We start from the raw sequence: 46,270 nt of genomic DNA, 5'->3' as shown, positions 1-46,270 counted from the left end.
TTAAATTCACCAAAATATTTCGTAATCGCTGCTGTCAACGAGGTCTTCCCATGATCAACGTGACCAATCGTACCAATATTAACATGCGGTTTTGTTCGTTCAAACTTGCTCTTCGCCATTGCTATTAATCTCTTGTTTTATTCCCTATTTTTATTAGCACCTAGGGACAATTCTGCAAAACTTAAGTCTGACCAGACTGTAAACAGCCCAATCACCACAACTCTTAGACGGAAAACCCCACCAAATCTATAAATGGAATATCCTCCATCATACCTATTTGCCCAATCACCAACAACCACTTGGAGCGGGTAGCGGGAATCGAACCCGCATATTCAGCTTGGAAGGCTGCTGCTCTACCATTGAGCTATACCCGCATGACCCACGTACTAACTCTCCTTCGATGAATGGTGGAGGGGGTTGGATTCGAACCAACGTAGCATACGCAACGGATTTACAGTCCGCCCCCTTTAACCACTCGGGCACCCCTCCATTACACCGATAAAGTCGCGCAATGAGACATCACGACAACCATCTTGAATACCCATTCAATTCAATCTGATTGCGAAGTGGTTATGACGATTACTATTGTATCTGTCAACAGAATAAATACAATTCTGTACAAATTTCCTGCTCATAATTTTAAATCATAGATTTTTTCTCTCTATTTTTCTTATTAACACGTTATAAAGAAGCTATGAAAGAAAAAACATCACAAAATTCTCATTATGCTCGTTTGCGTCGCCGATATCGCGATACAAAAGGCTCTCCTTCTCGATCTTTTACACACCCAAAGAAGAAAGCTGCTTCTTTACAGCAAGAGATCATCCATCTTTATGGCATTCATTCTGTTCAGGCTGCTTTAGAAAACCCAAAAAGAATTTTAAAATGTCTTTACGTTACACAAAATGCCTTAAAACGATTAAATATATCCGAATCAGATTATCCTTGCTCTGTTATATTATGCACCCCCAAATATCTTGATTCGCTTGTTGGAAGTGAGGCTGTTCATCAAGGTATTGTTTTGGAAACTCTCCCCCTCAAACCATGCAAACTGTCGGAACTAACCAATACTGATCTGGTCATTGTCATGGATCAAATTACCGATCCACATAATGTTGGCGCTATTATGCGCTCTGCAGTTGCATTGAAAGCTAAAGCACTTATTACAACTTGCCGTCACTCTCCCCACGAAAGCGGTGTTCTTGCGAAAGCGGCATCTGGAGCTCTGGAGATGATTCATTATATTACCGTACGAAACCTTGCTGAAGCTCTTCAAGAACTTCATCAAACAGGTTTTACAAGCTTTGGTCTCGATTCAGAAGGTGACCAACCTCTAGAAACAGCATTAACAGGGAATAAAATTGCTCTTGTTTTAGGAGCAGAAGGTAAAGGTTTACGTAAAAAAACACGCGAAACCGTTTGCGCTTTAACACGCCTTGACATGCCTGGAAATATTAAATCATTAAATGTTTCAAATGCAGCAACAATAGCTCTTTATGTGGCACATCAATATCTTAGATTCTAGTTTTTAATTTTTTGTGAAACATCAAAAAAACCAACCAACAAAAAACCCGCAAAAAACCCGCCAATATGAGCTTCCCATGCTATTGAGATGCCATTTTCTTCAAACAAAATAGAAGAAATACCTATGATCAAATCAGTCGTCAGCCATACACTCATATAAACAAGAACCCCCTTAGAACACAGAGCTTTTTTGACAGATAATAAAGGTCCTAAAAGTTTTTCGTTCTGCGCATTGACAGCTATATTACCACTAGGAAAACCGTAACGTGCAATAGCACCCATCATTCCAGATACGGCACCTGACGCCCCAATAAGTGATATGGTACTTTCTTGATGAAATGTAAAATAAGTTAAAACAGAAATAACTGCCGTTAACACCCAAAAAATTAAAAAACGTAAAACACCAAAATGCCTTGCTAAAGGAGAGCCGAAAACCAAAAGCCAAACCATATTAAGAGCAACATGTTTAAAACTACTATGCATAAATGAATAACTCACCATGGTATAACAAAATGCTACAGGATCCCTCTTAAACAATGCTGGTATAAATGAAAAAAGCTCAAGACTTTCAACATAAACATGATGAGAAAAAAAATACTGAGAAATGCAATAAAGACAAAAACAAAATGCTATCAAAACAACTATAATAAATGGAACATTCAATAAGGGTTCTTTAGGTTGTTTTGGCAATCGGGAAACATCATTATGTTGGTGACTAGAAACTTTCATTGTATAAAATCTCGTATTTTTTAGAAAATGGGTTATTCTTTTATACAAAATAAATATACCATTCCCAGTGATGCAGAATCTTTTCAACGCCTCTTCGAAGCCCCTTTTTAAATTTTCAATAGCTCTATATGAAAACACGTGTATTTTATACAAAAGATTTTAAAAAGCATGGATATCAAGAATATGATTTACAAACTTAGTGGTATCCTACTTACTTAAATGTGAAGTTACCATGCAATATACAAGAACTTACGAATAGACAAACTCACTTATGAGGTGGTGTATAATAAAAATATATAAACATTATTTTCTTACTAGAAATATATTGATTATTGCATTTTTTAACCAAGCTATACTTCGATTGATAAACTTTAAAGAATCTTAAATCTCAATTTTTCCATTAATATGGCCTGCATTGCTTCTATGCTTTGAACGAAAAACGACATCTCTATGAGAAAAATACCAATACAGTGTTCTCTAGATATAATAATTAGTGTTTCATGATGAATTACTTACTTGATAATCTGTTTCCCTCATACATGCAAAAGCGTCAGTTCACCTCTTTAACAAATATAAACAAGCCTTTCATTTCAACCTTTAACAGATATAATTCAAGAACTGTCTCTTATGAAACACTGAAAAAATATGTTGATTCTAATGATGCATCTTTGAATTTAAACAGTTCATGACGGAATTTTTTATTCCTTTTTTAGACAGTCGTATTGACACATCCGACACTTGTAACGCGCAAGAGAATAATTTGGATTATTCAATATAAAAAAAATTAAATGAGGTAATCATAGGAATTTGCTATTAAGTTGTAAAATGATAAAGGACCATTATAAATCAATGTATTATAAATAGATAACACACTAATTATTGAAGAGAACGATCTTGAGAATTCTGCTTGCAATCCTTTAACCACACATCATAAATAGGATGCTCAACAGCGTTCAAACCAGGACTATCTGCAAACATCCATCCTGTAAAAATACGCCGTATTTTTTTATCTAATGTTACTTCATTGACTTCAACAAAACCAGTTGTACGCGTGGGTTCATCTTTAGAGCTCGTATAACACGCACGTGGTGTTACCTGTAATGCGCCGTACTGATAAATTTTACCAAGAGTAACTTCAAAACGTGTGGTCCGTCCCGTGATTTTGTCAAGACCTGCAAAAACAGCAATTCCATTGCTAATACGCTCAGCCCGCACCCCATTATTTAAGGATAAAAACACTAAAATTTCCATAAAAAAAATATAAAAAAAATGCCTCGCCCCTAACAATAAAAAAAATCTCATCATATCAAAATCAATCGCACCTTAAAAAATAATTCTTTTCATAACATAGAGTCAAATAAGACAAAAATACACACGCACATTAAAACATGTTATTTTTTAGGTGACCACGCATCATAATCTTCATGCACACAAGAACGCTCTCCATTGGAGGTGATAGCTCCCTTTGGTCGATAGCCCTCACTTGTTCCTGTCATATTTGCAACATGAGGCTTTTCCCATTCATAAGGATGATAATCCTCTTGTGTTGGTGGACACTCACAGCGATGATGAATCCAGCCATGCCAACCTGGTGGAATAGTAGAGGCCTCAGAATAGTCTTTATAGATAACCCAACGGTGCGGATAACCATCCTTATGAAGTCCTCCTTCATAATATATATTTCCAAATTGATCTTCCCCTATCCGCTTACCTTTGCGCCATGTGAAAAAACGCGTACCAATGGTATTGCCATTCCACCATGTGAAGATTTGCTTAAAAAAACGAACCATCTGCTATTCCATTCATTTAGTGCGCTCATGAAATTAATCGTTGGAATAAAATTATTAACGATTGAAATTATCGAAAAAGTTACTAGTAAATTCAACTACAATTCCAATTGATAGGTTAACGTGCTATCCTTTAATTTCAAGAAGATATCATATGTATGGCTTCTTCTCCACCCCATAAAATTTAATCTATGCCAAGTTTCATCTTAACCAATTCATTAACAGCTTGGGGATTTGCCTTACCACCTGTTACTTTCATTACCTGTCCAACAAACCAACCAGCTAAAGCAGGTTTGTGCTTTGCTTGCGCAACTTTATCAGAATTATTGGCAACGATCTCATCAACAGCTCTTTCAATAGCCTTTGTATCCGTTACCTGCTTCATATTTCGTTCTTCTACAATTTGGCGTGCATCTCCCCCCTCATTCCAAATAATCTCAAAAAGATCTTTGGCAATTTTTCCAGAAATAACTCCTTCTTTTATAAGATCAATAATGCTTCCCAATTGATTTGGCGATACTGGTGACTCTTCAATCTCACGATTATCTTTATTTAAAGCCCCTAAAAGGTCGTTAATCACCCAATTGGCAACTATTTTTCCATCACGCCCACGTGCTACTTCTTCAAAATAATCAGCAATAGCCTTTTCTGTCACAAGAATGGAAGCATCATACACTGTCAATCCCATTTCCTTAACAAAACGTGCTTTTATAGCGTCAGGCAATTCTGGTAAGTCCGCTGCCAAAGCATCCACAAATGCTTGATCAAATTCTAATGGTAAAAGATCAGGATCAGGAAAATAACGATAGTCATGCGCTTCTTCCTTTGAGCGCATAGAGCGCGTTTCACCTTTAGCGGCATCAAAAAGCCGAGTCTCTTGATCTATGACGCCTCCATCTTCTAAAATTGCGATCTGACGACGCGCTTCATATTCAATTGCTTGACCAATAAAGCGAATAGAATTAACGTTTTTAATTTCACAGCGCGTTCCAAAACCTTCACTAGGACGACGAACAGATACATTGACATCTGCACGCATAGAACCTTCATCCATATTGCCATCGCAAGTGCCCAAATAACGAACAATCGTACGCAATTTTGTCATATAGGCTTTAGCTTCATCTGATGAGCGCATATCAGGCTTGGAAACAATTTCCATAAGAGCAACACCAGAACGATTAAGATCTACAAAAGACATTGTTGGATGTTGATCGTGCATCGATTTTCCAGCATCCTGTTCAAGGTGCAATCTCTCAATTCCCACTTCAATATCCTCAAATTGGCCATTCGAATCTGGACCAACAGATATAATAATCTTTCCCTCTCCTACAATGGGATAGCGAAATTGAGAAATCTGATACCCCTGCGGTAAATCTGGATAAAAATAGTTTTTGCGATCAAAAACAGATTTTAAATTAATATGCGCCTTTAATCCTAACCCCGTTCGAACCGCTTGACGAACACATTCTTGATTAAGAACAGGCAACATACCTGGCATGGCTGCATCAATAAGTGATACATGATTGTTCGGCTCTGCACCAAATTTGGTTGATGCTCCTGAAAAAAGTTTCGAATTTGATATGATTTGCGCATGAACTTCCATGCCAATGATGACTTCCCAATCACCTGTAACTCCAGAAATAAAACGCTTAGAATCAGGAGTACGCGTATCAATGATGCTCATTGCCAATCCACTACCAATATTTTAAAATTCACTCATGGCTTATCTAAAACCATTCTCTCAGTGCAATCCTAGGATATAAATCTTACAACACAAGCCCGATTTTATCGGGCTTGTGTTGTTTGCATAAATATTAAGCTTTTTTAGGAGCCTTTTTCTTAGCGGGTTTTTTCTCTGTAGACGTTTCTTTCACTGCAGACTTTTTCTTTGCCGGCTTTTCTTCAGGGACATCTAATTCGTCATATTCTTTCATCAACTCTTCAACCGTCACTTCTTTATCTGTGACTTTTATCTGTGCTAATAAATGATCAATGACCTTTTCTTCAAAAATCGGAGCACGTAGATTTTCAACAGCTTCCGGAGTCTTACGGAAAAAATCCATAATCTCTTTCTCTTGTCCTGGATATTGGCGAACCTGATCAAAAACTGCTGCTTTTAGCTCATCCTCACTAACTTTAACACCAACCTTCATTCCAATTTCAGAAAGCACCAAACCAAGACGAACACGACGCTGCGCAAGGACACGATATTCCTCACGTGCCTTTTCTTCTGTAATACCTTCATCTTCAAAACTGCGCCCAGCCTTTTTCAAATCATCATTAACCTGAGCCCATATATTGTTAAACTCAACCTCTAAAAGTTCTTCAGGAATCTCAAAATTATAATCAGCATCTAAAGCATCAAGAATTTGACGCTTAACTTTTTGACGTGTCACTGAACCATATTGGCTTTCAATCTGCCCACGAACGACCTCACGTAAGCGATCTAGAGACTCTAAACCAACTTTTTGCGCTGCTTCATCATCAATTTTTAATTCATCTGGTTTAAAGACAGCTTTGACAGTAATGTCAAACTCTGCTTCCCGTCCCGCCAAATGTGCCGCACTGTAATTATCAGGAAATTTAACAAAAATCGTTTTTACATCCCCAGCTTTCACACCAACCAATTGCTCTTCAAAACCAGGAATAAATTGTTTTGACCCAAGAATCAGTTGTGCATCACTATCTGCCCCACCTTCAAATGGAACGCCTTCAAGCTTACCTTGATAATCTATGGTAATGCGATCACCTTCTTCAGAATTCCCCTCTTTTAGAGAATAATTACGCGTAGAAGAAAGGACGCGATTGACTTGATCATCAATATCCTGTTCAGGAATAATTGCAATTTCACGGATAACCGTAATATGTTCAAAATCTTTAATGTCAATTTTTGGTAAAACTTCATACTTTAAACTAAAAGTAAAATCAGCTTTGCCATCTAGAATTTTTTCATCTTCATCTATATCAATTTTTGGCTGCATCGCTGCACGTTCATTGCGGTCCGCTAAAATAGAACGGGGTGCATCACTGAGTATCTCATTGAGAATCTCCGCCATAAAGGATTTACCATACATTTTTCGCAAATGCCCACTAGGCACTTTCCCGGGACGAAAACCATTAAGCTTGATTTTTCCCTTGGTATCATCCAATCGTTCATTCAACTTTTCTTCTAAATCTTTCGCTGGAACCACGATCTTAATTTCGCGCTTCAGTCCTTCATTAAGCGTCTCGGTAACCTGCATTAAACACCTTCATTTTTCTAAGGAGAGGGATCAACCCACTCTAATAATCATTACATTCTAACACTTCGAGTGTTACATTTACCATGAAGCGGAATTTCAGACACGTAGAAATCCGTAGCACTTAAGGGATTGCTTTGGTGCGGATGGAGGGACTCGAACCCCCACGGTCTCCCGCCAGAACCTAAATCTGGTGCGTCTACCAATTTCGCCACATCCGCTCAAACTTACAAGCTAATAACCTTATACAAGCGGCGTTTCTATACCATTAATTACAGAAAAAAAGCAAACAAATATATTAAAAAAAACAAAATCTATGCTTTTCATACATAACTGCTTACGCTAAAAGTCAATTATGTTAAAGACATTTGATATCCCAATTCATATCATCGGTGGCGGTCTTGCGGGGTGTGAAGCAAGCTGGCAAATCGCTCAGTCAGGAATTTCTGTTGTTTTGCATGAAATGCGACCCGAAAAAAAATCAGATGCCCATAAAACCGATAAATTGGCAGAACTGGTTTGTTCAAATTCGTTTCGTTGCGATGATTCATTAACAAATGCCGTAGGGCTTTTACATGCTGAAATGCGATTAGCAAAATCGTTAATTATGAAAGCTGCTGATACCAACAAAGTTCCCGCAGGTAGTGCTCTTGCTGTTGACCGTGATGGATTTTCAAAAACCGTTACGACAGCACTTGAAAACCACCCTCTTATAACAATCAAACGTGAAGAAGTTCAAGAAATTCCTAAAGCTTGGAAACATGTTGTCATTGCAACAGGCCCCCTTACATCGCCTGCACTTGCTCAAAAATTACAAGCAATAACCGGTATAAAAGCTCTTTCTTTTTTTGATGCAATTGCACCTATTATCCATACCGACAGTATTGATATCAACATTTGTTGGTATCAGTCTCGCTATGATAAAATTGGTCCTGAGGGAACAGGAAAAGACTATCTTAATTGTCCCCTCAACAAAGAACAATATGAAACATTCGTTGAAGCGTTAAAAAATGCTGAAAAAACAGAGTTTCGTGACTTTGAAAAAACGCCCTATTTTGATGGATGCCTCCCCATTGAAATTATGGCTGAGCGCGGACTTGAAACGTTAAGACATGGTCCTATGAAACCTATGGGCTTAACTAATGCCCATAACCCTACAGTTAAACCCTATGCTGTCGTTCAATTACGCCAAGATAATAAACTTGGAACGCTTTATAATATGGTCGGCTTTCAGACAAAATTGAAATATGGTGAACAAATTCGCATTTTTAGAATGATTCCCGGTCTTGAAAAAGCAGAGTTTGCGCGTCTTGGTGGTCTTCACCGCAATACCTACCTCAACTCGCCAATTATTCTTGATCAAACCCTTCGTTTAAAACAAAAAAAACAACTACGCTTTGCAGGGCAAATTACCGGATGTGAAGGTTATGTAGAATCAGCGGCAATAGGGCTTCTTGCTGGACGTTTTGCTGCTGCCGAATATCATCATATTTCCCCTTGCCTACCCCCACAAACTACAGCATTCGGAGCCCTTTTGAATCATATTACAGGGGGACACATCATAGATGAAAAAGCAGAAACACAATCTTTTCAGCCAATGAATATCAATTTCGGACTCTTTCCACCTATTGCTTCTATTAAACATTCAGGAAAACGCTTACCAAGTAAAGAAAAAAAATTAGTAAAAAAACAAGCCATAACAGCGAGAGCTCTCAATGATTGTACTCAGTGGTTAGCAAATAAAGAATCAAAGAGCTCCTGTTTATAAAAAACACACGATTCGCCTCTCTCCTACTGAATAGATCTTTATAACTCTCGTGAAAAAATCATTCTAAAGCCTTTTAAAGACTGTCTCCCCCAATCAATAAATACTACCCTACGTTTCATCATTTATTCAATTATGTAGATGCTGTAAAATAACTTTTGGCTATAAAAAAACTTTACCACTATCAATAATTTAATATGATTTAATGACTAAAAACAAAATAATTATATAAATATATTATGAATAATCAAAATAAATAAATGGAAATACACAAGTAATACTGTACTATCTTTATTAATAGTTTTTATATTACGTAATGTATATTATTTTATAAGAGTAATTTTTCTGTTTTTTAACTTCCTCCCTCAAAATTTGTGATGTTCTCTTATTTTAACTCTTGTATGATGAAGGAAAAATACTCGCTTGCATATCACAAGTGAAATAAAGATATGGAAAAAATATTTGTAGGATAGAGCTGGAGCTATCTCTCCCCTCTCAAATGCCAAGAAAAATCCCAATATTAAAAACCAAATCTGAATATCAAAAGATTTTTTTATTTCAGGATCTTATAATAAATCAATAAAATTATCCTCTTGGTGCGTCACAAGAAAGGTTGGCGTATAAGAGTAAAAGAATAAAACTATCCCTTATGCACTCGTCTCAGATATCTGGGGCTAGTCGCAACATTATAGGAACTGAGAAAATAGATAGCACGGTGGCACCAACATGCACTTTTATTAAGCGTAAATGGTGATATATAATAACTTTTATGGACTTTACAGAGTTTTCCGCCTCATGTTATTTACGGATCTTGTTTTGAAATAAATACCGTAACACTTCAGCGTAATAAAAGTTAATAATTACATTTTATAAGCCATACCCGCGCTCAATTAAAACAGTGCAATATTTCATTGAAAATGACTAAAAACAATATATTTCCAGCAATACATGAAAATAAAAATATCGCAAGGATCTCAAAGTTTTATGTGAAAAACAAGCATAACACATGTGTTAAAAAAAACCCGCTTATAAATAAATCGGGTTTTTTTAATGTAGCTTAAATTATTTTTTATTAACTGCTTCTTTAAGGCTTTTTCCTGCAGAAAATTTGGGTACAGAACGTGCTGGAATATCGATTTCAGCACCAGTTGAAGGATTACGCCCCTTTGTTGCAGCACGATGAGAAACTTCAAAAGTGCCAAAACCTGGAAGACGAACATCCCCCCCTGAAGCCAAAGCTTCTGTTACAGAAGCCATAAAAGCATCAACAACAGCACCAGCTTGCGCTTTCGAAACACCTGCCTTTTCAGCAACGGAGCTAACGAATTCACTTTTATTCATAAAATATTTCCTTTCCCTATATTACCTGAACATGACTTAATCATGTTATTGGTCAGTTTATTGAAAAGTACAGCAAACAGAAGTCTTATTTTTATCCAAAACATTGTTTTTTTAGCAATAATCACAGTTATTCACGGAATTTTTCACTTTTTCCAACAAAAAACAGAATAATAACCTCAACAACACCTTCTACCACCTAAAAAATGCCGTTATAAATGAGATAAGTGAATCAGTGCGCAATCTGTATTCCTTCACTATCACTGCTCTCTGACCGGATTGGCACAGCCCCTGCAGAGGGCTCTTTCCATTCAATAGTATCTGGAAAACGAACCAAAGCGTGTTTCAAAACTTCACTCACATGATTTACCGGAATAATTTCCATATTATTTTTGACATCATCAGGAATATCAACCAAATCTTTTGCATTTTCTTCAGGAATAAGTACTTTTTTTATCCCTCCTCGAAGAGCTGCTAAGAGTTTTTCTTTTAATCCACCAATGGGTAAAACGCGTCCACGTAAAGTAATTTCACCAGTCATTGCAATATCTTTATGCACAGCTACTCCTGTAAGGACCGAAACAATTGCTGTCACCATTGCAATCCCAGCCGATGGGCCATCTTTTGGTGTCGCACCCTCTGGAACATGAACATGGATATCGCGTTTTTCAAAAAGTGGAGGTTCAATACCAAAATCAACAGCACGAGAACGTACATAAGATGCTGCCGCTGAAATGGACTCTTTCATAATATCACGTAAATTTCCAGTTACAGTCATCTTCCCTTTGCCGGGCATCATAACTCCTTCAATGGTCAATAACTCTCCACCGACTTCTGTCCACGCAAGACCTGTTACAACACCAACTTGATTTTCTCCTTCAATCTGATTGTAATGATAACGTTTAACACCCAAGAAATCATGAATATTACTTTCTGTAACTTTTACAGATTTTTGATGTGTTTTGAGAATTTTTGTAACGGATTTGCGGGAAATTTTCATGAGTTCACGTTCAAGGTTACGAACGCCTGCCTCACGTGTATAAAACTGAATAATTGACCTTAGTGCTCCATCAGAAATACTGAGTTCTTTTTTAGACAAACAGTGATCTTTTAGTGCCTTTGGTAAAAGATGCTGTTTAACAATTTCCATTTTCTCACATTCAGTATAACCAGCGATACGAATAATTTCCATACGATCCATTAACGGACCTGGAATATTAAGCGTATTGGCAGTTGTGATAAACATGACATCAGAAAGATCATATTCAACTTCCAAATAGTGATCAATGAATGTACCATTTTGTTCAGGATCAAGAACTTCTAATAAAGCGGATGAAGGATCGCCACGAAAATCTTGGCCCATTTTATCAATTTCATCAAGCAAGAAAAGCGGATTAGATTTTTTTGCTTTTTTCATAGACTGGATAATTTTTCCAGGCATCGAGCCAATATATGTTCGGCGATGTCCACGAATTTCTGCTTCATCTCGGACACCTCCCAATGAGATACGAACATACTCACGTCCCGTTGCCTTTGCAATAGAGCGCGCTAATGATGTTTTCCCTACACCTGGAGGACCTAACAAACAAATAATGGGACCTTTTATCTTTGACGCGCGACTTTGTACGGCCAAATATTCAATAATTCGCTCCTTAACTTTTTCAAGACCAAAATGTTCATTATTCATGACCTTTTCAGCAAAATCTAAATTGTTTTTAATCTTAGATTTTTTACCCCAAGGCATTGCTAATAACCAATCAAGATAGTTACGTACAACTGTCGCTTCTGCAGACATCGGAGACATATTCCGTAATTTCCTCAATTCTGCTCCAGCTTTTTCCTGCGCTTCCTTGGATAGTTTTGTATTCTTGATACGCTCTTCTAATTCAGAGAGTTCATCTCGGCTATCATCACCTGCTCCTAACTCTTTTTGAATAGCCTTCATCTGCTCATTGAGATAATATTCTCGTTGGTTTTTTTCCATTTGCCTTTTAACATGCGAACGAATACGTTTTTCAACCTGCAAAACAGAAATTTCTCCTTCCATGAAGGACAAAACACGTTCAAGACGGGCCCGCACAGGTAAGAGCTCTAATATTTCCTGTTTTTCTGCAAGTTTAATCATCAAATGAGAAGCAATCGTATCGGCAAGCTTAGAAGGATTATCAAGCTGGCCAATCGCATTCACAACTTCAGGAGAGATTTTTTTATTAAGCTTTACATAGTTTTCAAAATAAGTAATCACTGACCTTGAAAGAGCTTCAATCTCAACATCACTCTCTCTAGGTTCTTCTGTAACAGTTGCAAAAGCCTGATGATAACCTTCACTTAAAGCAAATTGACTAATTTTTGCACGTGCAGTTCCTTCAACCAAAACCTTTACAGTACCATCAGGAAGCTTTAAAAGTTGAAGAATATTAGCAAATGTACCAATATGATAAATATCCTCTGATTTTGGATCGTCATCAGAAGCATTTTTTTGTGTCACCAATAGTATTTGCTTATCAACCGCCATCGTTTCTTCAAGAGCACGAATTGATTTTTCGCGGCCCACAAAAAGTGGAACAATCATATGGGGGAAGACAACAATATCACGAAGAGGTAAAACAGCATAAACCCCATCTCTTACTTCATCTATCTTTTCATCAATATATTGCATAACTCTCCTTTCTGGAGCCTATGAGCTATCTACAACAATCAGCCCACCTTTAGAAAACCTCAGCTCTTCACTGTACATGAAGTGGTAATTACTCATAGATAAATCAAGCATTATAATGATATTATTAGAAACACCCATCAAATACCATTCATTACCACCTTTTATATTGTGCATAGCACAATGTCATGCTGATACATTTTCTTTATCTTCTGCACGTTCTGAGTAAATATAAAGAGGACGCGCTTTCCCATCAACGACATCACTCGAAATAACCACTTTTTGAACGCCTTCAAGAGCCGGTAGCTCAAACATCGTCTCAAGAAGGATCTTCTCCATAATTGAACGTAAACCACGAGCACCAGTTTTACGTTCAATTGCTTTCTTTGCAATAACACGTAAAGCATCTTCATGAAATGCTAACTCGACATTCTCCATTTCAAAAAGACGCTGATATTGCTTTACTAACGCATTTTTAGGTTGTGATAAAATTTGCATGAGGGCGTTAACATCTAAATCCTCTAAGGTAGCGACTATAGGAAGGCGTCCAATAAATTCTGGTATTAAACCAAATTTTATAAGATCTTCAGGCTCTAAATCACGAAAAATTTCACCGACACAACGCTCATCAGGAGCCTTAACGGTTGCAGAAAAACCAATAGAAGTTTTTTCACCACGCCCTGAAATAATCCGTTCTAAACCTGCAAAAGCTCCCCCACAAATGAATAAGATGTTTGTGGTGTCAACCTGAAGAAACTCTTGTTGCGGATGCTTACGTCCACCTTGAGGAGGAACAGAAGCAATCGTTCCTTCCATAATTTTTAATAACGCTTGCTGAACTCCTTCCCCCGAAACATCTCTTGTAATAGAAGGATTATCTGCTTTACGAGAAATCTTATCAACCTCATCGATATAAACAATACCACGCTGTGCACGTTCAACATTATAATCTGCTGCTTGAAGGAGCTTAAGAATAATATTTTCAACATCTTCCCCCACATAACCTGCTTCAGTCAAAGTGGTCGCATCCGCCATCGTAAAAGGCACATCAATAATACGTGCTAATGTTTGTGCAAGATAAGTTTTACCACAACCCGTTGGACCAACAAGAAGAATATTTGATTTAGCCAACTCAATATCATTGCTTTTAGACTGATGCGCCAACCGTTTATAATGATTATGAACAGCAACAGAAAGAACACGCTTTGCATGCTGCTGACCAATAACATAGTCATCAAGAACTGTTATAATTTCCTGTGGCGTAGGAACACCATCACGCACCTTAACCCCAGAAGACTTATTTTCTTCCCGAATAATATCCATGCAAAGCTCTACACATTCATCACAGATAAATACAGTAGGCCCCGCAATGAGCTTACGCACCTCATGCTGACTCTTGCCGCAGAACGAGCAATAGAGAGTATTTTTTGATTCGTTCCCGCTATTGCTAATTTTGCTCATTTTTCTTTCCTTTCACCACAATATATGAACACTTTGCCTTTTCAAAGGAAGCTTTTCATCATGAAAACTAAAAGACATATAGAAAACCATGCATGTCTCAATACTTTTAGGTGTTTCTCTTATTTTGCGATATTTTTTATAAAACTCTTTGATTTAAAGTAGCTATTTTTTCTATAAAAACTCTTAATCTTTTTCTTCTTTTTCAGTTTCTGCACGGTATTGTATAACATCATCAACTAAGCCAAACGCTTTGGCTTCTTCTGCTGTCATAAAATGATCGCGATCGAGAGTTCTCTCTATAATCTCATAATCTTGACTCGTATGTTGAACATAAATTTCATTTAAACGCCGTTTCATCTTTATAATATCTTGCGCATGTCGCTCAATATCTGAAGCTTGACCTTGAAAACCACCAGATGGTTGATGCACCATAATACGTGCGTTTGGCAATGTAAAACGATGACCTTTTGCTCCAGCCGTTAATAATAAAGACCCCATAGATGCCGCTTGCCCCATGCAAAGCGTAGAAACAGGAGGGCGAATAAACTGCATAGTATCATAAATAGCCATACCAGATGTTACAACACCACCTGGAGAATTAATATAAAGACTAATTTCTTTTTTAGGATTTTCCGCTTCCAAAAAAAGCAATTGTGCACAAACAAGCATTGCCATACCATCTTCAACAGGTCCATTAATAAAAATAATCCGTTCCTTTAAAAGACGGGAAAAAATATCATAGGCCCGTTCACCACGATTTGTTTGTTCAATAACCATAGGAACAAGGCTTAATGCTGTTTTCATTGGATCACTCATATTTTTACTTTCCGTTCATATAACAACCGCTCTTTACACATTCAATGTTTTTGTCCATATGTTAACATTACTCTCTTGTGCAAGCTACAATCAAGAGATTGTATAAGATAGATTAAAATCTCAATAGTTAAAATAGCAATAATAACTCTACCTAAACAAATGATGAACATCCGGAATGCGAGATACCGCCCAATGGTAAAAACTTCCTTCCTGAGGTCTTTTCGTAGTCTTTGTCTTTCTGTGAATATGAAAACCTATCAAGCGTGAATCTGTAAGCGGCTTTACGCCAAAAGCTGGTTCAAAAATACGTTCAGTTTTTCGCCCAGTCCAATAATAAAAAGTTTCCTTTTCCTTTGCTTCATGAAAAAAACCATATCGTTTTGCTAATCGTGAAATACCATCATTGCCAAATATTGTAACGCCAAGATTTCCCGGTAAAATCGGCATTTTTTTCCTCTTTAACCAGAACGGTCTCCAAACACGACGCTTAAACCCAAGCCAATGAGGAATAATTTCTGCACCTGCCCAATAATCCTCAAATATTTTTATAATAGGGTTATTGGGCGGAAAATAAAGTGCAGAAACGCCTACTCTTGTATTATTTTCTCTTGCCAACCAAACCTTATCCGCATCTGGATGAAATTGTTTAACAAGGTAAACATCTGTATCTAACCAAACACCTTGTTGATATTTCATCAGCATAACACGAAAAAAATCCGAGAACTGAACAATTGTACACCCTAGTTTATCATCAGAAAAATCGGGATCAAGGCGATAAATTGCTGAGCGTGGTAAAATTGATTCGGCTTCATACAGCTCAACACCAGCAGGGAGATTATCTATTTTTTTATCATAACTAAAAAGCTTAACGCGCTGTCCAGTTTTAACCATTGAAGACAAACAAAGCCTATCTACCAATCTTAATTGTCCACTATACCAAAAAGTACAAATATCCATAGATAATACATCAAAAATATTCTAAACTTACGCGAAAGAGTTGTTCAACATCACGAACCCTATCAGCAAGAGCAAAAATCACTATTCTATCACCAGACAAAATACGCGTATCTGCCGAAAGCTGTATTATTGTCTTATTGCGATAAATTGCACCAATTCTCAAACCATCTGATAAATTGAGCTCTGATAATGACTTACCAACCAGTGAAGATGTTTGCATCACTTCAGCTTCAATAATTTCTGCTCGGCCATTAAAAACTGAATGAACAGAACGAATACGCCCACGGCGCATTTGTTGCAAAATTCTCGATATTGTAACACTATGGGGATTAAGATATGCATCCACACCAACAGCACGACTAAATTCTTGATAGGCAACATTATTAATCAATACCATATTGGCTTTGCAGCCCAATCTTTTAGCAATAATAGCGCTTAAGAGATTAACCTGATCTTGATTGGTCAATGTAATCATTAAATCGGACTGATCAATTCCCGCATCTTGAAGAATCACTGGATCTAACACGTTACCGTATAAAACTGTTGTTTTTTCAAGCTGATCAGCAATTGTGAGGGCTCTTTCTCTATGCGCTTCTATAATCTTCAATTTTAATTTATGAAAACGCTTTTCAATAGCCTGTGCAACATAAAGGCCAATGTGACCACCCCCTGCAATAATCATGCGGTGGGCATCTTGTTCTTTATGACCAAAAAGCCCAACAGCACGACGCATCTGTTCACGAGAAACAACAAGATAGGTTATATCACCAACGCGTAATTGCGTTTCTGAATGTGCAACCAATAATTCCGCGCCACGTTTAATAGCAGTAACCGTCGTATGAAGATCTGGAAAAAGCTCTGTTAATTGACGCAAAGGTGTATTAATAACGGGACAATCTTCCATGCATTCCAAAGCTAGTGCCACAATATCATCATTACAAAAATAAAGAACATCTATTGCACCAGGTAAAGCAATACGGCGCAAAACCATTTCCCCAACTTCAACTTCTGGCGAAATAACCACATCAATGGGAATATTCTCTCTGGAAAAAAGCGTCTTATAACGTGGTTCTAAATAAGATTGTGAGCGAATACGAGCAATTTTTGTGGGCACATTAAATAATGAATGTGCTACTTGGCAAGCTACCATATTAACTTCATCAAACAAAGTGACAGCAATCAACATATCAGCTTTGTCTGCATCTGCAGCCAAAAGAACTTCAGGCCGTGAACCGTGACCAACAAAACCTCTCACATCCAATGTATCGCGAATCTTTTCAATTAATCTCGTTTCAATATCAATAACAGTAACATCGTGATTTTCAGCAGCAAGACGCTCTGCTATCCCATAACCAACCTGTCCTGCTCCACAAATAATAATACGCATCGCTTTAAGAAACTCCAAGCGCTTTAAGTTTACGGTGCAAAGCTGAACGCTCCATGCCTATAAATTCAGCAGTACGTGATATATTTCCACCCAAACGCCCAATCTGCGCCACTAAATATCTCTTTTCAAATAATTCTCGAGCTTCACGTAACGGCAAATCCATTATACTTTCATCTGAATCCATTTGAAGACGTGGCAAAGAATCACTTACTTCACTGGGAAGAAAGTCCGCTGTTATAGGACCATCACCATCCCGCACAAGAATAAGAAGACGCTCAATATTATTACGTAATTGCCGCACATTACCCGGCCAAGCGTGCGTTTGCAAAATAGCAATCACATCATCACTGATTGCACGCGGTTTAATCCCAACCTGCTGTGATATTGTTTTTACAAAATGATGTACAAGTTCTGGAATATCTTCACGACGCGCTGAAAGGGGCGGAACAACAATAGGAACAACGGAAAGACGGTGAAAAAGATCCTCCCTAAAGCGCCCATCAGAAATGAGGTTTTCAAGATTTTGCGCTGTCGAAGAAATGATACGGACATCCACCTTAACACGTTTTGTGCCGCCAATTCTCTCAAATGTTTGCCCCGTTAAAACCCGAAGAATCTTCCCTTGAGTCTCACGCGGCATGTCAGCAATTTCATCAAGATATAAGATACCGCCATGAGCTTCCTCTAAGGCACCAATTTTACGCTCTCTTCCCTCCATTTCGCTGCCAAACAGCTCTATTTCCATTCTTTCCGGAGTAATCGTTGCAGCATTTATTGTAACAAATGGCCCATTCGAACGCGTTGAGAGCGCATGAATAGCTCGTGCAACAGTCTCTTTTCCTGCCCCTGAAGGACCTGTTATCATGATGCGACTATTGGTTGGTGCTACTTTTTCTATGATTTGACGCAAATTTTTTATAACTGTCGATTTTCCGAGCAACTCTAATGTCTCGTTCGAACGCTTTCGCAATTCTAAAAGCTCACGTTTTAAATTTGAATTTTCAAGTGTTCTCTCTGCAACCAATACAAGTCTATCAGCTTTAAAAGGTTTTTCAATGAAATCATATGCCCCTCGCTTTATAGCGGAAACAGCCGTCTCAATATTACCATGACCAGAGATCATAACAACCGGAAGAGCCGGATATTGTGTTTTAATTTCATCAAGCAGTGCTAAACCATCGAGACGACTACCCTGTAGCCAAATATCCAAAAAAATGAGCTTTGGAATACGCTCACTAATTTGAGCCAATGCTTCATCAGAGTTACAAGCAACACGCGTTTCATAACCTTCATCATCTAAAATACCAGCAACAAGCTCACGAATATCTGCTTCATCATCAACAATCAAGATATCTGATACCATACTATTCCCCTATCTTATGATTTATGGCTTGTATAATATTACCCTGCTTACCCCCATCCGCTGGAAATATCAAACGGATCATCGCACCACGACCTTCATAAAAACTCTCCGGTGCATCATGAAGCTCCATGAAACCACCGTGATCTTCAATAACTTTGCGCACAATAGCTAACCCCAGCCCTGTTCCTTTTTCCCGCGTTGTTATATAGGGTTCTAATAACTTTTGTCTTTGCTCTTTAGGAAGTCCTTTCCCGTTATCAACAACATCCACAACCACCCATTCTCCCTGACGATAAGAACGGATAAGAATATGACCGTGAATATTTTCCTCTCGCATAACTGAATCTATGGATTCGCTCGCGTTTTTGATAACATTGCAAAAAGCCTGTACAATGAGACGGTTATCAAATGCACCCATAAGTGGTAGAGTTCCTAAATCTTGCTCAAAATGAATATCATGTCGCGTCACCTCTATCAAGAAACATGCTTCGCGCAACAATTCTCGTATATCTAAAATATGCATTTTGGGTTTGGGCATACGTGCAAAAGAGGAAAACTCATCAACCATACGCCCAATATCTCCAACCTGCCGAATAATTGTGTCAATACACCGCTCAAAGACCTCTCTATCTTGTGTAATAGCTTTGTTATAACGTTTACGAATGCGTTCAGCGGATAACTGAATAGGTGTAAGAGGATTTTTAATTTCGTGTGCAATACGCCGCGCAATATCCGCCCACGCCGCTGTACGTTGCGCTGCAACAAGGTCTGTAATATCATCAATTGTTAGAACCCAAGATTGCCCTTGTCCATCATCCTCCTCCATCGTAACTTGGACATTACAGACACGCTCTTTTCCTGCAACGTTTAAAGTGACCTGCTCACGATGGTTTTTACGATCCAATGAACGCACAAACTGAAAAACCTGCCAAATTTCAGCGCTTAAAGATAAAAGACTTTTTCCAACAACGCGCTCTGAGCGAATATCAAACATCGCTTCAATAGACCGATTGATAATGGTGATATCACCATTATCATCTATACCTGCTACTCCCGCTGTTACACCCGATAACACAGCTTCAGAAAAACGCCGTCTTTCATCAATTTGATCACGCACTGCAATCAATTCATTACGCCGACTTTTCAATTCACTGACCATGTAATTAAAAGTTTTGGATAATTGCCCAATATCTCCATCTTTTGCTCGTACTGGCACGAAAATTTCCATATTTCCAGAAGCAACATCATCGGCAGCACTAATGAGAAGACGAATAGGACGTACTAAGCGATCAGCAACAGCAATAGCAGCCCAAATGGCTGATAAGAATAAACTAAAAAAAAGACACAAATAAAGCATACCAAATGCAATCTGTGTCAGCAGGCGATTCTCATTTAAATCACGATAACGATCTGTATTAACTTCCGTCAAACGCAAAGCAGATAAAACACCTTTATCAACGTCACGCACCAAATATAAAAATGTGTTTGGAATATTGGTAAATTTTAAAATAATACCAAAATAATCATGGACGCCTGGTTGAAAAGAAAAAGGTCTCGCACTGGTTGCACGTTCAATAAGATGAGAAGGAGGAATTGGCAGTTTATCTTCATCACCAAGAGCACTCGATACAAAAATAGCTCCACTAGAACTTAACAAAAATGCACCACGCAAATTGCGTCCTAGAGCATGACGCGTCAATTGCATCCTATATTCAGCTGGATTACGTTCTAAGAGTTTTTTGTTATCAAGTGCAAATGCCATCGCGTAGGATAAATTTTTTAAATTTTGGAGCATTTCATCTGCATAAGCATTTGCTAAATCAATAGAAGAGCCCACAATTTGCCGCGTTGTTGTATCAAACCATCGATCAAGTCCCAAATTTAGTGCTGGACCCGATACAAGAGCTACAGCAACAGCTGGCATTGTCGCAACAAGTGCAAACAATGAAATAAGGCGCACATGAAGACGCGATCCTGCACGCCTTGAACGCCAAGCACGAATGATCGGTATCATCTCATAAAAAACGATGACAATAAGCCCTAAAACCCAAAAACTATTAATTCCTATAAGAATAAGGGTTACTGTTCTACTGGGAACAACAGGAGTTAATCCAATAAGAATAATAAATGAAACAGAGGCCGTAAGTAAAGCCAATACAATAATTGTAATCCCTAAAAAAATATATACCTTACTTAAACGATACAACTCATCGTTATAAGTATTTTTATCTATGTCTTGAAGATTCGTCACAGATGTTATATTCGTCATGAGCTTACATACCCTTATCCCATTATTCTCATATAACCTTTTGTAGCAAAAATTGACAATACTAATACTACATTTAAAATAGGCAAATATAGTCAACGAGAAAAAACTTCTACATTTTGCAAAATATCTTTAAAATAGACTGTGTTCGACGATACTTTACGAAGGAAATGAGATGCGATTAACAAAACAAACAAATTATGCTCTTCGAATGCTCATGTATTGTGCAGATAATCAGGGAACTCTCAGTCGTGTTCCAGAAATCGCTAAAGCATATGCCGTTTCAGAGCTTTTTTTATTTAAAATCCTTCAGCTGCTTGTTCAAGCAGGTTTTATACAAACAGTGCGTGGACGCAATGGTGGAGTTAGATTGGCTAAACCCGCAGCAGAGATTTCAGTCGCTGATGTTGTGAAAGTAACAGAAGACAACTTTTCCCTCGCAGAATGTTTCGATACTGCAGAACCAACTTGCCCCTTGTTTGATTTTTGTGGTTTAAATACCGCACTTCAAAAAGCATTAAATGCTTTTTTTGAGGTGTTATCCGTGATATCCCTTGCTGATCTACAACAACCATCCTTTCAAAATCATTTTAAAATTAATGACAAAAAAGCAAACTAAGATTATAATACAAGGAGATTAAGTATTTCTATTGCAGCAATAATATTAGCCGCTGGACGGGGTGAAAGAGCAGGATCTCCCCATAAAATTCCAAAACAATATCGGCTTCTAGGACAAAAGCCAATTATTTATCATACCGTGCATTGTTTTTTGCAGCATCCAGCTATCACAACAATTATTCTTGTTATTCATCCAGAAGATCGTCAAATCTGTGAACAAGTTATTGACGATTTTAAAGAGCGCCTTATTATCGTTGAAGGAGGCAATACACGTCAAATCTCTACCTTATATGGACTTCAGGCACTCAAAAAATTTGCCCCCCAATATGTGCATATTCATGATGGTGCACGCCCTTTTATCGAAAACAAGCTTCTTAATAACATTCACAACACTATCACGCCTCAAGAAGGTGTTCTTCCTGTTCTGCCCATCTCTGATACCCTTAAACGTATAAATAATCAGCATGTTTTAGAAACAATTCCCCGTACCCATCTTTATAGTGCACAAACTCCACAGTGTTTTCCCTTTGAACATATCTTAGCGGCCCATAAACAAGCAAAACAAGCTTGCAAACAAGAATTCACTGACGATTCTGCAATTGCCGAATGGTTTGGAATTCCTATGCGTACCATTCCTGGGGATCCTAACAACATAAAAATTACATGGCATGAAGATTTTAATACTGCACATTTATATCTCCAAAAGAAAATGCAAATATTTCCTGATATTCGTACCGGCAATGGTTATGATGTTCACTCTTTTGAGGATGGTGATTTTCTTATATTATGTGGTATAAAAATCCCTTTTCATAAAAAATTAAATGGACACTCCGATGCGGATGTTGCTCTTCATGCATTAACAGATGCCCTTCTTGCAACTCAAGGTGCTGGAGATATCGGTACACATTTTCCTCCCTCTGATCCTCAATGGAAAAATGTATCATCAGAAATTTTTCTCCGTCATGCTCTTGATATTATAAAACAAGCAGGTGGTCGTATCGCCAATGTTGATATCACAATTATCGCTGAAAATCCTAAAATTAGTCCATATCGTCATGCCATGACAGAAAATCTTATAACAATACTTGCAATAACACCTGATCGAATCTCTATCAAAGCAACAACAAATGAAAGGCTTGGATTTATTGGTCGTGGTGAGGGAATTGCTGCTCTTGCAACAGTGAGCGTCCTTTATTCAGGAGAAATTCCCCAATGACATATCTTTGTGAAAAACACGCACATGAAGTCCTTAATACCTTTCGCCAAAAAGGTTTGCTGTTAACAACTGTAGAGTCTTGTACAGGGGGACTCATTGCTGCATGCCTCACAAATATTGCAGGATCGTCAGATGTTCTCGATTGTGGATTTGTTGTTTATTCAAATGAATCTAAAACACGCCTTGTTGGCGTTTGTGCTGAACTTATAAGAACCTATGGTGCCGTTTCAAAAGAAGTTGCTCTTGCAATGGCTGAGGGTGGATTAAAACATTCACAAGCTGACATTGCAGTTTCTGTAACAGGAATTGCTGGTCCAGGAGGTGCAAGTCTTGATAAACCTGTAGGACTTGTGCATTGCGCAGTTGCTTACAAAAACCACTCTCCCCTGCACAAAGAAATGCACTTTGCTCATCTTAATCGCAATGCTATCCGCCACGCAACTGTTGAAAATGCTTTTAAAATGATTCTGGAATTGCTTCACTGAATTCCCCATACTAATTTCAAAATTCTTTATTCCCCATCGTGTCTATAATCGTCAACATCTTGAAAAAATTTTATTGTATCACAACCTGAAAATGAAAGATCTGAATAGCGTAAAGTTATCTCACTTCAGTCCTGTGTAGGTTGAATTAATCAAATTTATTCACTTGCACGCCACAAGAGAAAAAACTGTATAAATAAAATGATTAAAGAAAGAGACACTTGTACTTCTCTCAAGTGCTAAGAGCTGGCACAACATCTTGAGAGATGGCAAATAAATGATACAGGAGGAATTCTTCATAAGTGTACAGATGTAGATTTTATATACTTTTACGAGAATCTATACTATTTATTATGAGCACTATTATGAAATGGGTATGACGCAAGCAGGTTCTATTTGGGCGTTTTGTTTAATGAGTGTGCATCCATTAAAAAAGAGAGAAACAAAAGCATGAAGCTGTGCATCATCTTCATCATTTAAAATGATATTCCTTCAATATACTTTTGAAAGCTGAATTAAAAACAAATAGTAAAGATGGAAACCGGTTTTCACCTTCACGCTGTTTAAGCAATAGGTATTGTTAAAAAATAACAGAATAGACTATGTTACCGTAGAGCCATAAATCTGATGCGCACGCTTCTCAAAAGCCTCGGTAAATTTACGAAACGCAATATCAAACATTGAGCCCATCACTAATCCAAGCGTTTTACTTTTAAACTCATAATCAATAAAAAACTCTACATTACATGCATTGGTATTTTCAATATCATGAAAGGCCCAACGATTTTCAAGATATTTGAATGGACCATCAATATATTTAACTTCTATAAGACTTTTTTCCGGCTGAAGAAATACTTGAGTCGTAAAAGTTTCACGAATAATCTTATAGCCAACGGTCATATCCGCAAGAAGCAATATTTTTTTTCCATATTCTTTTCGAGAACGTATTATTAAAGACTCACACATTGGTAAAAATTCAGGATAACGCTCAATATCTGAAACCAGATCAAACATTTCACTGGCACTATGGGTGATCTGCCGATGTATTGTAAAAATCGGCATAATTATCTCTGTAAGGAAAATTTTTCATCACGCGCTTTTTGCAAAATGGCAAAATCATCTCCAGCATGATGAGATGAACGCGTTAGAGGATTGGAGGCCATATGTAAAAATCCTTTTACTTTACCAATCTTGGCAAAAGACTCAAATTCTTCAGGAGGCACAAAACGAACAACTGGATGATGTTTTCGTGTAGGCTGCAAATATTGTCCAATTGTCATAAAGTCAACATCAGCAGCGCGCAAATCATCCATCAATTGCAAAACTTCATTTCGCTCCTCCCCAAGGCCAACCATAATTCCCGATTTTGTAAAAATTGTTGGATCAAGTTCTTTAACACGTTGTAACAAACGAATTGAATGAAAATAACGTGCCCCTGGACGGACCTTCAAATATTTAGAAGGAACTGTTTCTAAGTTATGATTAAAAACATCAGGCTTAGCAGCAACAACAACTTCTAAAGCGCCATCCTTATGACGAAAATCAGGTGTAAGAACTTCAATTGTTGTTTTAGGAGTTTTTTGACGAATCGCATAAATAACTTTTGCAAAATGCTCAGCACCACCATCAGCAAGATCATCACGATCAACAGATGTAATGACAACATGTTTTAATTCCATCCTTGCAACAGCATCAGCGACACGTTCTGGCTCATTATCATCAACGGCAAGTGGAATACCTGTTGCAACGTTACAAAAAGCACAAGCACGCGTACATATTTCACCTAAAATCATAAAGCTAGCATGCCTCTGGCTCCAACATTCGCCAATATTAGGACAACCAGCTTCTTCACATACAGTCACTAGCTTATGCGTACGTACAATACCATGTGTTTCCTTATAAATTGGTGATGTTGGCGCTTTTACACGAATCCAATCTGGCTTTTTTTGAACGCTTGTATCAGGACGATGTGCCTTTTCAGGATGACGCAATCGTCTATTTGCAACTCTATCAACAACCGTAACCATTTAAGCCTTTGCCTTATAAATACGAAGTAACAATCAAAAATATAAAATTTTTCATACAATCCAGTCATCAAGCGTTTAAAACTTGACCATAAGCATCTAATACACTTTCTTTCATCATTTCCGATAAGGTCGGATGTGGAAAGACAGTATGCATTAATTCTTCTTCTGTTGTTTCAAGATTCATAGCAATAACAAAACCCTGTATCAATTCTGTTACCTCAGCCCCTACCATATGGGCCCCGAGAAGCTGTCCTGTTTTTTTATCAAAAATCGTTTTTACTAACCCCTGATCTTCACCCAAAGCAATCGCCTTACCATTCGCAGCAAAAGAATAACGACCAATACGTATATCATAACCTGCTTCTTTTGCTGCCGCTTCTGAAAGCCCTACAGAGGCAACCTGTGGTGTACAATATGTACACCCTGGAATTTTTCTTTTATCAAGTGGATGAGCTCTTTTCAAACCTGCAAGATGCTCAATACATATCACACCTTCTTCTTCTGCTTTATGGGCCAACATAGGAGGGCCTGCTACATCACCAATAGCATAAATACCTTCCACCCCCGTCCAACTCCATTCATCAGTTACAATGCAGCCGCGATCGGTTTTTATTCCCAAAGCTTCTAAACCAAGATTCTCAATATTACCTTGCACCCCAACAGCGGAAATCAACCGGTCAACAGTCATTGACTCTATTTTACCTTGAACATCAATATGTACACTTACAGAATCGGAAGATTTTTCAACCTTTGTTACTTTTGCTTGACGAAGAATACGTAAACCTTTTTTCTCTAACTGTTTACGAGCAAACGTTGAAATTTCAATATCTTCAGCAGGCATGATATGGGGCATCATTTCAACAACAGTTACTGTCGCCCCCATATCATGATAAAAAGAAGCAAATTCAATGCCAATAGCCCCAGACCCTATAACCAAAAGCGATTTTGGCATTGCTGGCGGTATCATAGCTTCAAAATAAGTCCAAATGAGTTTTCCATCTGGCTCAATACCAGGAAGGACACGAGGACGTGCGCCCGTTGCAATAATGATATGCTTTGCTTGATAAGTTCCCTCCCCTAACGTCCCTTTAGGGACTGGATTTTGCGGTTGCATAATCGGTTTGGAGGATGAAGAAACCATAATTTCCGCAGGAAGGCTTCCCTTTGCTTCTTTAGTAAGCTTTGCTTCACCCCAGATAATATCAATTTTGTTTTTTTTCATTAAAAAACCAACACCAGCATTTAAACGTGCTGAAACACCCCGTGAACGTGCCACAACATCTTTGATGTTTGCCTCAATTGAACCATTAATTTTTAATCCATAATTTGTCGCATGTTCAGCAAAATGTTTCATTTCCGCTGAACGTAGAAGGGCCTTTGTTGGAATACATCCCCAATTTAAACAGATCCCTCCCAAATGTTCACGTTCAACAATCGCAGTCTTAAAGCCACATTGTGCTGCACGAATTGCGGTTACATATCCGCCTGGACCTGATCCAATCACAATTACATCATAAAGATTTGCCACAGTAATTCCTCCATGGATATATAAAAAACGGATATGCATTTTTTGAACTTAAGACTGTAAAACAACATGAGAGAATTATCTTATGTCTTTGCTTTAAGCTTCACGTAAATGCTTTACCCAAACCAGAAATAGCAATAACATTGCTCTTTAAACTCTTTAAATTTGTTTCTATTCTCCTAACACGCTTTCTCACAATTTACGTGAAGAACTGTTAAACAGTTCAAACCAACATTGCTAATGGATTTTCAATCATCTTCTTAAAAGTCCGCGCGAGCTCTGCTGCTAAAGCACCATCGACAGCACGATGATCCGCAGAAAGCGTAACTGACATAACTGTCGCAACAACTAATGCACCATTTTTAACAACGGCGCGTTGCTCCCCTGCACCAATCGCAAAAATCGTCGCATGCGGTGGATTAAGAATAGCCGAAAAACTTTTTATACCATACATCCCCATATTTGATACAGCTGTTGTTCCACCCTGATATTCTTCCATTTTTAACTTGCCCTCGCGCGCACGCTTTGCAAAATCCTTCATCTCTTTGGAAATAAGTGATAACGGCTTTTTCTCTGCATGGCGAATAATTGGTGTAATTAATCCATTGGGAATAGAAACAGCAACCCCAACATCACAATGTTTATGATGAAGCATCCCGCCTTCAAGCCAAGAAACATTCGCATCAGGAACCGCTTTCAAAGAAAGTGCGACAGCTTTGATCACCATATCATTAACAGAAAGCTTATAAGTAGGCTGAGTTTCTTCCTGCCCCTTAACCATTGGAGCAGCAGCATTTAGTTGTGTACGCAGTGCTAATAGCGCATCAAGTTCACAATCTACCGTTACATAGAAATGTGGGACTCTCTGTTTTGATTCCACCAAACGTGTCGCGATTGTTTTACGCATATTATTATGGGGAGCGAAGCTATATTCATCCTCTTTGAAGAGTTTCAATATCTGTTTGTCCGAAGCACCTGTAGCTATTAGCTCCCCTATCGATGATGAATAAGACACTTTAGACATATCGCTGCTCACAGCTTTTTCTACATCGCGCTTAATAATACGCCCATGCGGACCACTTCCAGAAATAAGGGATAAATCAAGACCTGCCTGAGATGCTAATCGCCGCGCTAAGGGAGAGGCAAAAAGACGAGCTTCCTTTTTATCTTGCTGTATTAATTGCCCAGTTGATGATTCGTGAGACATTTTTATTCCCTTTGAGTCCGTCTGTTTCAGAGAATCTGTCTGTTTGATGCCCTCTGGTTTTTGTCTTGTAGAAGAAGAGATTTCTTCTGCAACTTTTGCAGCTTCAGCTAAATCTTCACCTTCTTCTGCTAAAACAACAATTAAAGCATTTACTTTAACGCCTTGTGTTCCAGCAGGAACAACAATTTTAGCAACCCTACCTTCATCAACGGCTTCGACTTCCATTGTCGCTTTATCCGTCTCAATTTCAGCAATAACATCACCAGAGGAAACCTTATCTCCCTCCTTAATATTCCATTTTGTTAAATTTCCCTCTTCCATCGTAGGGGAAAGCGCTGGCATTGTAATTTTAATGGGCATTATGCTTTCCTCCGTTATGCTCTGTATGTCACAGCCTTAACGGCCTCAATAATTTCAGCAGTATTAGGCAAAGCCAACTTCTCAAGATTAGCGGCATAAGGCATCGGAACATCTTTACCAGAAATCGTAGCAATTGGTGCATCAAGATAGTCAAAAGCCTGCTGCATAACACGCGTTGCTATTTCAGTTCCCACAGATGACTGAGGAAATCCCTCTTCAATTGTTACCAAACGACCTGTTTTTTTAACTGACGAAAGAATTGTTGGAAGATCCATCGGGCGAATGGTTCGTAAATCAATCAATTCAACATCAATACCAAGTTTTTCAATTTCTGGTAACGCTTGAACAGCATAATGCATCCCAATTCCACATGCAACAATCGTCACATCTTGTCCAGACTTATGAATACGTGCCTTACCAATAGGCAAAAGAAAATCATCCAGTTGAGGAACATCAAATTGATGCCCATACAAAATCTCATTTTCAAGGAAAATAACAGGATTATCATCACGAATAGCAGATTTCAGCAAACCTTTTGCATCTGCAGCACTATAAGGCATGACAACTTTCAAACCTGGTACATGACTATACCATGCAGCATAACATTGAGAATGTTGAGCACCAACACGGGCAGCCGCGCCATTGGGACCTCGGAAAACCATAGGAGCGGTCATTTGTCCACCAGACATATAACGTGTTTTGGCTGCTGAGTTAATAATTTGGTCCATCGCCTGCATCGCAAAATTAAAGGTCATAAACTCGACAATAGGACGTAACCCACCAAAAGCAGCCCCGACAGCCAGCCCAGCAAAGCCGTGTTCTGTAATTGGGGTATCAATAACTCGGCGTTCTCCGAATTCTTCCAACAAACCTTGACTAACCTTATAGGCACCTTGATATTGCGCGACTTCTTCCCCCATAAGAAAAACTGTTTCATCACGCCGCATTTCTTCAGCCAAAGCCTGATTAAGCGCTTCACGAACTGTCATTGTAACCATTTGTGTTCCCGCTGGAATATCAAAATTAAGAGATGTATCAAAAGTAGGAGCAGCCTGCGGAACTGACAAAGGCAGAGAAAGAGCAGATTCCTTAGTTTTTTGTGCTGTATCAGTAGGTTGCGAAATATCCTCAGCACGCTCACCTTCTTCTAACAAAATTGCAATAACAGTGTTAACCCTTACGCCTTCTGAACCTTCAGGCACAAAAATTTTACCAAGAGTACCTTCATCAACGGCCTCTACTTCCATTGTAGCCTTATCCGTTTCAATTTCAGCAATAATATCGCCAGAGCTAACCTTATCACCTTCTTTCTTGAGCCATTTAGACAGTTTACCTTCTTCCATAGTTGGTGAAAGCGTCGGCATCAAAATATCAATAGACATACTTGCTTCCCTCGCATCAAACTAAAATATCAGTATAGAGCTCAGAAGCATCTGGCTCTTGATCACTTTGTGCAAAATCTACCGCATCAGCAACAATTGCACGGACCTCTTTCTCAATAGATTTTAAATCGTCTTCGCTCGCCCAATTTTTTTTAAGAATCCGACTTTTTACTTGATCAATCGGATCGTGCTCCTCTTTTATTTTTTGGACTTCTTCCTTTGAACGATATTTTGCTGGATCAGACATGGAATGACCACGATAGCGATAGGTCTGCATATCAAGAATGATCGGTCCTTTACCTGAGCGTGCCCAAGAAATTGCTTCATCAGCAGCTCCTTTTACTGATCGAACATCCATACCGTCAACAACAATACCTGGAATTTCAAAAGAAAGACCACGTCGTGAAAAATCAGTTTCTGCAGATGCACGTGAAACTGACGTTCCCATAGCATACTGATTGTTTTCAATAATATAAACAACGGGAAGCTTCCAAAGTGAAGCCATATTAAAACTCTCGTAAACCTGCCCCTGATTTGCAGCACCATCACCAAAATAAACCAATGTCACATTATCTTTACCAAGGTACTGATTCGAAAATGCCAAACCTGAACCAATGGGAACCTGCGCACCAACAATACCATGTCCCCCATAAAAGTTCTTTTCTTTAGAGAACATATGCATCGAGCCACCTTTCCCTTTGGAAAAGCCACCTTGACGTCCCGTTAATTCTGCCATAACACCACGCGGACTCATCCCAACCGCTAACATATGACCATGATCACGGTAAGACGTAATAACCTGATCACCTTCTTTTGCCGCTTTCAATGTTCCTATAACAACGGCTTCCTGACCAATATAAAGGTGACAAAATCCCCCAATAAGCCCCATACCATAAAGTTGTCCTGCTTTTTCTTCAAAACGGCGAATTAAAAGCATTTCACGATAAGCATCAAGTTCTTCTTCTTTTGTAAAATCTGCTATTGGTGCTTTCTTTGTGGTGCTTGATAATGCAGTGCGCGCCACCGACGCAGAATTTTTTTTAAGTCGTTCTGCCATATTAAACTCCCTTTTATGATTATTTAGGAATAACCTTTACGAACAAAAGTTACAAGCCTTATCAATCCGGCTTAAACAATATCATTGCTGATTGTTGTTTAAATTAAGCGATTTTTCATTTACCTTTAGTATCAATTTCAAGGTATTAAGATTGTCAGTTCATTTGGCTTAGAAAAGTTCAAATTCTTTCGGACATACTCATCCAACATATCTTTTTCTATATGCCCGTTGCGTAAAAGAGAAATACGCTTTTCCATGAATATCCGCTCAGCTTCTATTTTATGAAGCTCCTTTTCTAATTCGCTAATATGCTGATTAACTTCACTGCGTGAATACAATCCATACTCACCATGATAAATGTGATAACTGAAATAGCTTAAGACTCCCACCGTCATAAGAGGTAGTACAAAGCGTACTTTGATTGATCGACGTTTCTGCTTTGTCCACATAAAATAGCACAGTCTTTACAGCAAAATTTCTTGATATTTTGCCCAACTATGCATGATTTTGATTAATACCTCATTACCAAATCTACACCAAAATAATTTGTTATTTCAATTTATCCCCCCCCCTTAATACGATCAAAGTAAGTTGAATGCCTCACTTTTTATATTATAAATATTGGATATCCTCTAATTTGTAGCTTTTTTCCTAAAATTTCCTGTTAAAATAAGAATAAAATCAATCAATACCCAAGGTATAATTATAAAAATAATCCCTATAAGCCCTATTCCCATAAATAGTAGACCTATTGTACTTAGTATAGTTATAAGAAGCATTACAATGCCTGTTATAATTTTACCAACCATAAAACGATGAATCCCCAATGCACCAAAACACAAGCAAACGATCGCTAACAACATTTTTGATTGTTGTGGCTGCCCTGCTGACAAGATAGGGAAAACAGACTTAATAGTATCCCCTTCACAGACAAAATCAACCATATCACCAACCTTTGGTGGCTTTTTTCCTGACCAATTCCTACTCAAGAACTGATAACGCTTACCATCACCACCTGAAACGAAATAATTTCCTTGATCCTGACTAATAATTTTACCTTTCATCTTCACCACCTATAAAATTGTTATGCATAAAGAAGCTTTTCTTCTAATATGATAATATGTTGGATAAACCTCACTGCATGAATACGATCTGTACTCACAGTGATATACGACATTTAAAAAAGCCTAAAATCCCCCAACAACTTAAAATTCCCGCATTTATAAGTGGCAATACAAAGCACGCTGTTCGATTTGTACTTTTGTTTTTTATATGAAATAGTACATTCTTTTTCAATATTTTTATTTAAATACTCATAATTTTATTTAATATTTAACATTAAAGACATAGAATAAAATAACTTACATTATTAAATTAATATATTGATAAATATAAATAAAATTATTTATTTATATTAAAATTTTGTCGAGTCGCTATAACTTGGTAATTTTATTGCCATCTGCATCTCTAAAATATCCAGATAAAATAACTATAAAATCAATAAATGACCACAGTATATTGATAAGAATTCCTATACCTGTTACATTTATGAGAAGCATTACGATACCCGTTCCAATTTTACCAGCCATAAAGCGGTGAATACCCAACCATCCCAAAAAAAAACAAATAACTGCCAGACCTAATCTTGATTGCTCTGATTCTTTTTGACTCAAGAGAGGGAGAACAGATTTAACAACATTATCTTCATATACAAAATCAACAATATCCCCTATACTCGGTGGTTTTTTTCCTAACCAATTCCAATCCTCAAATTGATAACGCTTATCATCACCTCCCGAAACGAGATAAACTCCTTGATCTTGACCAATAATTTTACCCTTCATCCTTGCCCACCTATAAAGCTGCTCCTTATGTGTTATTCATAAAGAGATTATTTCTTTTTATAATATGTTGATTAACCTCACGACGTAAATAAAATTTGTAGCAGCTGTGATAAACATGAAATTAAAATAGTTTTGTCCCCCCAATGATCTAACGCTTTCTGCTGCTATAAGCAGCAATACAAAACAACCTTAGTTGATTTACGTCGTTGTTTTACCCACATAAAATAGCACAGTCTTTTTCAATACTTTTATTCAGCTGTGCATATTTCTCTTAATATCTCACATTAAAGAAATAGAATACAATAATCCTGCATTATGCAACTTAATATATTGATCGAAATAAAAAGTAAACTTTACTATTTTTTTATTATAAGATTTTCACAAATCTGTAATCTGATTCCCATCTTTATCAGTAAATTTTCCAGCAACAATGAGTATAAAATCAACAATTGCCCAAATACCGGTAATTATCAATCCAAACAATGATAAAGATAAAACGAGCATTAAAGTACCCGTCCGAACTCTCCCAACCATAAAGCGATGAACACCAAAGATACCTGCAACCCAACAAAGCAGTGCGAACATTATCTTTGTGTTCTCTGTACCTGATCTCAACAATGGAAAAACAGAACTGACAACACCCCCTTCATAGACAAAATCAACCGCATCACCAATCCTTGGTGGTTTCTTTCCCAACCAATCCCAAGTCGCAAACTGATAACGCTTACCGTCATCACCCGAAACGAGATACATTCCTTGATCTTGAGTAATAATCACACCTCTCATCTTAATCCCTATAAATTTAAATACCTATAAAATTACTATGCATATGCCTTTGATAAGAAATCTCAATTTCATAATCTAAATGATCTTATATTTTCATATTTTTTGCTCACAACTATACACGATATAAATCACCAGCATAATGCGCTTGGGCTCCTAGCATTTCTTCAATACGAATAAGTTGATTGTATTTTGCTAATCTATCCGAACGTGCAAGAGAACCTGTTTTAATTTGTCCACAATTCGTTGCAACAGCAAGATCTGCAATGAAAGAATCCTCTGTCTCGCCTGAACGATGAGATATAATGGCACGATAACCTGCTTTATGTGCTACTTCTACAGCATCGAGTGTTTCACTCAATGTACCAATTTGATTAACTTTTATGAGAATAGAATTGCCTACCCCCATTTTGATACCATCACGCAAACGTGCTGAATTCGTTACAAACAAATCATCGCCAACAAGCTGACATTTTTCTCCAATTGTGTCAGTAAGTAGCTTCCAACCTTCCCAATCATCCTCTGCCATTCCATCTTCAATTGTAATAATAGGATAATTTTTCACAAGATGCGCTAAATAATCTACCTGCTCTTGGATGTCTCGGCATTTCCCCTCACCTTTATAAAAATACGAACCATTTTTATAAAATTCGGTTGAAGCACAGTCTAAACCAATGGCAATTTGTTCACCTGGTTTATAACCACATATCATGATAGATTCCATAATAAAATCAATTGCTTGATCAGCACTTTTAAATTGAGGAGCAAAACCACCTTCATCACCAACATTGGTATTATAACCCGCATCTTTTAAACGCTTTTTCAATGCATGGAAAATCTCAGCGCCATAACGGATAGCTTCTCTTACAGTAGGAGCTCCTATAGGGATAATCATAAACTCTTGAAAATCAATCAAATTATCAGCATGAACGCCACCATTAATAATATTCATCATGGGGGTTGGAAGAATATGCGCTTGTGTACCACCAATATAACGATACAAAGGTAAATTTAATGAATCCGCAGCTGCTTTTGCAACAGCTAATGAAACACCAAGAAGTGCATTGGCACCAAGACGGGCTTTGTTTGGCGTTCCATCCAAAGCAATCATTGCTTGATCAATAGCAATTTGATTTGTTGCATCCCGCCCACCAAGTTCTTCAAGAATTTCGCCATTAACTGCAGCAACCGCTTTTTCAACACCTTTCCCTTGATAGCGCAAACCACCATCACGAAGCTCTATAGCCTCGTGTGCTCCTGTTGAAGCTCCCGAAGGAACCAGAGCGCGACCAAAAGCTCCATTCTCCAAATGAACATCAACTTCTACCGTTGGATTACCACGGCTATCAAGAACTTCACGCCCAATGATATCGACAATTATAGTCATATGTGTTTCCTTATCCAATAAAAGTCTCGATTCATTTATAATGCCCTATTAATGAAATATTTTTTCTCTTCTCAGCTCAACTTTTTTGACAGATAATCAAATTCCATTAAAGTCTCAAGCAATCTTTGTAAATCATCAACTTTAACCATATTAGGTCCATCAGAAGGTGCATTATCTGGATCTTGATGTGTTTCTAAAAAAATACCAGCTACCCCAACAGAGACAGCTGCACGCGCTAAAATTTCAACAAATTGACGCTGCCCACCAGATGAAGCCCCCTGCCCCCCAGGTTCTTGAACAGAATGCGTTGCATCAAAAATAACAGGAGCACCAAATGAACGTAAAATAGGCAACGAACGCATATCAGAAATAAGTCGGTTGTAACCAAATGACGTGCCTCGCTCACAAAGCATAACATTCGGATTACCACTGTAAACAACCTTTTTTAAAACATTCTCCATATCCCACGGCGCTAAAAACTGACCTTTTTTAATGTTAATAACACATTCTGTTTTGGCGGCTGCTACCAAAAGATCTGTTTGACGACATAAAAAAGCCGGTATTTGTAAAATATCAACTGTAGAAGAAACAATTGTACATTGCTCTTCTGTATGCACATCAGTTAATATGGGACAATTAAACTCTTTTTTTAAATCAGAAAAAATGGACATTGCTTTTTCAAGACCAATACCACGTGCCGCCCCCAAAGAGGTTCTGTTGGCTTTATCGTAACTTGATTTATAAACAAACCCGATACCAAGCTGATCGGTAATTGTTTTAATACGACCAGCCATTTCAAAAGCATGATCACGACTTTCCATCTGACACGGCCCTGCAATTAATGAAAGAGGCATTTCATTTGAAAAAATCATATTTCCAACTTTCACACGGGCATTTGGTTTAGTCATTTTATCCCTCAAAAGCAAAGTAACCCAATTTATGCATTAAACTAATCGACTTTGTTCTACAGCAGCTTCAATAAAAGAAGAAAAAAGCGGATGTGGATCAAAAGGACGGGATTTTAATTCTGGATGATATTGAACACCAATAAACCATGGATGATCTACATATTCTATCGTTTCTGGTAAAATACCATCAGGAGACATCCCAGAAAAAATCAAACCACACTGTTCTAACTTATCCTTATAATCAATATTGACCTCATAACGATGACGATGTCGCTCGACAATCTTGGTCACCCCATAAATTTGAGCAATATGACTCTCTTCTTTTAATTCAGCAGCAAAAGCACCAAGGCGCATCGAACCGCCGAGATCACCATTTCTTGTACGTTTTTCAAGGACGTCTCCTTTAAGCCATTCTGTCATTAAACCTACAATTGGATTGTCTGTTTCGCAAAACTCACTCGATGAAGCATTCTCAATCTGTGCAATATTGCGCGCAGCTTCTATACAAGCTAATTGCATCCCAAAACAAATCCCTAAAAATGGAACTTTACGCTCTCGCGCAAATTGAATTGCTCGAATCTTCCCTTCTGCCCCTCGTGCCCCAAAAGCACCTGGAACCAAAATTCCATGGGCTTTTTGTAAAGCTGAAACAGAATCTTCTTTTTCAAAAAGCTCCGAATCAATCCACTCAATATTAACCTTCACTCTATTCGCTAAACCACCATGCGCAATCGCTTCAATAAGAGATTTATAAGCATCCTTTAAGCCCGTATATTTTCCCACAACAGCAATCGTAACTTCTCCTTCAGGATGGTGAATACGATGCGTAATATCTTCCCAACGATCCATCTTGGGGGAAGGTGCCGAATCGATTCCAAAAGCGCAAAGAACTTCAGAGTCCAAACCCTCCTTATGGTATGCCATAGGAACATCATAAATTGTTGGCATATCTAATGCCTGAATGACTGCATTGGAGCGAACATTGCAAAAAAGTGATAATTTGCACCGTTCTGTTTCTGGAATAGATCGATCTGCACGTACAAGCAAAATATCAGGAGAAATACCAACTGCTTGCAATTCTTTGACAGAATGTTGTGTTGGTTTCGTTTTTAATTCACCTGCTGAAGGAATATAAGGCATTAATGTGAGATGGACATAAACGACATTTTGTCTCGGTAGCTCATTGCGAAGCTGACGAATCGCTTCTAGAAAAGGCATTGCTTCAATATCACCAACCGTTCCACCTATCTCACACAAAACAAAATCAAATTCTTCATTTCCCATCGTAATGAATCTCTTAATTTCATCCGTAACATGAGGAATAACTTGGACTGTTGCCCCCAAATAATCACCACGCCGCTCTCGTTCAATGATATTGCGATAAATACGCCCTGTTGTAATATTATCTTGGCTATTTGCAGAACGCCCAGTAAAACGCTCATAATGACCAAGATCAAGATCCGTTTCTGCACCATCATCGGTTACAAATACTTCACCATGTTGATAAGGTGACATCGTACCTGGATCAACATTTAAATAAGGATCAAGTTTGCGAAGACGTACGCGATAGCCACGAGCCTGTAATAACGCTGCTAACGCCGCCGCTGCGATGCCTTTTCCAAGGGAAGAAACCACACCACCAGTAATAAAAACATAACGTGCCATGGGCTTATGGTGATAAGCAATTTATAATGATTTTTCCAGCAAAAAATGCAAAAAGAAACAATTTTCCTTCTAAAATAAAAAAGGCGAAAAAATCACCTTTTTTAAAAAGTCTATGTTTTCTTAAAAAACTATTTTGTACTGTTATCGGGAACTGTATTTTCAAGAACCTGAGGAACTGGACTTTCTACTTCAGGATTTGTGGACTGTTTCTGTTCCTGCGAAGAATTCGAAGTGCCTCCTAGCTGTTCAAGAATAGAAGGGGAAGACTCACCATCTGATGATGGGACTGATCCTGAGTCTTTATTGGTAGAATTCTGCTCTGAATTAACCGGTATACGCTTTAAGATATCAGAACTAGAATTTGATATATTACTCACCACGGTAAGTCCAATAGACACAACAAAAAAACAACAGGCTAAAATAGCAGTCAAACGTGTTAAAGGGTTTCGAGATCCACGAGTTTTCATCAACCCTGAGCTATTACTCACACCTAACCCACCACCTTCTGAAGGTTGAATTAATATAATACCAACCAAAGTAATCACAATCAAAAAATGAATAACTATAAGTACTGTTTGCATAAACCCTGCTCTTTAAATAACTCTTTAATAGCTATTTACACATAAATAACGCACAATCCAAGGGGAAACTCAAATTTCTCTGCTATAGTTTACGACAAACATCGCAAATAGTTAAAAAATCAATCGCTTTTAAGCTTGCTCCACCTATCAAAGCACCATTAACATGAGCAATGCTTAAAAGCTCAAATGCATTGGATGGCTTTACGGATCCACCATAAAGCAAACGTATCTTATTGCCTTCATCACCAAAACGAGAGCGCACCCTATCACGAATGAAATGATGTACTTTTGCAATATCTTCTGGAGTCGCTGTATTGCCGGTGCCTATCGCCCAAACTGGTTCATAAGCGATAATGGTATTCTCTGCTGTTGCATCATCTGGGAGAGATTCTTCAAGCTGCTGCGTGAGAATATCCAGTACTTTATTATTATTACGCTCCTCCAATGTTTCACCAATACATACAAGAGCCACAAGACCTGCTCGCCACGCAGCTTGCACTTTGGCACAGACAATCGCATCATTTTCCTGGTACACTGTACGACGTTCTGAATGCCCAATAATAACATGACTTGCTCCCGCTTCTTTAAGCATAAAAGCTGAAATATCTCCAGTATAAGGACCATGATCATCAAAGTGACAATTTTGTCCTCCTAAAAGGAGATTTTCACCATTCAGCGTATTAGAAGCACGCGATAAAAGCGTTGCTGGAACACAAATAAGCGCCTCAAAAAGATGACCTAGATCAGAGCTAACGCCTGTAGCAATAGCACGCAACTCTCCAAGCGATTCACTCGTTCCATTCATTTTCCAATTTCCAGCAAGAAAAGGCCGAATATTTGGAGACATATTTTCACCTCAAGAGCTTTTACAATACATTGTTTATCTGTAGTTACCAAATTATAAAATGAAAGCAAGTCTTTAAAGCTTGCATCTTTCATCCCTTTATTGCAAATTCCATTACAGCTTTGATAATAACTCACATTAAAAATGGACTTGAACAATGCTTGACATCATAAGAAATGCTACAAATTCTTGGATTTTTAGAATTTTCCTTGCTATTTTACTCTTATGCTTCATTCTTTTATGGGGGGTACCGCAGTTACACAAAAAAAGTGAAAGAGATCTTATTACTTCTGGAAAGTCCACAGTAACTGTCGATGATTATCGTCTTGCACTCGCCGATCAAAGCGCACGTTTAGCATATGCTGCTCATCTTGGACGAATGTTTACAGCAAATGAAATGCAGCAATACCAAATTCCTGCTTTTGTATTTAATCAATTACAACAAAATGTACTGCTTGATGAACAAGCACGTAAAATGAAAATAAGTCTTTCAAAAGATACAATAGCTCATGCGATTGGTTCTGATAAGATGTTCCAGGTAAATGGCACTTTTGATAAAAAATTGTTTTATAACTATCTTCAGCATTTACACATTAGTGAAAGTGCTTTTCTTAATTATTACACCAAACAAGAAAAGCGTAATCAGCTTATTGCTGCTTTACTTTCTGATATGAAGGCACCAAATCTCTTTTATAAAGCACTTGCTCTTTATCAAGGAGAAATGCGTATTGCTGATTATCTCGTTATTGATCTAAAAGAAAAGGAAACAATTGCTGATCCTGATTACGAAACATTACAAAAATGGTTTGAAACACATCAAAGTCAATTTCGTGCTCCAGAATACCGTACTGTCTCTTTGCTATCTATGGAACTTAATGATTTTGTAAAACCTAAAGATATCTCAACAGATGAGGCGAAAGCCTATTATACACAAAATGCTTCACGTTTTGTAACGCCTGAAAAGCGTACATTCGAAGAACTGCGATTCCCCTCACGCGAAGAAGCCGATAATGCAGCAAAAAAAATAGCTGATGGATTGAGTTTTGATGAACTGGTAAAAGCTGAAAAAAAGACTCTTAATGACATAAAAAAAGGTCCTCTCGCAGAAAATGAACTTCCTAATCATCTGACATCTGAAATTTTTGAACTTCAACAAGGCCAAGTCAGTCCTGTGATAAATGACTTACAGGGACCTGTTCTCATTCGCGTTACGCATATTGAACCTTCAAGCTCTCTTCCTTTTGAAAGTGTAGAAGAAAATATTCGCCAAATACTTGCCAAAAATCGTGCTACTGATGATATCCGTAACAATTATGTAGCCATTGAAAATGCTCGTTTTGAGGGAGCTTCTCTCAAAGAGTTAGCTGACCAATACAAGTTATCTTTGCGCACAATTACTATTGATAAAACGGGAAAAACGCTTGAAGGTGCAATACTCACGGATTTACCTCAAAAAGATATTTTACTGAATGCCATCTATCAATCAAACGAAGGAGTCGATCTTGATCCTCTCTCTTTTCAAAATGGTGGATATCTCTGGTACAAGGTCGATAAAATTATTCCTTCCCGCGATAAGACACTTGAAGAGGCTAAGCTAGATGTTCTTTCTCAATGGAAAAATGAGGAAATCCAACGTCTTCTTGATGAAAAAGCCCAAAATGCTCTCAAACAGCTCACGGAAGGAAAAAGTCTTGTTGCTCTTGCTCATACCCTTGGTGTTACAAAACAAACAACACCCGCCCTTCGGCGTCAAGACTCATCTGAAATCCTTGGCGTTGAAGGGATTAAAGCATTATTTGCTGCTCCCAAAGGTCATTATGGCATCATAAAAGGTCCGGTTGCAACAAACCGTATCATTTATCAAATAAAGACTGTAACCATGCCTAAAGATATCACGTCTCATACTCTTTCAACTGAGGTCCGCGCCAATATAGATATGATGATAAGAGAAGATCTCAAGCTAGAAATGCTACAAGTTGCCAATAAAGAACATCCTTTGGAAATTAATAGCACAAATTATAATCAGATCTTTAACGCTCTCCAATAAAAAGATTGTGCATAATTTTAAGAACTTATTGATAAAGTTTTCATCAGCTCTTCGTCTATAGTTGAAGAGGTAAGACGGATTTCTTGTCTGCATATCTTAGGATCAGCGTTTGTATAATGATTCATTTTCTCGCAAAACAGTGCATGTATGGATTTGCGAGAAAATAGTCAATGGAATGTAGAATCGTTTTTGCAATGCATTAAAAAACATTATCCATCCAAAGGTCGTAAAGGTTGCCGCCCATTAAAGCTATAAACATCATCCCTATCGTCATTCATTCATAGCTCATTATATTGCTACTCTTAATATTCATTCATAGGGAGCGTATTGCTTCTTCCTTAAATGACTTCATTTACACATCCAACTTATAATAGATAAAAAAACTATTTTTAAAATTCATTATAAAAATGGAGAAATCTTTTTCTATTCAAGACTCTCATTCAATATAAGAAAAAACGTATTATCATTATAAATCAATATATTCATCAATCATAACAGTCATCAATTATGATGTTATAATTTCTCAAAAATAAGAGTTTTTTATAGACTTATAGACTGCTAAGATAACTTCTCTCATAAAATAGAAATTTCATTTCATTTGCAAATGAGATACAATCAATACATTCAGAGTACTTAAAAGTTCTTCTTCAAACAAACCAATGTATTAAGATTTATCTCATGTTTTTCTTTCTCTGCATCTCACCCATCCAATACACTGAATAAAACATATTACTGATGAAGAAATACAGCGTATTTTCAAGATCATAAAATTTCTTATTCTTTTGCGTTCATAACAACCAAAACATCAACATTTTTTATAACAAAAAAATGGTTTGGAATCACAATAGCTCCTTTTATCTTCATATGAAAAAATCAGTCTACATGTTACGCATTCCAACGTAGTAATATTTTTTTACAATATCTTTGGAAAATTGCCGCTTATTGCTGCCCTTGTTATCAACCAATAGCGATACATCAATGGCAAAGTTGCACTCTCTTGAAAAATTGCTGCCCCCAGCTGTATAGCTTTTTGAAGAGAAGCTGGTACAATGACCAATGGAAGAAAAGCTGGCTTAAGAACTCTAGGTAAAGTACAAGAATACTCGTAAAATTGGGTATAATGATCGCGCGATAATGCTACCATAGCTTCAACAATACAACCCTTTTGTTGATCGCTGAGACGATGAGATTCCAAATCTTCCCTATTCACTCCTACAGCCTTTAATATATCAGTGGGTAAATAATATTGATATCGTGATTGCATGAATGATAAAAGACGCAATACACCGCTTAATCCTTGAGAAATCCCTCCATGTTCATAGATATCTGTAAACTCTTGTGCAGTTTCAGGATCTAATATCTGACAAGAAAGCTGTAAAATTATGCCTGCTGTCTCACCACAATAATGCTCTAGATCATGAAGTGTTTCTATTGGATTGTGATAAAGATCTAAAATTTGCGCATCACAATAACGTAAAAAAGCTGTCTTAGGTAAATTAAAAAGAGTGATTGCTTTTAATAAATCATTCAAAATCGGATTGTTTCCACTCGTTTGCATTTCACCATGAGCAATAGCATCATACCACCAACGTAACCGTATTTCTCCTATGAGTGGGTCATGTACACTTTCGCGGATACGAGAAACTTCAGCATTAAATACATAAAGAGCAGCCAATGCTTGGCGCTTTTTTTTAGGTGCAAATAAAACCGATATATAGCGATCACGATCTATGGTACGTAAAATATCAAGACAATAAGGAAGAGAGCCTATCATTCTATGAACCTATTAACGTCCCTTTTTTAGCAATTAAATTAATACCCTCTTTTTATTCATATTAAAAAATGAAGGATAAGCAAATACAGTTCAGAAAATAAGATTTTTAAATGTGTCTCTTAACTGTATTATGAATTAAAATTTCTTTTCTAATCCCTTTTCGTTTTAGAAAGAAAAAAATTAAATAAATAATTTTTCTGATAAAACTTATCTTATCGGACTTCAAGTTTTCATTTGCAATAAAAAAGCTAAAAACCAATCGTAACATGCATAGTAAAACTTGAACAACAAGCAACGCAAAACACTTTTTCAGTGGATAGATGACAATGTTATTTTATAAAAAATGCACTGATCACAAAAACTTCATCAATCATTGACCTCCTCCCCATCCTAAAAGACAAAGGTTCTTACCAACACCAATTTGTAAAAAATCCAATTGCTCTCGGTGCGTTTCTGTTACTATAAACGCATTGATTTATAATGATAATTTTGTGTTTTGTATATTAAATTAGAATCCCAAATATCGTAGATATGCTTTCATTTCAAACCAATTCCATGTTACATCAATAAAAACTATTCCCTTGCACGTCATAAGCGGAACTGGCTTGTAGGTAAAAACTGTATAAGAAAGAATTAAAATGCCTCTTATGAACTATCTTAAGTCCCAAGAGCTGATCACTCATGTGATTCATTAGGAACTATGAGCAAACTTTGTCCTGAATACTTGCTGCTGTATTTAAAAAACACTTAATGTGTTAAGTTATGTATATTCTATACCCTTATATCACCGCCTTAAACGACAGTATTTTACAGCGCAGAAAATAATCACACAAGTCTTTCATGCTAGACCAGAGCCTTTGTTTTATTAAACAATACTCTATTCTACCGCAAATAATAACGCCGCAACAGCGCGATCTTCAGCCAATAAAACATTAAATGTACGCACCGCCGCTCCCGTACTCATTGTATCTGATGAAATACGTTTTTCCCATAAAAGCACCCGTAACTCTTCAGGTAATCGTAATAATTCAATTCCAGTACCTATTAATAAAACTTCGATTTCAGAAGCTTCTTCTAAAATACGAGATATATCCCTTTGAGTGGGAACAGGCCCTGCCATCTCAATGCCATAAATACCTGATGGTACACAAATAATAGAACCTCTATGAGACATATCAGCAAAACGAAACCCACCATTTCCATAAGCATCAATAGGTGCGCGACTTGGAAAATGTGCTTCACGAATTTGAATTGCATCGAACATGAATATGCACCTTTTATTTTTGAATAATCCAATTGTCTTTGCTTCTTCTCACCATAAAAATTAAAGTAAGGCTGATATAAACATTGATATGTTAAACATAGCCTAGTATTGAAGTGAAAATTTTTATATAATGCCCTAATCTTCTCATACAACAAATATATGAAAATTTTGGAATAAACCGCAGTAAAATGCTATACCTGCTTAAATAAATCTATCTTTTAAAAAGTTTCCTCAGCTTATTTACTCACAAATTGCTTTTTATAAAAACAATGATCTTGTTTAAAAAACAGAAAAAATTGCGTAATATTCCATAAATAAAACAACTATTTTAATCATCTAAAGAAAACAAAAACTCCATTTTCTGTAGCCACTATAAAAGCCCCTTTTTCAATGAAATTGTCTTGATCTTGCCAAGCTTTTTATAAAAATGCTTAAAAAATGTAATAAACTGCCATTACACTTTAAGATGCATTTTCCTTTGATATAGCTTTTTTCTCTTTAGAGATACTCATATCTTCTTTCGTTGTCGTTTTAGATTTAGACTTTTGTGGTCTTTTTGCTTTAGCATTAAGTTTTGATTTTTTTTCTGCAACCGGCTCACCTTTAACGCGCACATCAGCTAATGTTGAGCGAATAACACGAATATTCATACTATCACCAATTTCAACCTCTAATTCACCGCTCTCGTCGTGAACCTTCGTAACCTTGCCGATAATACCACCACCCGTTATAACTGTATCACCACGACGTACTGCATTAAGCATTTCTTGGCGTTTTTTCATTTGGGCACGCTGTGGACGAATGATAAAAAAATACATAATTGCAAAAATTAAAATGAATGGGACAGCGCTAGCAAATGAAATTCCACCGGAAACATCGCCTGCAACTTGAGCATAAGCGTTCGTCATAAACATTTTTATCTCCTATAGTTAAACCTCAGGTATTTCCCACTCTATTAAAATGAAATTCCGATACAGAAAAAATTCCTAAAGAATTTATCATAAAAAGCAATAACTACATAATCTAATCACAGCTTTACAAAAATACAATAAATCCTTAAGAGGCAGAATACCAAAATACAATGAGAAAAATCTTAAAAAATAGATTCACTTTCCCCTATTGTATATCCTACAATACAAATCTTTTCACTAACTCAATAAATTATACAAGATAATTTTTCTAATGAACAAACTTAATTTATATAGATAATTTATCGTTTTTGATATCAAATGACAGATCTAAATACAATAAAACGATCTCATTTCAAACCTTCTGAATTAATCAAAACGATTTTCTTGCACGTCACACATATGAAACGAGCCTGTCGATAAAAACTTTTTAAGAAAGGCGTGAAATATCTTTTTTCATGCTTCTCTCAAATGCAAGAGCAATTGGAATACTCAAAGCTGACAAACAGTATGATACTATTGTCTTACACTTTCATAAATACAAAGATGGTAATATCTAACGACCCCAACGAACTACTCTCCTGAAACCAATGATTTTTTGCTGCTATGTTATTGATTTAAGAAAATCAATTGTTTTTCATGAATTTTCTATAAACTGTAAGACTATTCAAATGTCAAAGTTATCAATAAATTAGTTTTCTAAATATTTAAGGGGATCAACAGGTAATGAATTCTTACGCATCTCAAAATAGACACGTGGCGTTTTAACATTTCCTGAAACACCAGATTTAGCAATCTCATCACCGCGCCTTATCCTTTGTCCTTTGTTAACAACAAGCTTACTATTACATCCATAAATAGTGATAATATCATTTTCATGTCGAATCATCACAACATTACCAAGCTCTTTTAATCCATCTCCCGCGTAAATAACCACACCATTTTCTGCCGCCTTTACCGAAGACCCTTCAGGCACTGCAATATCTATTCCTCGATTCATTACTGTTCCCTTTTTTTGACCGAACTGGCTTAATAAACGCCCTCGTACTGGCCAACGCATCTTAGAAATTCCTGTGGCTTGCGGAGTCGTCATATTATCTGTA

General features: G+C 37.3%; 39 protein-coding genes and 3 tRNA genes (1 of these 42 only partly in view). 6 read left to right on the top strand and 36 right to left on the bottom strand.

The window, feature by feature from the left end:
* The 3 genes from ACFINW_RS02940 to ACFINW_RS02930 all read right to left on the bottom strand — a co-directional run.
* Nucleotides 1-119: GTP-binding protein (locus ACFINW_RS02940; protein ID WP_375640331.1), on the bottom strand; the 119-nt coding region annotated here is incomplete at its 3' end.
* 181 nt (nucleotides 120-300) lie between these two features.
* Nucleotides 301-374 (bottom strand) — tRNA-Gly (locus tag ACFINW_RS02935).
* A 31-nt stretch (nucleotides 375-405) separates the two neighbouring features.
* A tRNA-Tyr gene (locus tag ACFINW_RS02930) sits at nucleotides 406-489 on the bottom strand.
* 205 nt (nucleotides 490-694) lie between these two features.
* On the opposite strand from ACFINW_RS02930, the gene ACFINW_RS02925 reads away from it, so the two are divergent.
* On the top strand, nucleotides 695-1,525 hold the full coding sequence (locus ACFINW_RS02925; RefSeq protein ID WP_375620776.1) for a TrmH family RNA methyltransferase: 831 nt from the start codon (nucleotides 695-697) through the stop codon (nucleotides 1,523-1,525).
* On the opposite strand, the gene ACFINW_RS02920 is transcribed toward ACFINW_RS02925, so the two are convergent.
* From ACFINW_RS02920 to ACFINW_RS02895, 6 genes are all read right to left on the bottom strand, one after another.
* On the bottom strand, nucleotides 1,522-2,253 hold the full coding sequence (locus ACFINW_RS02920) for a rhomboid family intramembrane serine protease (RefSeq protein ID WP_375630205.1): 732 nt from the start codon (nucleotides 2,251-2,253) through the stop codon (nucleotides 1,522-1,524). The genes ACFINW_RS02925 and ACFINW_RS02920 overlap by 4 nt on opposite strands.
* An 876-nt stretch (nucleotides 2,254-3,129) precedes the next feature.
* Entirely contained in the window at nucleotides 3,130-3,555 is a 426-nt protein-coding gene (locus tag ACFINW_RS02915) for a DUF2155 domain-containing protein (protein ID WP_375620815.1), read from the bottom strand.
* A gap of 89 nt (nucleotides 3,556-3,644) precedes the next feature.
* Nucleotides 3,645-4,043 carry an NADH:ubiquinone oxidoreductase subunit NDUFA12 gene (locus ACFINW_RS02910; protein ID WP_375620774.1) on the bottom strand — a complete coding sequence of 133 codons (399 nt, stop codon included), beginning with the start codon at nucleotides 4,041-4,043 and terminating at the stop codon, nucleotides 3,645-3,647.
* A gap of 181 nt (nucleotides 4,044-4,224) precedes the next feature.
* Nucleotides 4,225-5,724, bottom strand: coding sequence for an Asp-tRNA(Asn)/Glu-tRNA(Gln) amidotransferase subunit GatB (gatB, locus tag ACFINW_RS02905; protein ID WP_375673770.1), 1,500 nt, complete (start codon nucleotides 5,722-5,724; stop codon nucleotides 4,225-4,227).
* 130 nt (nucleotides 5,725-5,854) lie between these two features.
* Nucleotides 5,855-7,282: a trigger factor gene (gene tig / locus ACFINW_RS02900; RefSeq protein ID WP_375620772.1), complete on the bottom strand. Its 1,428-nt coding sequence runs from the start codon at nucleotides 7,280-7,282 to the stop codon at nucleotides 5,855-5,857.
* 135 nt (nucleotides 7,283-7,417) lie between these two features.
* Nucleotides 7,418-7,500: transfer RNA gene (locus tag ACFINW_RS02895), tRNA-Leu, on the bottom strand.
* A 134-nt stretch (nucleotides 7,501-7,634) separates the two neighbouring features.
* Between ACFINW_RS02895 and trmFO the strand changes: the two genes are divergently transcribed.
* Nucleotides 7,635-9,047, top strand: a complete 1,413-nt coding sequence (gene trmFO, locus ACFINW_RS02890) for a methylenetetrahydrofolate--tRNA-(uracil(54)-C(5))-methyltransferase (FADH(2)-oxidizing) TrmFO (RefSeq protein ID WP_375645457.1) — start codon at nucleotides 7,635-7,637, stop codon at nucleotides 9,045-9,047.
* Nucleotides 9,048-10,106: 1,059 nt separating this feature from the next.
* On the opposite strand, the gene ACFINW_RS02885 is transcribed toward trmFO, so the two are convergent.
* The 8 genes from ACFINW_RS02885 to ACFINW_RS02850 all read right to left on the bottom strand — a co-directional run bounded on the left by ACFINW_RS02885 (nucleotide 10,107) and on the right by ACFINW_RS02850 (nucleotide 21,291).
* Complete coding sequence (locus ACFINW_RS02885) at nucleotides 10,107-10,385, bottom strand: HU family DNA-binding protein (protein ID WP_375611283.1); 279 nt, start codon at nucleotides 10,383-10,385, stop codon at nucleotides 10,107-10,109.
* Nucleotides 10,386-10,614: 229 nt separating this feature from the next.
* A complete protein-coding gene (gene lon, locus ACFINW_RS02880) occupies nucleotides 10,615-13,041 on the bottom strand; it encodes an endopeptidase La (RefSeq protein WP_375640064.1) in 2,427 nt (808 codons plus the stop codon).
* Nucleotides 13,042-13,224: 183 nt separating this feature from the next.
* Nucleotides 13,225-14,499: an ATP-dependent Clp protease ATP-binding subunit ClpX gene (gene clpX, locus ACFINW_RS02875; RefSeq protein WP_273723371.1), complete on the bottom strand. Its 1,275-nt coding sequence runs from the start codon at nucleotides 14,497-14,499 to the stop codon at nucleotides 13,225-13,227.
* A gap of 183 nt (nucleotides 14,500-14,682) precedes the next feature.
* A complete protein-coding gene (gene clpP, locus ACFINW_RS02870; protein ID WP_375630200.1) occupies nucleotides 14,683-15,315 on the bottom strand; it encodes an ATP-dependent Clp endopeptidase proteolytic subunit ClpP in 633 nt (210 codons plus the stop codon).
* Between the two features lie 147 nt (nucleotides 15,316-15,462).
* A complete protein-coding gene (locus tag ACFINW_RS02865; RefSeq protein ID WP_375630199.1) occupies nucleotides 15,463-16,272 on the bottom strand; it encodes a hypothetical protein in 810 nt (269 codons plus the stop codon).
* A 10-nt stretch (nucleotides 16,273-16,282) separates the two neighbouring features.
* On the bottom strand, nucleotides 16,283-17,659 hold the full coding sequence (gene trkA, locus ACFINW_RS02860; RefSeq protein WP_375611279.1) for a Trk system potassium transporter TrkA: 1,377 nt from the start codon (nucleotides 17,657-17,659) through the stop codon (nucleotides 16,283-16,285).
* Nucleotides 17,660-17,663: 4 nt separating this feature from the next.
* Nucleotides 17,664-19,022, bottom strand: a complete 1,359-nt coding sequence (locus ACFINW_RS02855) for a sigma-54-dependent transcriptional regulator (protein WP_375611278.1) — start codon at nucleotides 19,020-19,022, stop codon at nucleotides 17,664-17,666.
* A gap of 1 nt (nucleotide 19,023) precedes the next feature.
* Nucleotides 19,024-21,291 (bottom strand): ATP-binding protein, encoded by a 2,268-nt coding sequence (locus ACFINW_RS02850; RefSeq protein ID WP_375630198.1) that lies wholly within the window; start codon nucleotides 21,289-21,291, stop codon nucleotides 19,024-19,026.
* A 172-nt stretch (nucleotides 21,292-21,463) separates the two neighbouring features.
* Here ACFINW_RS02850 and rirA point away from each other — a divergent pair, with 172 nt between their 5' ends.
* The 3 genes from rirA to ACFINW_RS02835 are packed head-to-tail and all read left to right on the top strand — an operon-like array spanning nucleotide 21,464 to nucleotide 23,607.
* Nucleotides 21,464-21,907 carry an iron-responsive transcriptional regulator RirA gene (gene rirA / locus ACFINW_RS02845; RefSeq protein ID WP_375611276.1) on the top strand — a complete coding sequence of 148 codons (444 nt, stop codon included), beginning with the start codon at nucleotides 21,464-21,466 and terminating at the stop codon, nucleotides 21,905-21,907.
* A 24-nt stretch (nucleotides 21,908-21,931) separates the two neighbouring features.
* Nucleotides 21,932-23,122: a bifunctional 2-C-methyl-D-erythritol 4-phosphate cytidylyltransferase/2-C-methyl-D-erythritol 2,4-cyclodiphosphate synthase gene (locus ACFINW_RS02840; RefSeq protein WP_375673773.1), complete on the top strand. Its 1,191-nt coding sequence runs from the start codon at nucleotides 21,932-21,934 to the stop codon at nucleotides 23,120-23,122.
* Nucleotides 23,119-23,607 carry a CinA family protein gene (locus tag ACFINW_RS02835; RefSeq protein WP_375611275.1) on the top strand — a complete coding sequence of 163 codons (489 nt, stop codon included), beginning with the start codon at nucleotides 23,119-23,121 and terminating at the stop codon, nucleotides 23,605-23,607. Before ACFINW_RS02840 ends, ACFINW_RS02835 begins: the two co-directional genes overlap by 4 nt.
* 597 nt (nucleotides 23,608-24,204) lie before the next feature.
* On the opposite strand, the gene ACFINW_RS02830 is transcribed toward ACFINW_RS02835, so the two are convergent.
* From ACFINW_RS02830 to tpiA, 15 genes are all read right to left on the bottom strand, one after another.
* On the bottom strand, nucleotides 24,205-24,666 hold the full coding sequence (locus ACFINW_RS02830; protein WP_273791149.1) for a type II toxin-antitoxin system RatA family toxin: 462 nt from the start codon (nucleotides 24,664-24,666) through the stop codon (nucleotides 24,205-24,207).
* A gap of 2 nt (nucleotides 24,667-24,668) precedes the next feature.
* Nucleotides 24,669-25,631, bottom strand: a complete 963-nt coding sequence (lipA, locus tag ACFINW_RS02825; RefSeq protein ID WP_375611273.1) for a lipoyl synthase — start codon at nucleotides 25,629-25,631, stop codon at nucleotides 24,669-24,671.
* 67 nt (nucleotides 25,632-25,698) lie between these two features.
* Complete coding sequence (gene lpdA / locus ACFINW_RS02820; RefSeq protein WP_375620768.1) at nucleotides 25,699-27,159, bottom strand: dihydrolipoyl dehydrogenase; 1,461 nt, start codon at nucleotides 27,157-27,159, stop codon at nucleotides 25,699-25,701.
* 220 nt (nucleotides 27,160-27,379) lie between these two features.
* The gene (locus ACFINW_RS02815; RefSeq protein WP_375612899.1) at nucleotides 27,380-28,723 is read right to left on the bottom strand and encodes a pyruvate dehydrogenase complex dihydrolipoamide acetyltransferase; all 1,344 of its coding nucleotides are present in this window, start codon (nucleotides 28,721-28,723) and stop codon (nucleotides 27,380-27,382) included.
* Nucleotides 28,724-28,737: 14 nt separating this feature from the next.
* A complete protein-coding gene (locus tag ACFINW_RS02810) occupies nucleotides 28,738-30,105 on the bottom strand; it encodes a pyruvate dehydrogenase complex E1 component subunit beta (RefSeq protein WP_375640069.1) in 1,368 nt (455 codons plus the stop codon).
* Between the two features lie 16 nt (nucleotides 30,106-30,121).
* The gene (gene pdhA / locus ACFINW_RS02805) at nucleotides 30,122-31,162 is read right to left on the bottom strand and encodes a pyruvate dehydrogenase (acetyl-transferring) E1 component subunit alpha (protein WP_375620766.1); all 1,041 of its coding nucleotides are present in this window, start codon (nucleotides 31,160-31,162) and stop codon (nucleotides 30,122-30,124) included.
* Nucleotides 31,163-31,299: 137 nt separating this feature from the next.
* Entirely contained in the window at nucleotides 31,300-31,611 is a 312-nt protein-coding gene (locus ACFINW_RS02800; RefSeq protein ID WP_012754998.1) for a septum formation initiator family protein, read from the bottom strand.
* A 183-nt stretch (nucleotides 31,612-31,794) separates the two neighbouring features.
* Entirely contained in the window at nucleotides 31,795-32,226 is a 432-nt protein-coding gene (locus ACFINW_RS02795; RefSeq protein WP_375620765.1) for a hypothetical protein, read from the bottom strand.
* Between the two features lie 369 nt (nucleotides 32,227-32,595).
* Entirely contained in the window at nucleotides 32,596-33,006 is a 411-nt protein-coding gene (locus ACFINW_RS02790) for a TM2 domain-containing protein (RefSeq protein ID WP_375620764.1), read from the bottom strand.
* A gap of 378 nt (nucleotides 33,007-33,384) precedes the next feature.
* Nucleotides 33,385-33,792 carry an NINE protein gene (locus ACFINW_RS02785; protein WP_375620763.1) on the bottom strand — a complete coding sequence of 136 codons (408 nt, stop codon included), beginning with the start codon at nucleotides 33,790-33,792 and terminating at the stop codon, nucleotides 33,385-33,387.
* A 112-nt stretch (nucleotides 33,793-33,904) separates the two neighbouring features.
* The gene (eno, locus tag ACFINW_RS02780) at nucleotides 33,905-35,176 is read right to left on the bottom strand and encodes a phosphopyruvate hydratase (RefSeq protein WP_375620762.1); all 1,272 of its coding nucleotides are present in this window, start codon (nucleotides 35,174-35,176) and stop codon (nucleotides 33,905-33,907) included.
* 71 nt (nucleotides 35,177-35,247) lie between these two features.
* A complete protein-coding gene (gene kdsA / locus ACFINW_RS02775; RefSeq protein WP_273791141.1) occupies nucleotides 35,248-36,084 on the bottom strand; it encodes a 3-deoxy-8-phosphooctulonate synthase in 837 nt (278 codons plus the stop codon).
* 36 nt (nucleotides 36,085-36,120) lie between these two features.
* Complete coding sequence (locus ACFINW_RS02770; RefSeq protein WP_375611264.1) at nucleotides 36,121-37,749, bottom strand: CTP synthase; 1,629 nt, start codon at nucleotides 37,747-37,749, stop codon at nucleotides 36,121-36,123.
* Nucleotides 37,750-37,877: 128 nt separating this feature from the next.
* Entirely contained in the window at nucleotides 37,878-38,330 is a 453-nt protein-coding gene (gene secG / locus ACFINW_RS02765; protein WP_375638112.1) for a preprotein translocase subunit SecG, read from the bottom strand.
* 82 nt (nucleotides 38,331-38,412) lie between these two features.
* Nucleotides 38,413-39,177, bottom strand: a complete 765-nt coding sequence (gene tpiA / locus ACFINW_RS02760; protein WP_375620758.1) for a triose-phosphate isomerase — start codon at nucleotides 39,175-39,177, stop codon at nucleotides 38,413-38,415.
* A gap of 154 nt (nucleotides 39,178-39,331) precedes the next feature.
* On the opposite strand from tpiA, the gene ACFINW_RS02755 reads away from it, so the two are divergent.
* Nucleotides 39,332-41,221 (top strand): peptidyl-prolyl cis-trans isomerase, encoded by a 1,890-nt coding sequence (locus ACFINW_RS02755; RefSeq protein WP_375673767.1) that lies wholly within the window; start codon nucleotides 39,332-39,334, stop codon nucleotides 41,219-41,221.
* Between the two features lie 913 nt (nucleotides 41,222-42,134).
* Here the strand turns inward: ACFINW_RS02755 and ACFINW_RS02750 are convergent.
* The 4 genes from ACFINW_RS02750 to ACFINW_RS02735 form a co-directional block, all read right to left on the bottom strand.
* Nucleotides 42,135-42,995: a phytoene/squalene synthase family protein gene (locus ACFINW_RS02750; RefSeq protein WP_375611260.1), complete on the bottom strand. Its 861-nt coding sequence runs from the start codon at nucleotides 42,993-42,995 to the stop codon at nucleotides 42,135-42,137.
* Nucleotides 42,996-43,872: 877 nt separating this feature from the next.
* Nucleotides 43,873-44,259 (bottom strand): Mth938-like domain-containing protein, encoded by a 387-nt coding sequence (locus ACFINW_RS02745; protein ID WP_375611259.1) that lies wholly within the window; start codon nucleotides 44,257-44,259, stop codon nucleotides 43,873-43,875.
* A 461-nt stretch (nucleotides 44,260-44,720) separates the two neighbouring features.
* Nucleotides 44,721-45,173 (bottom strand): preprotein translocase subunit YajC, encoded by a 453-nt coding sequence (gene yajC, locus ACFINW_RS02740; protein ID WP_375673765.1) that lies wholly within the window; start codon nucleotides 45,171-45,173, stop codon nucleotides 44,721-44,723.
* 685 nt (nucleotides 45,174-45,858) lie between these two features.
* Nucleotides 45,859-46,270, bottom strand: partial view of a peptidoglycan DD-metalloendopeptidase family protein gene (locus ACFINW_RS02735; RefSeq protein WP_375630192.1) — the 3' portion only. Its footprint extends 770 nt past the window's final position; 412 of the gene's 1,182 nt are visible here — the last part of the coding sequence; its start codon lies beyond the right edge, outside the window — the gene reads right to left on this strand; the stop codon is at nucleotides 45,859-45,861.

It is taken from the genome of Bartonella sp. AA18HLJMS (assembly GCF_042197245.1).
GTDB lineage: Bacteria > Pseudomonadota > Alphaproteobacteria > Rhizobiales > Rhizobiaceae > Bartonella.
This window is presented reverse-complemented; position numbering and strand designations above follow the sequence as displayed.

Bases quoted from the DNA above. Each gene is read 5' to 3' on its own strand.
- ACFINW_RS02915 (WP_375620815.1), bottom strand. From the start codon at position 3,555: ATGAGATTTTTTTTATTGTTAGGGGCGAGGCATTTTTTTTATATTTTT.
- yajC (WP_375673765.1), bottom strand. From the start codon at position 45,173: ATGTTTATGACGAACGCTTATGCTCAAGTTGCAGGCGATGTTTCCGGT.
- trkA (WP_375611279.1), bottom strand. From the start codon at position 17,659: ATGCGTATTATTATTTGTGGAGCAGGACAGGTTGGTTATGGGATAGCA.
- trmFO (WP_375645457.1), top strand. From the start codon at position 7,635: ATGTTAAAGACATTTGATATCCCAATTCATATCATCGGTGGCGGTCTT.
- ACFINW_RS02815 (WP_375612899.1), bottom strand. From the start codon at position 28,723: ATGCCCATTAAAATTACAATGCCAGCGCTTTCCCCTACGATGGAAGAG.
- pdhA (WP_375620766.1), bottom strand. From the start codon at position 31,162: ATGGCAGAACGACTTAAAAAAAATTCTGCGTCGGTGGCGCGCACTGCA.
- tpiA (WP_375620758.1), bottom strand. From the start codon at position 39,177: ATGTCTCCAAATATTCGGCCTTTTCTTGCTGGAAATTGGAAAATGAAT.
- clpP (WP_375630200.1), bottom strand. From the start codon at position 15,315: ATGAGTGATCCAATGAAAACAGCATTAAGCCTTGTTCCTATGGTTATT.
- ACFINW_RS02810 (WP_375640069.1), bottom strand. From the start codon at position 30,105: ATGTCTATTGATATTTTGATGCCGACGCTTTCACCAACTATGGAAGAA.
- ACFINW_RS02790 (WP_375620764.1), bottom strand. From the start codon at position 33,006: ATGAAGGGTAAAATTATTGGTCAAGATCAAGGAGTTTATCTCGTTTCG.
- ACFINW_RS02835 (WP_375611275.1), top strand. From the start codon at position 23,119: ATGACATATCTTTGTGAAAAACACGCACATGAAGTCCTTAATACCTTT.
- ACFINW_RS02830 (WP_273791149.1), bottom strand. From the start codon at position 24,666: ATGCCGATTTTTACAATACATCGGCAGATCACCCATAGTGCCAGTGAA.
- ACFINW_RS02770 (WP_375611264.1), bottom strand. From the start codon at position 37,749: ATGGCACGTTATGTTTTTATTACTGGTGGTGTGGTTTCTTCCCTTGGA.
- ACFINW_RS02785 (WP_375620763.1), bottom strand. From the start codon at position 33,792: ATGAGAGGTGTGATTATTACTCAAGATCAAGGAATGTATCTCGTTTCG.
- secG (WP_375638112.1), bottom strand. From the start codon at position 38,330: ATGCAAACAGTACTTATAGTTATTCATTTTTTGATTGTGATTACTTTG.
- ACFINW_RS02800 (WP_012754998.1), bottom strand. From the start codon at position 31,611: ATGTGGACAAAGCAGAAACGTCGATCAATCAAAGTACGCTTTGTACTA.
- ACFINW_RS02855 (WP_375611278.1), bottom strand. From the start codon at position 19,022: ATGGTATCAGATATCTTGATTGTTGATGATGAAGCAGATATTCGTGAG.
- ACFINW_RS02920 (WP_375630205.1), bottom strand. From the start codon at position 2,253: ATGAAAGTTTCTAGTCACCAACATAATGATGTTTCCCGATTGCCAAAA.
- ACFINW_RS02745 (WP_375611259.1), bottom strand. From the start codon at position 44,259: ATGTTCGATGCAATTCAAATTCGTGAAGCACATTTTCCAAGTCGCGCA.
- lon (WP_375640064.1), bottom strand. From the start codon at position 13,041: ATGCAATATATTGATGAAAAGATAGATGAAGTAAGAGATGGGGTTTAT.
- lipA (WP_375611273.1), bottom strand. From the start codon at position 25,631: ATGGTTACGGTTGTTGATAGAGTTGCAAATAGACGATTGCGTCATCCT.
- ACFINW_RS02865 (WP_375630199.1), bottom strand. From the start codon at position 16,272: ATGGATATTTGTACTTTTTGGTATAGTGGACAATTAAGATTGGTAGAT.
- ACFINW_RS02885 (WP_375611283.1), bottom strand. From the start codon at position 10,385: ATGAATAAAAGTGAATTCGTTAGCTCCGTTGCTGAAAAGGCAGGTGTT.
- ACFINW_RS02795 (WP_375620765.1), bottom strand. From the start codon at position 32,226: ATGAAAGGTAAAATTATTAGTCAGGATCAAGGAAATTATTTCGTTTCA.
- ACFINW_RS02755 (WP_375673767.1), top strand. From the start codon at position 39,332: ATGCTTGACATCATAAGAAATGCTACAAATTCTTGGATTTTTAGAATT.
- rirA (WP_375611276.1), top strand. From the start codon at position 21,464: ATGCGATTAACAAAACAAACAAATTATGCTCTTCGAATGCTCATGTAT.
- clpX (WP_273723371.1), bottom strand. From the start codon at position 14,499: ATGAGCAAAATTAGCAATAGCGGGAACGAATCAAAAAATACTCTCTAT.
- ACFINW_RS02850 (WP_375630198.1), bottom strand. From the start codon at position 21,291: ATGACGAATATAACATCTGTGACGAATCTTCAAGACATAGATAAAAAT.
- kdsA (WP_273791141.1), bottom strand. From the start codon at position 36,084: ATGACTAAACCAAATGCCCGTGTGAAAGTTGGAAATATGATTTTTTCA.
- ACFINW_RS02925 (WP_375620776.1), top strand. From the start codon at position 695: ATGAAAGAAAAAACATCACAAAATTCTCATTATGCTCGTTTGCGTCGC.
- tig (WP_375620772.1), bottom strand. From the start codon at position 7,282: ATGCAGGTTACCGAGACGCTTAATGAAGGACTGAAGCGCGAAATTAAG.
- ACFINW_RS02750 (WP_375611260.1), bottom strand. From the start codon at position 42,995: ATGATAGGCTCTCTTCCTTATTGTCTTGATATTTTACGTACCATAGAT.
- ACFINW_RS02910 (WP_375620774.1), bottom strand. From the start codon at position 4,043: ATGGTTCGTTTTTTTAAGCAAATCTTCACATGGTGGAATGGCAATACC.
- gatB (WP_375673770.1), bottom strand. From the start codon at position 5,724: ATGAGCATCATTGATACGCGTACTCCTGATTCTAAGCGTTTTATTTCT.
- eno (WP_375620762.1), bottom strand. From the start codon at position 35,176: ATGACTATAATTGTCGATATCATTGGGCGTGAAGTTCTTGATAGCCGT.